Origin of the sequence: Halobacteriovorax sp. XZX-3 (assembly GCF_043196495.1) — a bacterium.
Taxonomy (GTDB): Bacteria; Bdellovibrionota; Bacteriovoracia; order Bacteriovoracales; family Bacteriovoracaceae; genus Halobacteriovorax_A.
Window position 1 is genome coordinate 980,417 of sequence record NZ_JBEBMO010000002.1, and the last position, 57,671, is coordinate 1,038,087.

The 57,671-nt window shown below is 37.0% G+C and carries 56 protein-coding genes (2 of these 56 running past the window's edge); 23 read left to right on the plus strand and 33 right to left on the minus strand.

Features of this window, described 5'->3' with window-relative positions:
* From ABMA70_RS15280 to ABMA70_RS15295, 4 genes are all read left to right on the plus strand, one after another.
* Positions 1-92: the 3' end of a hypothetical protein gene (locus ABMA70_RS15280; protein ID WP_392992363.1), read on the plus strand. Its footprint begins 1,306 nt before the window's first position; the window shows 92 of its 1,398 coding nt (coding positions 1,307-1,398); its start codon lies beyond the left edge, outside the window; the stop codon is at positions 90-92.
* Entirely contained in the window at positions 89-1,012 is a 924-nt protein-coding gene (locus ABMA70_RS15285) for a hypothetical protein (protein ID WP_103219091.1), read from the plus strand. The genes ABMA70_RS15280 and ABMA70_RS15285 overlap by 4 nt, the downstream gene beginning before the upstream one ends.
* Positions 1,012-2,052: a quinone-dependent dihydroorotate dehydrogenase gene (locus tag ABMA70_RS15290; RefSeq protein ID WP_392992361.1), complete on the plus strand. Its 1,041-nt coding sequence runs from the start codon at positions 1,012-1,014 to the stop codon at positions 2,050-2,052. The genes ABMA70_RS15285 and ABMA70_RS15290 overlap by 1 nt, the downstream gene beginning before the upstream one ends.
* A 97-nt stretch (positions 2,053-2,149) precedes the next feature.
* Positions 2,150-2,971 carry a hypothetical protein gene (locus tag ABMA70_RS15295; protein WP_103219090.1) on the plus strand — a complete coding sequence of 274 codons (822 nt, stop codon included), beginning with the start codon at positions 2,150-2,152 and terminating at the stop codon, positions 2,969-2,971.
* On the opposite strand, the gene sfsA is transcribed toward ABMA70_RS15295, so the two are convergent.
* A complete protein-coding gene (gene sfsA, locus ABMA70_RS15300; RefSeq protein ID WP_158246944.1) occupies positions 2,966-3,718 on the minus strand; it encodes a DNA/RNA nuclease SfsA in 753 nt (250 codons plus the stop codon). The genes ABMA70_RS15295 and sfsA overlap by 6 nt on opposite strands.
* 81 nt (positions 3,719-3,799) lie before the next feature.
* Here sfsA and ABMA70_RS15305 point away from each other — a divergent pair, with 81 nt between their 5' ends.
* Entirely contained in the window at positions 3,800-5,152 is a 1,353-nt protein-coding gene (locus ABMA70_RS15305) for a hypothetical protein (RefSeq protein WP_103219088.1), read from the plus strand.
* On the opposite strand, the gene ABMA70_RS15310 is transcribed toward ABMA70_RS15305, so the two are convergent.
* The 4 genes from ABMA70_RS15310 to ABMA70_RS15325 form a co-directional block, all read right to left on the minus strand.
* Positions 5,149-5,427 (minus strand): hypothetical protein, encoded by a 279-nt coding sequence (locus ABMA70_RS15310; RefSeq protein WP_392992359.1) that lies wholly within the window; start codon positions 5,425-5,427, stop codon positions 5,149-5,151. The genes ABMA70_RS15305 and ABMA70_RS15310 overlap by 4 nt on opposite strands.
* Before the next feature lie 62 nt (positions 5,428-5,489).
* Positions 5,490-7,352, minus strand: a complete 1,863-nt coding sequence (locus ABMA70_RS15315) for a DUF4105 domain-containing protein (RefSeq protein ID WP_103219086.1) — start codon at positions 7,350-7,352, stop codon at positions 5,490-5,492.
* 62 nt (positions 7,353-7,414) lie between these two features.
* Positions 7,415-7,846: a DUF3015 family protein gene (locus ABMA70_RS15320; protein WP_103219085.1), complete on the minus strand. Its 432-nt coding sequence runs from the start codon at positions 7,844-7,846 to the stop codon at positions 7,415-7,417.
* A 130-nt stretch (positions 7,847-7,976) separates the two neighbouring features.
* Positions 7,977-9,341, minus strand: a complete 1,365-nt coding sequence (locus ABMA70_RS15325; protein ID WP_103219084.1) for a hypothetical protein — start codon at positions 9,339-9,341, stop codon at positions 7,977-7,979.
* 178 nt (positions 9,342-9,519) lie between these two features.
* Between ABMA70_RS15325 and pyrE the strand changes: the two genes are divergently transcribed.
* From pyrE to ABMA70_RS15340, 3 genes are all read left to right on the plus strand, one after another.
* Entirely contained in the window at positions 9,520-10,152 is a 633-nt protein-coding gene (pyrE, locus tag ABMA70_RS15330) for an orotate phosphoribosyltransferase (RefSeq protein WP_103219083.1), read from the plus strand.
* A gap of 130 nt (positions 10,153-10,282) precedes the next feature.
* The gene (locus tag ABMA70_RS15335; RefSeq protein WP_103219082.1) at positions 10,283-11,554 is read left to right on the plus strand and encodes a citrate synthase; all 1,272 of its coding nucleotides are present in this window, start codon (positions 10,283-10,285) and stop codon (positions 11,552-11,554) included.
* Positions 11,555-11,624: 70 nt separating this feature from the next.
* The gene (locus ABMA70_RS15340) at positions 11,625-12,656 is read left to right on the plus strand and encodes a small ribosomal subunit Rsm22 family protein (protein WP_103219081.1); all 1,032 of its coding nucleotides are present in this window, start codon (positions 11,625-11,627) and stop codon (positions 12,654-12,656) included.
* A 25-nt stretch (positions 12,657-12,681) separates the two neighbouring features.
* Here the strand turns inward: ABMA70_RS15340 and ABMA70_RS15345 are convergent, their stop codons facing one another.
* The 4 genes from ABMA70_RS15345 to ABMA70_RS15360 form a co-directional block, all read right to left on the minus strand.
* Positions 12,682-13,191 carry a hypothetical protein gene (locus tag ABMA70_RS15345; protein ID WP_103219080.1) on the minus strand — a complete coding sequence of 170 codons (510 nt, stop codon included), beginning with the start codon at positions 13,189-13,191 and terminating at the stop codon, positions 12,682-12,684.
* Between the two features lie 189 nt (positions 13,192-13,380).
* Positions 13,381-13,797: a hypothetical protein gene (locus tag ABMA70_RS15350; RefSeq protein ID WP_103219079.1), complete on the minus strand. Its 417-nt coding sequence runs from the start codon at positions 13,795-13,797 to the stop codon at positions 13,381-13,383.
* Between the two features lie 71 nt (positions 13,798-13,868).
* A complete protein-coding gene (locus ABMA70_RS15355) occupies positions 13,869-14,135 on the minus strand; it encodes a type B 50S ribosomal protein L31 (RefSeq protein WP_021268340.1) in 267 nt (88 codons plus the stop codon).
* A 134-nt stretch (positions 14,136-14,269) separates the two neighbouring features.
* The gene (locus tag ABMA70_RS15360; protein WP_103219078.1) at positions 14,270-14,566 is read right to left on the minus strand and encodes a hypothetical protein; all 297 of its coding nucleotides are present in this window, start codon (positions 14,564-14,566) and stop codon (positions 14,270-14,272) included.
* Positions 14,567-14,692: 126 nt separating this feature from the next.
* Here ABMA70_RS15360 and rpmG point away from each other — a divergent pair, with 126 nt between their 5' ends.
* On the plus strand, positions 14,693-14,869 hold the full coding sequence (rpmG, locus tag ABMA70_RS15365) for a 50S ribosomal protein L33 (protein ID WP_021268365.1): 177 nt from the start codon (positions 14,693-14,695) through the stop codon (positions 14,867-14,869).
* Positions 14,870-14,928: 59 nt separating this feature from the next.
* On the opposite strand, the gene ABMA70_RS15370 is transcribed toward rpmG, so the two are convergent.
* The 9 genes from ABMA70_RS15370 to ABMA70_RS15410 form a co-directional block, all read right to left on the minus strand.
* Complete coding sequence (locus ABMA70_RS15370; RefSeq protein WP_392992354.1) at positions 14,929-15,432, minus strand: hypothetical protein; 504 nt, start codon at positions 15,430-15,432, stop codon at positions 14,929-14,931.
* 110 nt (positions 15,433-15,542) lie between these two features.
* Positions 15,543-16,484, minus strand: a complete 942-nt coding sequence (locus tag ABMA70_RS15375; protein ID WP_392992352.1) for an ABC transporter ATP-binding protein — start codon at positions 16,482-16,484, stop codon at positions 15,543-15,545.
* A gap of 15 nt (positions 16,485-16,499) precedes the next feature.
* Complete coding sequence (locus ABMA70_RS15380; RefSeq protein ID WP_392992350.1) at positions 16,500-17,462, minus strand: ABC transporter ATP-binding protein; 963 nt, start codon at positions 17,460-17,462, stop codon at positions 16,500-16,502.
* Positions 17,463-17,473: 11 nt separating this feature from the next.
* Complete coding sequence (locus ABMA70_RS15385) at positions 17,474-18,361, minus strand: ABC transporter permease (RefSeq protein WP_392992348.1); 888 nt, start codon at positions 18,359-18,361, stop codon at positions 17,474-17,476.
* Positions 18,361-19,386: an ABC transporter permease gene (locus ABMA70_RS15390; RefSeq protein ID WP_392992347.1), complete on the minus strand. Its 1,026-nt coding sequence runs from the start codon at positions 19,384-19,386 to the stop codon at positions 18,361-18,363. Before ABMA70_RS15390 ends, ABMA70_RS15385 begins: the two co-directional genes overlap by 1 nt.
* Before the next feature lie 3 nt (positions 19,387-19,389).
* On the minus strand, positions 19,390-20,991 hold the full coding sequence (locus tag ABMA70_RS15395; protein ID WP_392992345.1) for an ABC transporter substrate-binding protein: 1,602 nt from the start codon (positions 20,989-20,991) through the stop codon (positions 19,390-19,392).
* A gap of 245 nt (positions 20,992-21,236) precedes the next feature.
* Positions 21,237-22,478 carry a hypothetical protein gene (locus ABMA70_RS15400; protein ID WP_103219071.1) on the minus strand — a complete coding sequence of 414 codons (1,242 nt, stop codon included), beginning with the start codon at positions 22,476-22,478 and terminating at the stop codon, positions 21,237-21,239.
* A 199-nt stretch (positions 22,479-22,677) separates the two neighbouring features.
* The gene (gene ald, locus ABMA70_RS15405; protein ID WP_103219070.1) at positions 22,678-23,787 is read right to left on the minus strand and encodes an alanine dehydrogenase; all 1,110 of its coding nucleotides are present in this window, start codon (positions 23,785-23,787) and stop codon (positions 22,678-22,680) included.
* Positions 23,788-23,872: 85 nt separating this feature from the next.
* The gene (locus ABMA70_RS15410) at positions 23,873-24,661 is read right to left on the minus strand and encodes an MBL fold metallo-hydrolase (protein WP_103219069.1); all 789 of its coding nucleotides are present in this window, start codon (positions 24,659-24,661) and stop codon (positions 23,873-23,875) included.
* Positions 24,662-24,727: 66 nt separating this feature from the next.
* On the opposite strand from ABMA70_RS15410, the gene ABMA70_RS15415 reads away from it, so the two are divergent.
* Together ABMA70_RS15415 and ABMA70_RS15420 are read left to right on the plus strand one after the other, a co-directional pair.
* Positions 24,728-26,119, plus strand: a complete 1,392-nt coding sequence (locus ABMA70_RS15415; RefSeq protein ID WP_103219068.1) for a pitrilysin family protein — start codon at positions 24,728-24,730, stop codon at positions 26,117-26,119.
* A gap of 19 nt (positions 26,120-26,138) precedes the next feature.
* Positions 26,139-27,518 (plus strand): M16 family metallopeptidase, encoded by a 1,380-nt coding sequence (locus tag ABMA70_RS15420; protein WP_392992342.1) that lies wholly within the window; start codon positions 26,139-26,141, stop codon positions 27,516-27,518.
* Here the strand turns inward: ABMA70_RS15420 and ABMA70_RS15425 are convergent, their stop codons facing one another.
* Positions 27,519-28,460: a hypothetical protein gene (locus ABMA70_RS15425; RefSeq protein ID WP_392992340.1), complete on the minus strand. Its 942-nt coding sequence runs from the start codon at positions 28,458-28,460 to the stop codon at positions 27,519-27,521. It abuts the gene before it with no gap.
* A gap of 134 nt (positions 28,461-28,594) precedes the next feature.
* On the opposite strand from ABMA70_RS15425, the gene ABMA70_RS15430 reads away from it, so the two are divergent.
* On the plus strand, positions 28,595-29,197 hold the full coding sequence (locus ABMA70_RS15430) for a hypothetical protein (protein WP_103219065.1): 603 nt from the start codon (positions 28,595-28,597) through the stop codon (positions 29,195-29,197).
* 15 nt (positions 29,198-29,212) lie between these two features.
* Here the strand turns inward: ABMA70_RS15430 and ABMA70_RS15435 are convergent, their stop codons facing one another.
* Genes ABMA70_RS15435 through ABMA70_RS15445 form a run of 3 tightly spaced genes read right to left on the minus strand, consistent with a single transcriptional unit; the run spans position 29,213 to position 31,371 of the window.
* A complete protein-coding gene (locus ABMA70_RS15435; RefSeq protein ID WP_103219064.1) occupies positions 29,213-29,551 on the minus strand; it encodes a polymer-forming cytoskeletal protein in 339 nt (112 codons plus the stop codon).
* Positions 29,552-29,560: 9 nt separating this feature from the next.
* On the minus strand, positions 29,561-30,298 hold the full coding sequence (locus tag ABMA70_RS15440) for a hypothetical protein (RefSeq protein WP_103219063.1): 738 nt from the start codon (positions 30,296-30,298) through the stop codon (positions 29,561-29,563).
* Between the two features lie 11 nt (positions 30,299-30,309).
* Entirely contained in the window at positions 30,310-31,371 is a 1,062-nt protein-coding gene (locus ABMA70_RS15445; protein WP_103219062.1) for a L,D-transpeptidase family protein, read from the minus strand.
* A gap of 226 nt (positions 31,372-31,597) precedes the next feature.
* On the opposite strand from ABMA70_RS15445, the gene ABMA70_RS15450 reads away from it, so the two are divergent.
* The 4 genes from ABMA70_RS15450 to ABMA70_RS15465 all read left to right on the plus strand — a co-directional run bounded on the left by ABMA70_RS15450 (position 31,598) and on the right by ABMA70_RS15465 (position 36,281).
* Complete coding sequence (locus ABMA70_RS15450; RefSeq protein ID WP_392992337.1) at positions 31,598-33,244, plus strand: hypothetical protein; 1,647 nt, start codon at positions 31,598-31,600, stop codon at positions 33,242-33,244.
* A gap of 8 nt (positions 33,245-33,252) precedes the next feature.
* Positions 33,253-34,215 carry a GGDEF domain-containing protein gene (locus tag ABMA70_RS15455; protein ID WP_103219060.1) on the plus strand — a complete coding sequence of 321 codons (963 nt, stop codon included), beginning with the start codon at positions 33,253-33,255 and terminating at the stop codon, positions 34,213-34,215.
* Positions 34,216-34,217: 2 nt separating this feature from the next.
* Positions 34,218-35,297: a metallophosphoesterase gene (locus tag ABMA70_RS15460; protein ID WP_103219059.1), complete on the plus strand. Its 1,080-nt coding sequence runs from the start codon at positions 34,218-34,220 to the stop codon at positions 35,295-35,297.
* 375 nt (positions 35,298-35,672) lie between these two features.
* Positions 35,673-36,281: a sterol desaturase family protein gene (locus tag ABMA70_RS15465; RefSeq protein WP_103219058.1), complete on the plus strand. Its 609-nt coding sequence runs from the start codon at positions 35,673-35,675 to the stop codon at positions 36,279-36,281.
* Between the two features lies 1 nt (position 36,282).
* Here the strand turns inward: ABMA70_RS15465 and ABMA70_RS15470 are convergent, their stop codons facing one another.
* The 3 genes from ABMA70_RS15470 to spt are packed head-to-tail and all read right to left on the minus strand — an operon-like array spanning position 36,283 to position 39,617.
* Positions 36,283-37,257, minus strand: coding sequence for an NAD(P)-dependent oxidoreductase (locus ABMA70_RS15470; protein ID WP_103219057.1), 975 nt, complete (start codon positions 37,255-37,257; stop codon positions 36,283-36,285).
* Positions 37,257-38,384 (minus strand): N-acetyltransferase, encoded by a 1,128-nt coding sequence (locus tag ABMA70_RS15475; protein ID WP_392992334.1) that lies wholly within the window; start codon positions 38,382-38,384, stop codon positions 37,257-37,259. Before ABMA70_RS15475 ends, ABMA70_RS15470 begins: the two co-directional genes overlap by 1 nt.
* A 24-nt stretch (positions 38,385-38,408) precedes the next feature.
* A complete protein-coding gene (gene spt / locus ABMA70_RS15480; RefSeq protein WP_103219055.1) occupies positions 38,409-39,617 on the minus strand; it encodes a serine palmitoyltransferase in 1,209 nt (402 codons plus the stop codon).
* Between the two features lie 137 nt (positions 39,618-39,754).
* Between spt and ABMA70_RS15485 the strand changes: the two genes are divergently transcribed.
* Positions 39,755-40,693 (plus strand): hypothetical protein, encoded by a 939-nt coding sequence (locus ABMA70_RS15485; protein WP_392992332.1) that lies wholly within the window; start codon positions 39,755-39,757, stop codon positions 40,691-40,693.
* Here ABMA70_RS15485 and ABMA70_RS15490 read toward each other — a convergent pair.
* Entirely contained in the window at positions 40,659-41,390 is a 732-nt protein-coding gene (locus ABMA70_RS15490; RefSeq protein ID WP_103219053.1) for a PilZ domain-containing protein, read from the minus strand. The genes ABMA70_RS15485 and ABMA70_RS15490 overlap by 35 nt on opposite strands.
* A gap of 139 nt (positions 41,391-41,529) precedes the next feature.
* On the opposite strand from ABMA70_RS15490, the gene pepN reads away from it, so the two are divergent.
* Together pepN and ABMA70_RS15500 are read left to right on the plus strand one after the other, a co-directional pair.
* Positions 41,530-44,145, plus strand: a complete 2,616-nt coding sequence (pepN, locus tag ABMA70_RS15495; RefSeq protein ID WP_392992329.1) for an aminopeptidase N — start codon at positions 41,530-41,532, stop codon at positions 44,143-44,145.
* 19 nt (positions 44,146-44,164) lie between these two features.
* Positions 44,165-44,950, plus strand: coding sequence for a nitroreductase family protein (locus ABMA70_RS15500; RefSeq protein WP_392992328.1), 786 nt, complete (start codon positions 44,165-44,167; stop codon positions 44,948-44,950).
* A 3-nt stretch (positions 44,951-44,953) separates the two neighbouring features.
* On the opposite strand, the gene ABMA70_RS15505 is transcribed toward ABMA70_RS15500, so the two are convergent.
* Positions 44,954-45,139, minus strand: coding sequence for a hypothetical protein (locus ABMA70_RS15505; protein ID WP_392992326.1), 186 nt, complete (start codon positions 45,137-45,139; stop codon positions 44,954-44,956).
* Positions 45,140-45,324: 185 nt separating this feature from the next.
* Here ABMA70_RS15505 and ABMA70_RS15510 point away from each other — a divergent pair, with 185 nt between their 5' ends.
* A complete protein-coding gene (locus ABMA70_RS15510; RefSeq protein WP_392992324.1) occupies positions 45,325-45,837 on the plus strand; it encodes a hypothetical protein in 513 nt (170 codons plus the stop codon).
* Here the strand turns inward: ABMA70_RS15510 and ABMA70_RS15515 are convergent.
* The 3 genes from ABMA70_RS15515 to fbaA all read right to left on the minus strand — a co-directional run bounded on the left by ABMA70_RS15515 (position 45,824) and on the right by fbaA (position 48,696).
* The gene (locus ABMA70_RS15515) at positions 45,824-46,594 is read right to left on the minus strand and encodes a TSUP family transporter (protein WP_103219048.1); all 771 of its coding nucleotides are present in this window, start codon (positions 46,592-46,594) and stop codon (positions 45,824-45,826) included. The genes ABMA70_RS15510 and ABMA70_RS15515 overlap by 14 nt on opposite strands.
* A gap of 49 nt (positions 46,595-46,643) precedes the next feature.
* Positions 46,644-47,576: a TIGR01777 family oxidoreductase gene (locus ABMA70_RS15520; RefSeq protein WP_103219047.1), complete on the minus strand. Its 933-nt coding sequence runs from the start codon at positions 47,574-47,576 to the stop codon at positions 46,644-46,646.
* 94 nt (positions 47,577-47,670) lie between these two features.
* Positions 47,671-48,696: a class II fructose-bisphosphate aldolase gene (gene fbaA / locus ABMA70_RS15525; protein WP_392992322.1), complete on the minus strand. Its 1,026-nt coding sequence runs from the start codon at positions 48,694-48,696 to the stop codon at positions 47,671-47,673.
* A gap of 58 nt (positions 48,697-48,754) precedes the next feature.
* Between fbaA and adeD the strand changes: the two genes are divergently transcribed.
* The 3 genes from adeD (at position 48,755) to ABMA70_RS15540 (ending at position 53,160) form a co-directional block, all read left to right on the plus strand.
* Positions 48,755-50,518, plus strand: a complete 1,764-nt coding sequence (adeD, locus tag ABMA70_RS15530) for an adenine deaminase (protein ID WP_392992320.1) — start codon at positions 48,755-48,757, stop codon at positions 50,516-50,518.
* The gene (locus ABMA70_RS15535) at positions 50,505-51,011 is read left to right on the plus strand and encodes a hypothetical protein (protein ID WP_103219044.1); all 507 of its coding nucleotides are present in this window, start codon (positions 50,505-50,507) and stop codon (positions 51,009-51,011) included. The genes adeD and ABMA70_RS15535 overlap by 14 nt, the downstream gene beginning before the upstream one ends.
* A 97-nt stretch (positions 51,012-51,108) precedes the next feature.
* Positions 51,109-53,160 carry a thiamine pyrophosphate-dependent enzyme gene (locus ABMA70_RS15540; protein ID WP_392992317.1) on the plus strand — a complete coding sequence of 684 codons (2,052 nt, stop codon included), beginning with the start codon at positions 51,109-51,111 and terminating at the stop codon, positions 53,158-53,160.
* On the opposite strand, the gene ABMA70_RS15545 is transcribed toward ABMA70_RS15540, so the two are convergent.
* The 3 genes from ABMA70_RS15545 to ABMA70_RS15555 form a co-directional block, all read right to left on the minus strand.
* The gene (locus tag ABMA70_RS15545; protein WP_392992316.1) at positions 53,157-53,840 is read right to left on the minus strand and encodes a transposase; all 684 of its coding nucleotides are present in this window, start codon (positions 53,838-53,840) and stop codon (positions 53,157-53,159) included. The genes ABMA70_RS15540 and ABMA70_RS15545 overlap by 4 nt on opposite strands.
* A gap of 110 nt (positions 53,841-53,950) precedes the next feature.
* The gene (locus ABMA70_RS15550) at positions 53,951-56,224 is read right to left on the minus strand and encodes a CHASE2 domain-containing protein (protein WP_392992315.1); all 2,274 of its coding nucleotides are present in this window, start codon (positions 56,222-56,224) and stop codon (positions 53,951-53,953) included.
* Positions 56,225-56,246: 22 nt separating this feature from the next.
* Positions 56,247-57,671, minus strand: the 3' portion of a protein-coding gene (locus ABMA70_RS15555) for a hypothetical protein (RefSeq protein ID WP_103219040.1). It continues 156 nt past the right edge of the window; the window shows 1,425 of its 1,581 coding nt (coding positions 157-1,581); the start codon falls outside the window, past its right edge; the stop codon is at positions 56,247-56,249.

The following is a 57,671-nucleotide window of genomic DNA, read 5'->3' on the forward strand; positions in this document are numbered from 1 at the left end:
ACCTTCCATTTGTTTTTAATATTATTCATGCTGGTGAGAGTGGAAAAGTTATTAAGGAAGATAAGGAAGCAGCTAAGGCAAAAAGTCTATGATTAAGTTTTTATTACCAATTTTAGTTTTAGTTACAACATCGTGTTCTCTTTTAGTACCACCACAAAAAAGAGATTATCACGGAAGAAAAGAGAGAACGTCTCAGCGTCAACATTTTACAGGCGTTAAAAAGAAGGTTGCACTTCTAACTTTCTTTAATGAATCTCCATTTGGTGGCCAAGATTTAGGTGTTATCGCAACAGAAGAGCTTCGCCGTGAGCTTCAAAAGACGGGACAATTCATTGTTGACCCAATGTCAGCGAGGCTATTTGGTTCTTCGAAGCAGGTCTACTCTCAAGGTGGATCAAAGCTTGTTCAGATGACAAGAAAGGCAAAAGGAGAAGGTGTAAACTTTGTTATTTTTGGTCGAATTATCGAAGCAAGAGTTAGAGAAAAGTCTGATGAAGTAGGTTTTGTTAGAAGCACAAAAAGCTATAGTGAAGCAAAAGTCGAGATAAGAATCTATGACGTTAACTCTAATAAAGAAATCTATACTGATACTCTTGATGGTTATGCAGACGATAGCAGCTACCGCTTCTTTAAGTCTGATCGCGATTCACAAACAAAGTACCGCCAAGATCTTCTTCGCTATGTAACAAAAGTTTCTGTTAGAAAATCAATTCCAAGAATTCTTGATACTGCTCAAAAGCTAGAGTGGATCGGACGTGTTGCAAAAATTATTGGAAATAATATCTATATTAATGCTGGCCGTGACTCAGGACTTAATATCGGTGATGTTTTAAAAGTTGTAACTGAAGGTGTTGATATCTATGATCCTGAAACTGGGGCCCTTATTGGTGTTTCCAAGGGAGAAGTCAAAGGGACAATTGAGATTATCGACTTTATTGGAGCAGATGCTTCAATCGGTATCTTACACTCCGGAGGCTCTGTTCACGAAGGTGACTTTGTTAAGTTGTACTAATGATTTATTCTCTTGCCCGTAACTTCTTATTCAAGTTAGACGCCGAAGATGCTCATGATCTTACAATCGATTTCATGGAGAGGTTTCCTGTCCTTTCTGAGGTTTATCCGAGTTACCGCTCTGATAGTTTAAAATTAAGAATTGGTAAGTTAACGTGGGCAACACCTGTTGGGCTTGCTGCTGGACTTGATAAAAATTGTCGTGGATACGAATTTCTTTCTAATCTTGGTTTTGGTGCTATTGAGGTTGGAACTGTAACACCAAGGCCCCAGGGTGGAAATCCTAGGCCAAGACTATTTCGTTATATTGAAGAAGAGTCTATTCGTAACTGCATGGGCTTTAATAATGAAGGTGGAGAGTTTCTTAAGAATCAAGTACGCTTAGCAAAGCGTTCAATTCCATTAGGTGTGAATATTGGAAAGAATAAGGATACACCTGATAATCTAGCATATGAAGACTATGCGAGCCTTTATCAAGATTTTAAAGATCTTGCTGATTATATCGTTATAAATGTTTCCTCGCCAAATACTCCGGGACTTCGTTCGCATCAAACTCGTGAATCCTTAGAGAAGATCTTTGCTGCTTTAGAGCGTAAAGACGGTGAGGCCGATCTCTATTTAAAAATTTCACCAGATATTGAAGAAGATGAAATTGAAAGTATTATCAAAGTCGCAAGTGACTATAGACTAACTGGTATCATTGCAACAAATACGACTATAATGCAAGAGCGTGGGGTAGGAGGTGTTTCTGGAAAACTGCTTCTGGCCAAAGCACGTAGGGTCCGTAAGGCATGTCTTGATAAGATGAAGGATTTTCCTCATTTAGAGTTCATCGGGGTTGGAGGTTTTTCTTCGTATGAAGATATTGTTGATTATTGGCGTGATGGTGGAAGGTGTTTGCAGATCTATTCGGCCTTTATTTTCCAGGGGCCTAAGCTTCTCCAAGATATTAATCGATCAATAATAAATGATATGTCCCTAAAGGGATTTAGTTGTGTTGAACAACTAATTGATCATTATCAAAAAAAATCTCAAATATAACCTATTAAAATTATGTATAAATAAAAACTAAAACTTAATCTTTTCCTAATATTAACCGAAACGAGTAAAAAGGTTGGTTAAACATTTAAGGAAAGAAATGATTAAAGGCTTAGTTCATACTGTCGTAATTGCATCATTAGGCGCATTTGTCTTTTTCACTAGTAGTGATATTGAGAGTACTCTTAAACAAGAGCTTGGTAGTGGTGCAAATCCATACAAGCATGTTAATCGTTCACCTGACTTTGTTAAACGTTCAATTGCATCTTTATCTGATGATGTTACGGCCCGTGAACTAAAAAAGAGAAGAGTTGAGGATATGCATATCTACAAGTCTTACGAAGAGTCGTTATCAAAACTTAAGGGTTGTATGAGAAGTATCTGTCAGGAATACTTCACAAGTGATGAAGTTTCTGAAAATTATGATAGGTATGGGGATTATATTACAGCGAAGATTAATCAAAATATTAATCAGCTATATAACTTTACGTCAAAAAGAGGCTTTCGTTCTCACTCAATTATTACGACAGCACTAGATTTTATCGATCTTTCAAATGAAGAATTAAAGAAGAACTTAGTTTTACTTTTAAGTACGCAAAAGAGTGATCTAAGATCATTAAATGCCTTAGTTAAACTTTCACAAGGTGTTTACGGTAAGGATCTTCATTCTCTTATTATTTTAGAGCTTGAAAAATATGCAAAGTCAGATGATTTTAAAGATAAGGTAAGCGATCAAATAGTGACAACACTAGCTTCAAACGCTAGCAATGAAAACTCACTTATTACAAGAGAGCTATATCGTTTCATCAATAAAGATAATCTTCAAAAGTTTAATCATCTTTTAACAAAGATTCCTAATGAGAGTCGAGTGTATTCACAGCTTGCAAATCATATCGAGAAGTTCGAATCGACAAGCCTATAAAACAATCTTAAGTTTTTTTGCGACAGTGATTTCTTTCTCATTCATATTTAGTTGGTAGGCAAGAATCTGTACTCCAGCTTCTTTGGCCTTGATAAGAAGTCTTTTATATTCTGTATCAATATCACTCACATTAAAGCTCTTAACATCTTCACGAGAAACAATATAGAGCATTGTGGCCTCATGACCTTGCTCCTTAATTGCCATAAGTTCTTCAAGATGCTTTTGGCCTCTGGTTGAGACGGCATCCGGGAATTGGGCCTGGTCTCCAACTTTTAAAGTAACATTCTTTACTTCAACAAAATTGTATTTAAAACTAGGATCCTCAAGTTTTAAATCTTTCTTATCGATCTCTTTATTGCTTAAGAGAAAATCAATTCTACTTTTACCAATTTTTACTTCACTCTTGAAAAAATCATACCCTCTAAGTTCTTCGAATTTTCCAAGTTCTAGACCTTCCTGAACAATCTTATTTGTAAGGCCTGTATTTACCATAATCCAAGAATCCCCATTCGAAATCATCTGAGCAGAGAATTTAAGCTTTCTCTTTGGGTCATCAGAGTGGGTCATTAGAACTTTCCAATCTGGCTCCCAACATGTTTTCATGCTTCCTGTATTTGCAAGGTGGGCCGTTAGAGTTTGTTCACAACTATACTCTTTAAAGGCATTATCTAATTTAAAATCTAATAAAAATCGTTTGTAGCGTTCAATAATTGTCCCTAAAACCAATTCATTTTCTTTAAATTGCATATTTTTCCTTGTGTGCATGTTGCTAAGCATCTGTAATTATATGTTACAATGACAAATACGATATCATTTTAAGAGGAATTTGTGAAAACTGCTTTAGTAATTTGTGACAATGAAGTTTTAAATTCAATCTACAGTGTAAATCTTAAGACATACACTGAGTTGAATCTGATTTTTACGTCATCACTTGATGAGGCGCTCATTCATATTGAGGACACAGAAGTTCCTATTGATCTACTCGTAACAATGGCCTCAATCGGGGATGAAGATACGGCCCTTTTGGCCTTTCATAATCTTATTGAAAATGATCGCGATATTCCTTCGATTGTTATTGGAGAAGGGGATCTCGTTCCAGATGAGAACTATGTTGTTAAAAATCAATTTGATATCCCTGGCATTCTACAAAATATTTTTGAATGCTTAAAAATTACACCAAAAGAAGTTTTGGCCGTTGTGACAGAAGAGTTATATGAAATGCCTATTCGTCTCTTCTTTCCGTTTAATAAAGCATTTTGTGATACCTACTATATGCTAGAAAATAATGGCGAGAAAGTCCCAACTAAAATATATGACACTGAAAGTGATGTATGGCCAAAGGTAAGAGAATTCTTAGATCAAAATGTTTCACATCTTTTGATACCTGCAAGAGAGCGTTTCGCTTTCACTAAGAGGGTAACTGAGCTTTTAATTGAAAGTATGGAAAAGGTGACTCCTGAAACTCCTCAACAAGAATCTCTTGATTTTGTGGAGCAAAGTATTGATGCAATTGCTGAACAGCTATTTGAAGATGAAGGGGTAACGAAAGAAGTTGTCCAGCTTTCTCAAATGTGTATGGATACGATGGAAGAAGTTATTGATAATGTTCCAGATCTAAAATCTATCCTAAAGGATTTAGCAGCGCTAAAATCTGGCTTTCTCTATAGTCACTCAATTATTGCAGGTTACGTTTCGTCCCATATTCTCGACAACGTTGAATGGGGTGGCCCTGCTCATAAAGAGAAATTAAAATTTGTTCTTTATTTCCACGATATGTACTTAGTGCAAGTCTATAAAAAATATCCTGATCTAATGTACGAGGATAAGATCATTTTTGATCCTCAAGTCTCTGAAGAAGATAAGGAAATCATTATCAATCATGCTGCTGAAGCAGCAGATGCAATTAGGCGCTATCCTGCATGTCCACTTGGGGCCGATGTTATTATCATGCAACACCATGGAACATCAAATGGACTAGGTTTTGCGACAAGTTTTAAAGATGATATCTCTCCACTTGCTAAGGTTCTTATTATTGCTGAAGCATTTACAGAAGAAATCTACCAAAGAATTGAAGATCGCCAAAAAATAAATGTTGAAGATGTAATAACTAAGCTACGTGAGCGCTTTACTAAGCACACGTATAAGAAGATCATCGAAACACTTGCGACGATTAAGATTTAAGCAATATCTACTAATTTTTTTATTGTGACACTATCTTGTTCGAGGGTATAGATTGCGTGCCAGCTATCCTTTAATTGAATCTTTCTGATATTATTGATTTCATCAATTTCAATATTGAGAGGCCCATCGTATTTAATCTTGAATTCACGTGCCTTATCGATACCTAGATCTGAAAGAAGATTTATCCAACAACTAATTTCATCTTGAACTTCAATGGGAGTATTCGCTAGTTGTGCTAAGGCCTGTTGTTCAAATTCAATACTTACTTTTTTCATTTTAAAACTATAGCGATCTTACTTGTGTGTGGCAAATGTCACTTTTTTTTGTTTACTTTCGATTAGTAAAAGAAATTTAGTCCTGCCATCGCTCTTTGGTAAACTTCATCATAGTATTGGTAGGCAAGTCTTAAGCTAACATCCTTGGTAAAGTGAAACTTTGCTTCGCTATTCCATTCATGTTGCTTATTTAAGCGAGTGTTATTTCTAAATGAATATTGATAACTACCTTGCCACGAAAAGTATTTACTCGAGTAGATAAGCCTTATTTTTGGCCCATAAGTAAGAGCATAGTCATAGTCTGACTCATAGATATAAGAGTTTTGTGTTGCTATAAATGCTGCCAGTGCGAATACTTCGTTACCAAAAGTGTAACCAAGATCAAAATCTAAGTAGGGATTTAATGTTCGGCTTTGATATGTAAAGCTCTCAGCAAAACCAAAGTTAAATTGCCAACTAAGCTTCTTTGCAAAAACTGTTACAGGTCTTAAGGCATCGATACGAGCAAGCTGTATATCGACTAACCTCAGTCGATCTTCTTGATAGCGATTATAATCTAACTTTATATTAACTAGCTCTGTTGTGGACATGGGAAGATAACCACTTTGTCTATCGAGTAGGTCGTGGAGTGCTCCACGAAACTCAATATTTAGATATTCTCCATTACTATCAAAGCTTGGACCTAGGCTAAAACGATTTGTAGAGTGGCCTTTATCCGGAGATTTAGGCATTAAAAAATCATAGTTAATATCTTGTGATTTTGAAGCTAATTTTGCTCGTTTGCTATTAATACGAAATTTTTGTGTTCGGTATTCTTTCTTCTCTTTATCTTTTAAAGACTTAGTTGCATCAACATCGGCATTCTTAAAGTCGATATAAAGATTATAAGTATCTAAGACAAATAGTTCATCAACATTATCTTTGATGTCGCTGATATTCTTAGAATCCTTGATAAGCTTTTTGAAAAGTGCTCCTTGCTTTGGATTCATCTCATCATACCTCGCTTTTAATTTTGTATACGAAGCGGGTCTAACTTTAATATTCTTTACGATATTGTCTTGTTCGAATAAAGCGTAGATTGTATCAACTGGAGGAACTGTAGTATCGATATTATCAATTAGCTTCCAGTCTGTTCTAATGGCATCGACAAACGCTAGAATGTGGTAAGAGCAATTCTTAGTGAAGTAGAGATAGTCGAAATAAGCTCGATTCATTTCAAAGAGGTGCGCCTGAAAATAAATAAGATCTTTTCTATCTAAGTTTAATTCATAATCCCAAAGATCTCTCGATTCCATATTATTATATTCTTTAACTTTTACATAATATGGCATCATAGCAAACATGCCTTTAAAGCCACCAAAAATACCTTTGTAGCCATAAACGAGGGGATTACTAGTATCGACTTTCGCACTGAAGTCCACGCCGTAATCTAAGAGATCATTATCTTGGCTTTTAGATGACTTTGAACGAACACGAAAGAATGTGTGACCAAAAGTTGAAGCGGGCTTTTCTATAAAGTAAGAAGAAAAAATAATAGAGACTGAATAGATATCGATTTTCTTTATATAGTCTTGATAAGCAGGACAATCATACAAATTTAATGATTGCTCAATTAGCCTATGTTCTTTTAAGAGCATGAATCTTGCAGGGAAAAGACACTTCGGATGATTATTCATGTCTTTAACAAGAGGGGATTCAACACCTGAAATTGTTTGTTTCAATTCCTCTAGTGGTGATGTCATACCATTTTCAGAAAGAAAATATTCCTTCGCTTTTACTAGGGACTCGTAACCGAAAAGATTCTTTTCATATCGTATGAGCTTTAGCCACCTTTGTGACTTAGAAAAAGTTTCGAGCTCTGTTGATGCCCAAGAAGAATGCCCTAGAGCAAAGAAGAGAAATGTTGCAGTTAAATATTTTTTCATTCTAAAATCAATTTTTGGCGTATTGGAAAAATGGCCTACAACCGAAGTTGTAGGCCAAAGTATTACATCGCTAGTACAGTTTGGATGTTATTGTGGATTGTTTGTGCGTCAGCATTTTCAGCAAAAATCTTATCAAAGTTTTGCTTTAGGTTTGTTTTGTTTGCTGCTGGAGCATTAACTAGAGCAAGGTATGCATCTAGACTTTCACCTTCGCCACGAGCAATATCGCTTGAAAGTGCGATCATGTTGTTTTCAACAAATGATACAGCTGATACACGTGCTGTTTTTGCATCTTCACAACCAAGAGTACCAGTTGACATTGCAAATGTCTGGTTACCTAGGATACCGTTTGTTGTAGCTGCAAGAACGTTAAGAGCTAGTCCTGACTTACCTTCGAAAATTACCGAACCAAGACCACAACCTGCTGGTCCGTGAGCTGCAAATGCTGAAGAAGTAACAACTGTAAAAAGTGCTGCACATAATAGTTTTTTCATCAATAAACTCCTTAATATTGTGATGTTTGTAAAACAATACAAAGAGTTTAACTTAACTAAGAAAAATGTAAATTAAAAATCCCTCGTTTTTGTTTGAGCAAAGGACTCCGCTTTTTAAGAAAAATTTAATTTACAGTATCGTCCTTTGTAGAGCATTAAGTGGGTCTTTGAAGTTACCTTGGTTGTAAACTTCTTTAATTTCTCTAAAGATATTAAGTAAGTTTTTTTTGCCGCCTGTACTTGTACAAAGTTTTAAAATGTAGTTATTTGCTAGGATAAATGCACACGAGTGGGCCGTTAATTTATTTGTACTTAACTTATTAGGGAAGCCATCTCCCTTTGGTTTTTCATGGTGCTGGGCCACGACAAAGTCTGCTTCAGGGTAACCTGTAAAGTACTGTGCAATCTCAGCTGCTTTAAGAGGATGGAGACGGTAGCTTTCTTGCTCACTTTCTTTGAACATTTTAAGCTGTGGGTCCTCTAATGATTGAATTGAAGCAAGGTCTTCATTTTCAAGCATTGAATCATATAAAAGTGAGGCCAGTCCAAGTTTCTTCTTTGATGTCTCAGAGGCCCAGCCAAGAGCTTGTAAAATAAAGTGTGATAAATAAAGTGTCATAATTGATTGAGTGGCAATATCAAATGGCCCTTTTGGAAATAGCGAAAGGACATTACGATACTTCTTATTTTCAAGAATGATTTCACGGCTACAAAGAATGACTTCATCACAAAGTTTAATTACATTCTCTGATACGCCAACAGTTTTAACATATTGATGAATCAAAAGAACGGCCTTAATTTGATTTTCAATAACTTCTGAGTCTTTAAGTCTTTTCTTGCTTTCAAAAGTTTTAAGGAGGTTTTCTATTCCTTCTTCTAAGAATTTTAAGTAGTCATTCTTTTTTAGATAAAGGACTTTTATATTCTTTCTCGCATAAGAATGAATTGTTGCGTGAGAGTATTTCTTATTTGCCGATATGATCTTTGTATACTTTGTTTGAGTTAGTTCTAAATAGACATCGTAGGCGAGTGTATCAAATAAATAAAAGCCACGAATCTTCATTGGCAATAAATCGTCTTCTTCAAATTCCTCAATGCTAGAGCCGAAGTCTTCACTTTTAACCCAGGCAAGGGCCTTGTTAACTGCGCCCATAAAATCTTCTTCTTCAATTGGGCGAAAAAGTGCCGAGCTCGATTCACTTCGTGCATAGAGTGCATCTGGAATTTTTTGTTTGATCATGGCCTCCATACCGATAAAGATAAATGGCCTTTGACCTGTAATCGAAAGAATCTTTCCCGCTAGCTGAGACGGATCTTCATTTTTAAGAGCTACTTCAATAATGATCACGGCAAAAGGACCTTCAAAGCTTAAAAGGTCAATTGCATCATCACCACTCATTGCGCAATGAAGTTGGATATCTGGATAACAATTTGAGAAAGAATCTCTAATGTATCCCCATTCATCTTTTTCATCACAAATATATAATGCTTTCAAAAACGTACTCCTTTAATCAACTAATCATTAATTTCTTTTCATATATCTCCCGCATCGGTAAGTTATTGAAATAATAAAATTTAGTTAGGAGAAAAAATTAATAATCAATTGATAATTATACAAGAATTCGACTTTTTAAGATGGATAAATTTGTTTAAACTATTTTAAAGGGGTTAGCATGACAGAAAAGACAATCTCTCTTGTAAAAGAGATGATAAAATTTGGCTTAATTAAAATTTCTCCACAAAATCCATTTAAATACGCTTCTGGTAAGACTGGGCCTATTTACTGTGACAATCGCCTTATGTCTTCTGATCCAAAAATGTGGAAGCTTGCAATTGAGCTCATGAGTGAACTCATTGAAGAGAATAACTTTTCATATGACTTCATTACAGGTGTTGCAACTGCTGGAATCTCTCACGCTGCGGCATTAGCATTTTATCGTAGCGAGCCAATGAATTATGTACGCTCAAAGCCCAAGGCCCATGGCACGGGTAAGATAGTGGAAGGAAAAGTTGGCGAAAATAGTAAATTACTTTTAGTTGAAGACCTGGTTAACCAAGGCTCAAGTATCGAAAAAGTCATTGGACTCATTCGCGATCAGGGCCATATGGTAGACTCAGTGCTGTGTTTGGTCGACTATCAAACTCCCAATGCTAAAAGGGTTGCTAAAGATTTAGGTATTGAGATTTTTTCTTTAATAAATCTTAATCAATTAGCCGATATTTGTTTGTCGCAAAAATTGATCGATGAAAGAGGCCATGAGCTTCTTATGAAATGGCAGCAAGACCCAGATAATTGGGAAAATTAATGCAACGCTGTGCATTTTAGACGCAAGACGTGTCGACAGATTTAGCAAAAAAAGATATGTATCTACTTAATTTAATTCGTGTTTTTTAACGTATTTAAGTTATATCCAACTTAAATTTTGGAGGAATAAAATGGCCGATAGTGCAAAAATTGAAATCAATGGTCAAACTATTGAAGTTCCTGTGATCGTAGGAACTGAAAACGAAGTCGCTTTAGACATCTCAAAGCTAAGAGCAGAAACAGGTGCTATTACTTTAGATATTGGTTTTGTTAACACAGGATCATGTACGTCGAAGATTACTTTCTTAGACGGAGAGAAAGGTATTTTAAGATACCGTGGTTACCCAATCGAACAACTTGCTGAATCTTCAAACTTTGCTGAAGTTTCTTACCTTCTTTACAATGGAAAGCTTCCAACTGTTAAGGAGCTAGATACTTTCAACAGAGAAATTTCAGCTAACAGCAAGCTTCCAGGTGGCGTTGAAAAAATCATCGACCAATTTCCTGGTTCAGCTCACCCAATGGGTGTACTAGCTGCTGCGATCTCATCTCTAAGTGGTTTCTACCCAGAGTTCTTAGATCCAGAAGCAACTGAAGAAATTAAGAACAAGGCTATTGTTCAATTAATGGGACAAGTAAAAGTTATGATGGCGCAATTCTATCGCAAGACGATGGGAAAAAGCCCACTAACTTCAAATGCTAAGCTAGATTACTCAGCAGATTTCCTAAATCTAATGTTTGATGGTGAAGTAGACCAAGACGTAGCAGACGCTCTTGATACACTTCTAATCCTTCACGCTGATCACGAGCAAAACTGTTCAGCTTCAACTGTAAGAGTTGTAGGCTCTTCACATGCTAACGTATTTGCTTCAATTGCAGCTGGTGTTACAGCTCTTTGGGGACAATTACATGGTGGTGCAAACCAAGCTGTACTTGAAATGCTTGAAGAGATTAAGAAAGATGGTGGTGATTACCAAAAGTTCATCGAAAAAGCGAAAGATAAGGACGATCCATTCCGTCTTATGGGATTTGGTCACCGTGTTTATAAGAACTTTGATCCACGTGCAAAAATCATCAAGAAAGCATGTGACACAATTCTTACTAAGCTTAAAATCGAAGATCCACTTCTTGATATCGCAAAAGGTCTTGAAGAAGTTGCTCTTAAAGATGAGTACTTCGTTAAGCGAAACCTATATCCAAACGTAGATTTCTACTCAGGAATCATCTACAAAGCACTTGGAATCCCAACTAATATGTTTACAGCAATGTTCGTATTAGGTCGTTTACCAGGTTGGCTATCTCAGTGGAAAGAACTGAGAGAAGATGGAGCACGTATTTCTCGTCCTCGCCAAGTTTATATTGGTGAAAATGAGAGAGATTACGTAGCACCAGAAAAAAGATAGTATAATCTTTTAAAAAGAATATTGAATTCGGGCCCAAGGATTTCTTGGGCCTTTTTTTTAGGAAGTAGAAATGTTTGAATACGATAAAATTTTAAAGAGTCTCTTAAATCCAAATCTTAATAAGCAGCAACTTGCAAAACTTATTGGGACTCAGTCGACACAATTTACTAGTGAGCGTACTAAGCTTAAGAATAACTACTCTGATGAGGATTTAATCAGTGCCTATACATCATTCTACTTTCCAACAAATGCTCTTAAACTTGAGTTTTTAACTGAACATTTAAGCGAGCAGATGAAGGCCGAAATTTCTAAAACTCACATCTTAGATATTGGAACAGGACCTGGAACTTATGTTTTTGCGGCAAGTGAGCTTTTTTCGGATGCTCTTTCTTTCACAGGAGTTGATGAATCTAAGCTTATGATTGAACAGGCCAATAAGCTTAATAATGAGTATTTTCAAAATCCTAAAATTGGTTTTTCTCAAACTCTACCAAATGTTGACGATGCTCCAAGAACTCTTATTTTTGGTAATTCGATCAATGAAATGGGAATGCCTGCGGCCTTTAAGATTATTAAGCGCTACAACCCTAAATTTATCATTTGTATTGAACCTGGAACAAAAGATGTATTTAAAGACCTTCTTGCTTTAAGAAAGAAGCTTCTCTTAATCGATTACAAAATTCAATATCCATGTATGGGGCAGGGGACTTGTCCTCTTGAAGGGATCGATGACTGGTGCCACCAATCAATTAAAACTTCATTGGACTTCGAGCTCGAGTCTCTTTCGCAAGTTGCAAAATTAGATCGTAAGGTCATGCCTGCAACAATTCACTTCTATGCATTAAACCAAATTGAAGATAAGAGCGGTAAAGCAAGAATTATTCGTTTAAAGAAAAATGTTAAGCACGCATTCCTTTGGGATGTCTGTGATGAAAATAATAAGTCTGTGACTTTAGAAGTTCCTAAGAAACTCTTTAAGAAGAAAGTTGTTAAGCAATTAGAAGAGATTTCCTCTGGTATTTGTGTTCGCTATACAATTGATAAGGAACTTGAAAATTCTACTGTTCGTGTAAAGACTATTGAAGTTGAAGGTGTTGAATAAGGGAGCATAAGGCTCCCTTAGATATTTACTTTTTACTAGCTGGTAGACGATTAAGTGGTGCTGTCAGGACGTCCTGAAGTCTTACGCCTGATCTAAACTCGATTAAATCCATACTTGTGATTTTTTGCTTTCCAATAATATAGGCCTTCTTTGAAATCATATTAGTCATAAAGGCGGTATCAAGTTCACTTAGAAGCGCTTTTTTATTTTTTTCAAGTGAGTCGACGTGTGCTTTCGTTGCATGATAATTTCTTACCTTTGCTCCTTGTGCTCCACCTGCAGGTGCCCAAGCAACTGACAGTGGCCAAAAGAGTAGGTTTACAACACCATTAGGTACATCGCCATTATAGAAATCTCCTACACCTGGCAGGATATTTAAAACTGCGGCCAGTGTTTCATCTTTTTCTTTCACTTCAAGTCCTTTTGCTTTCCACTCAGCATACTCTCTTGCTTGATATGAGTTGATAGAAGAACAACTTGCTAGAAGTGATAAAACAGATAGAAGTAGAAATACTCTTTTTAATAATTTACTCACTATTCCCCCTTAAGTGATACATGTTCAGTTTCACTTTATTCGGTAAATATACTTTATTTCTTTAGTCGGGAGAATGTGTAAGTATTTGTAAATAAAGGGATTTCTTTAGGCTGTCTTTGGTTAAGAGAGCTAACTTATGAAAATAATGAAATGTAATTTACTGATAAAATAAATAATTTATTTTTAAGATTATTTAGACTTCAGCTCTTTGACTTCGTAGATAATTTTTTCTTTATCCATCTTGAAGTGGGGCATTGTTAAGATTTTTGAAAGGACATCCTTGGCAAGTTTTCTCATTTCCTTTGTTTCAAGAATGGCCATCAGTCGATTCACTTCATTTTCTGTATAATTGGCCTTAATACGTTTTTTTATTTCTTCTTTGATATCAACGAAGCTTGTATTGTCATCAATGATTTTTTCAAGTTTTTTATTGTCTAAGCTTTTTGCAGACTTTTCTATCAGCTGTCTTTTAACAAAGTCTGCACGCTCTTTTGAGTCATTAATTAGGTATTGCTCTTTTAACAGAATGTCGGCGATATAATTGATCTTGTTATCGAGGTTGGCAAAACTTAGCTGTGCAATAAAGATAGTGATTAGAAATTTCATATCTTAAATTATAAATAAAAAAGCCTCGCAATGCGAGGCTTCTTTTATATTCGAAAATTTTGATTCGATAATTACTTTTTCTTCCCAAGTGAAGCGTAAGAAGTACCAAATTTCTTTCTGAATTTATCGATACGACCTTCAGTATCAAGAACTTTAGTTTTTCCTGTATAGAATGGGTGAGAAAGACTTGAGATATCAAGTTTTACGTATGGGTAAGTTTTCCCATCAAACTCTTCTTCTGAATCAGCTTTGATTGTTGATTTAACTACAAATTTTGTGTCTGCAGAGATGTCATGGAAAAGAACGTCTCTGTACTCTGGGTGAATACCTTTTTTCATTTTAAACCTCGTTATCTTTTGCATTGCTTGGTACAATGCTGATTTAGTATTAATTAGAGATTTGAGCAATTTCGCCCATATAGGACCATTTGTCAAGATCTAATGTAGTGCTTCCATAGCTGAGATGGGCATTTTTAATGTGCGCTACAAGAGCTGCAGCCACCTCCAGACTTATCTGTCGGGTCGTTAAATTGCCAATGTCCATATTTTTCATTGATAAAATCAATGGCGCTCTTTAAAGAGCTGAAATCTCGTTGAAAAACCTCAAGATCTTCACCGTCCACAACTGTAACAGAATAGAGGATAAGCTCTTTTATTTGGCCATCAACTTCTTGGATATCTCCAGTCATTCCAATGAATGATTTAAAGTGCTCACTATTATAGTGGGCGAAGTTCCAATTTTTGAGATTTACAAGATTTTGTGTTTCCATGCTGTATTTTTAGCAGTTGGCCCTTGCCATGACAATGTATTTCTAGTAAGTTTCTAACCTACGAATTGTAATTTGTATAAATTAGAGAAAACAATTTTAAAGTTTTATATATTTTAGGAGGCAGTTATGGCAAAGGGGCCAAGAGTTATTATTACACTTGAGTGTACAGAAGCGAGAAAGAATGGACAAACTCCATCTCGTTACACAACTACTAAAAACAAAAAGACTCATCCAGAGAGACTTGAAGTTAAGAAGTACAATCCTTTCTTAAGAAAGCACACACTTCACAAAGAAATTAAGTAATTTGATTTTTCAAATTTACATATAAAAAAAGCCTCGCATTGCGAGGCTTTTTTTATGAACTAGAGTTCAAATTCACATTCGTATTCAGCTGTTTCCACAGACTTCTTCGAAAAGAGCCTTTTATTAAAAACATGGGCCTTCATCATAGATGGGTCATCAAGATTAAAATCAACTTCAGTTGTATAACCACGACTAGGGTCTCTGTATGAGAGGTGTGTGTCGCCATTGTCACTAACTTCGATTTTAGCTTTTTCAAACATTTTACCATTTTCAAGAATTGTTGGGATAATACTCAGTCCTTCATAACCCTTTTCAGTATCCCAAAAAGACACTTTATACGTTGTGTTCTTGTATTCCGAGAATTGCTCTTTAATAATTCCAAAACAAGCCCTATCGCCAAGAAGTAAGTTCTTTTCGAGGACATAAGACTTTGCTTTCACGCGATTACATTTTATGACATTAGAAATTTTATTCCCTGGCCAGCTTGGATCAAATAGCGCCTCGTCAGCGCAAAAGCCAGCAAATACAGATGATGTTAGTACTAGAGTAACGATTAGTTTCATATGTTTATCCTTCAAATTTATTGTTTGAGGATTTATAGCAAATTTACGATATAAATAGTGTTTAGTTGAAATAATTACAATAGGCTTCCTGACGGAAGCCTTTATCATGATTAATTTTCAATAACTTCGTGACAAAAAACATCTCTGCTGTCGATATGACGACACTCTGGTGCTTTGCTTTTACAATGCTCAACTGCAAGTGGGCAGCGAGTATGAAAGTTACATCCAGCAGGTGGATTAAGAGGTGATGGAAGCTCCACATTCTTAAGTGGTGGGAAGGCCTTGATCACTTCGTTTTCTACCGCGTGGGCCGACTTTAGAAGTGTTTTCGTATAAGGATGCAGTGGAGTCGTAAAGATGACATCACTTTTTCCATATTCACAAACCTTTCCAAGATACATGACAAGTACCTTGTCCGCTATATAGCGAACGACAGAGAGATCATGAGAGATGAAGATATAAGTGAGATTAAATTCTTCTTGAAGGTCTTTTAACAGATTTAAAACTTGCGCTTGAACTGAAACATCAAGAGCAGATACTGGCTCATCAAGAATTAAAACTTTTGGTTTTAAAATAAGAGCTCTGGCAATTCCTATTCTTTGACGTTGGCCACCACTAAACATATGTGGGTACTTGTGAGCATGAGCACGACGAAGGCCTACTGTTTCCATAAGTTCACATGCACGCTCAAAAGCTTCTTTCTTTGTTACTTTCTCATTGATAAGAAGGGGATCAGCGATTATTTCCCATGCTTTTTTTCTTGGGTTAAGTGACTCGAGTGGATTTTGGAAAACCATTTGAATGGACTTGTATAGTTCTTTTGAAGAAAGAGTTGAGAAGTCTTTACCACCGATTGTGATACTTCCATCTGTTATTTGCTCAAGTGCCATAAGACATTTTGCAAGAGTCGACTTTCCACAACCAGATTCCCCAACTATTCCAAGAGTTGTTTTTTCTTGAAGAGTGAAGCTTAGGCCATCGATGGCCTTTACAAACTTGTCTGCGACAGGATAGTACTTTTTTAAATCATTTACTTTAATTGTATCAATCATATCTATACCTAATTCTTAATTTAATGGGTGAATACAGCGAAGAGAGCGATCATTATGAATGACAAGCTTAGGGAGTAATTCACATTGTTCAGTCGCATATTCACATCGCTTTCTAAACTGGCATCCTGTAGGGCGATCACCTAAGTCTGGAACCATCCCTTTTATTGAGTAAAGGGGAGCGTTAATATCATTTGTAAATGAAGGAATTGACTTCAATAGTCCTGATGTATAGGGGTGGCGAGGAGAATTGATGACGGCCATTGTTGGCCCTTTTTCAATGACTTCGCCAGCATACATAACTTGAAGAGTTTGCGTGAAGTCTTTAACGACAGCAAGATCGTGGGAGATAAAGATAACGGCCATGCCTGTTTCTTTTTGAATCTCATCTAGGAGCTCTAGAATTTGCTGTTGAACAGTAACATCAAGGGCCGTTGTTGGCTCATCTGCAATTAAAAGCTTTGGGCTTGAAGCAATGGCCATCGCAATCATCACTCGTTGGGCCATTCCACCAGATAGCTCGTGTGGGTAAGCTTTCATGCGCTCTTTAGGCGCAGGAATTCCAACTTGAATTAATAGCCTTTCAACACGATCCTTACGTTCTTGTTTTGATAAGTTTGGTTCGTGAATGAGCAGAACTTCCTCAATCTGATTTTCAACTGTATAACATGGGTTTAGGCTACTCATGGCATCTTGGAAGATCATACTGATATCGCCTCCGCGAATCTGTTGCCACGATTTCTCATTAAGTTTTTGCAGATCAACTCCGTTGAAACTTAATTCTTCAGCTTCAACGACAGCATTATCATCAAGCAGGCCCATAATTGCCATATTCGTGATACTTTTTCCACAACCTGACTCACCAACGATTCCAAGTGTTTCACTCGCTTTAACTTCAAACGAAACATTTCGAACGGCGTGAATAAGTCCTTTCTTTGTTTTAAAGTGTATATTTAAATTCTTAACTTTTAATAAACTCATATATTTCTCTTCTATCGTTTAAGCTTCGGATCAAGTGCATCTCTTAGGCCATCTCCAAAAAGATTCAGTCCCAAAACAACGGCCAAGATACAAAGACCTGGAAGTGTCACAAGCCATGGAGCACTTTGAATGTAAGGTCTGGCATCACTTAGCATAATTCCCCATTCTGGAGTAGGTGCCTGGACACCTAGGCCAAGAAAGCCAAGTGCGGCCGTTGAAAGAATCCCTTCTGAAAGGCCTAGTGTTACTTGAACAATGAGTGTCGCCATACAATTTGGTAGAATTTCTTTAAGCATAATTCGCATAGGTGAGGCACCAAATGTTTTTGCTGCCTGAATGTATTGAAGATTTTTTATTTCTAATACATTTGCACGAATAAGACGTGTGAACGAAGGTACACTTACTAAGGCAACAGCAAAAACGGCATTCATTAAGCCTGGGCCAATTACAGAAACAACGATAATAGCAAGTAAGATGCTTGGGTAGGCCATGAGGATATCGATGAATCTCATGATAACTGCATCTGTTTTGCCTCCAAAGTATCCAGCAAGAAGGCCAAGCATTGTTCCTACTAAAGTTGAGATCAAAACAATTGAGATACCAACAAAGAGAGAAATTTGCGCTCCATAGATAAGTCGGCTTAGAACATCTCGACCCAGATCATCTGTACCTAAGATAAATTGTAGAGTGCCACCTTCTGCCCAAAATGGAGGTAGGCGAAGTTGTCCTGGGAAAATCTCGCTTGCTCCATGTGGTGCAATTAAAGGTGCCAGTAGAGCAATGATGATAAAGCCTAAGACAAGAGCTAGACCGAAGATCGCCCCTTTGTTGTCACTAAAGTGATCAATAAATTCCTTAAAGACTTCCATTGTTGTTACATTTGAATTTTGTACTTCCATTATTTTGAACCTGAAATTTTTGGATTAACAATTGAGTAGATAATATCCACACACATATTGATGAAAATTACCATCAGAGCAATAAAGAGAATTCCTCCTTGGATAACTGGATAATCTCTTGCGTGAATACTTGCAACTAGCCAGCGTCCAATACCTGGCCAAGAAAAAATTGTTTCAGTAAGAATGGCCCCAGTAATAATACTTCCAAAAAGAAGACCGATTACTGTGACAATAGGAATCAGTGCATTTCGTACAGCGTGTTTCCAAACAATCTTTTGATAGCTTTGACCTTTGGCCTTTGCTGTTTGGATATATGGAGCTTTGAGTACTTCTAGTACACTTGATCTTGTCATTCTTGATATAACGGCGAGGGGAATTGTTCCCATGGCAATTGTTGGAAGAATGAGGTGTTTTAGTGCAGAAGTAAAAGGTGCAAAACCATCAAATGAAATGACCTCTGGGTTTAATGTATCAATTAGCATTAGACCTGTAACTCTTGGAACATCAAAGAGAACATCCATTCTGCCTGATACTGGAGTAATTCCCATGTTAACTGAGAAGATAATGATAAGAATTAAACCCCACCAAAATATTGGCATTGAGTAGCCAACAAGTGAAGTACCCATTAAGAGATAGTCCATAAAAGAATTGCGCTTTAATGCCGCATAAACTCCTGCTGGTATTCCAATCAAGATTGCAAAGATCATAGCACAAATTCCCAACTCTAAAGTCGCTGGAAAACGCGAAAAGAACTCATTAATGACAGTTTGCTTGGTCACAATGGAAACGCCAAAATCACCTGAGAAAATATTTTTCATATAAATGAAGTATTGCTCTAAGATGGGGCGATCAAGGCCAAGTGTTTTTTGCATGGCCGCATAGACTTTGGGATCTGCACCACGCTCTCCTAAGAGAAGTAGGACAGGATCACCAGGAACTAAACGGACAACGATAAAAGAAAATAAGCTAATCCCAATAAGTGTTGGGATTAGCTGTAGAAAGCGTTTTTGTAAAAAATTTTTCATATATTATTCTAATGAAACTTTATCGAAGATATCATTTCCTAATGGGTGAATCTTAAATCCTTTCACATTACTTCTCATTGCACGGTGTACTGTTGAGTGAAATAGTGTGATCCAAGGAACTTCTTTTTTGAATACTTCTTGAGCTTTCATGTAGTGAACAGCTCTTTCTTTTTTGTCACTTAAGCGCTTGGCCGCAATAACTTCGCTATCGTATTCTTTATTACACCAATTAGCATAATTTGATCCTGCCTTTGCTCCTTCACAGCTTAGTAGCATATAGAGAAAGTTGTCAGGATCTCCATTATCTCCCGTCCATCCCATCTGTAGCATTGCGTGTTCACCAGCGTGGGCCTTTTTCAAGTAAGTCGGCCAGTCATAAGTAACGAGCTCAACTTTAATTCCAACTTTTGCAAGATCTTCTTGCATTAGTTCACCCATCTTCTTTCCATTTGGGTTGTAAGGACGTGAAACTGGAAGAGTCCAAAGAGTCGTGCTAAAGCCATCTGGTAACCCTGCTTTCTTTAGTTCTTCTTTTGCCATCTCTACATTGTAGTCATAGTCTTTGATATCGTTGTTATATCCCCAGATTGTTGGTGGCATTGGGTTTTTAGCAACTGTTGCATACCCAAGATAAATTGGCTCAACATATGTCTTTCTATTTAATGCATAATTAATTGCGCGTCTTACGTGAATATTATCAAATGGCCTCTTTTGAGTGTTAAGAGCAAGATAACCAACATTTAGGCCTGGCCCTGAAAGAACAGTGATATCTTTGTTCGCATCAAGTGCTGCGATATCTGTTGGTGCAGGTTGAGTCGCTAAGTGACATTCTCCGGCCACTAGCTTTTGAGTTCTAACTGATGGGTCTGGAGTGATTGAGAAAACCATTCGTTTAACTTTAGGTACGCCATTAAAGTATTCTTTATTGGCCTCATAGCGAATCATTGTATCTTTCTGATAAGACTTAAAGATAAATGGTCCCGTTCCAACTGGATTACGATCAAGAACTTCAGGAGTTTTGGCCGCTAGCATTTTTTCACCATACTCACGAGAGAGAATACTTGTAAATGCCATTGCAAAGTTTGCAAGTAGGGGTGCTTCAGGGTGATGAAGAGTAATTTGTAATTGGTGCTTATCTGTCTGGTTGATACTTTTGATGATATTACTCATTCCCATACCATCCCAGTACTCATAAATACCGCCACTAACTTTGTGGTAAGGATGATTCTTATCGAACATACGATTAAAAGACCACACAATATCACTTGCATCGAGATTACGAGTCGGTTTGAAATCTTTTGTTGTATGGAACTTAATATCTTTTCTGATATTGAAAGTATAAGTTAGTTGGTCTTCAGAAATTGTCCAGCTTTCAGCAATTGATGGAATGATATTTGTCGAGCCTGTCTCAAATTTTACAAGTCTGTTATATAGAGGATAAACGGCCGCATTATGTGATGGGCCATCTGTTAAGAATTGTGGGTTAAACCCAGAAGGTGAGCCTTCTGAACAATAAACAAAGGTTGATTTATTTGCGCTGCTCTTTCCCGAGCACGATACGACAAGTGCGGCCATGATTAATGTGGCCATTAAACTTTTAAGCATTATTCTCTCCCTTTACTTAAAATGTATTAATTTTTATTTAGTTAAAATGATACGTAGCATTTAGCGCTCCGTAAACAATGCCTAGCGACATTTTGACTAAATATAACTTCTTTTAACTAGATTATTGTGAGGAGAAAATAATAGAAAAACCCCCTACGCTCAGTAGAGGGTTTCTTTATTATAAGTGGCCTTCATCAATTCCCTAATATTGAAGAAGGCCCTTATATTAAATAAGGGCCAATTTATTAAAACTTAGCTTTTGTATTTAGTGTGTGTGTCACTGACTTAAGTTCTTGTCCCGGTACTTTTGATACTAGAGGAAAGAATGTAAGTGTAACCTTTAACTCACGTGCCTTTTCAAATGGCCCAAGAGCAAATTTCTTAATCTTTTCAAATCCGTGCTTTTTCAATTCTTCTGTAAATAGAATATTTCCATTATCAAGAAGAGTTTTATTAAAAGTTAGAAGATTGATTGTTTTCTTAAAATGAATCTTCTTCTTTTCTTTGTCATAGATAACAATTTCTGCACTTAGCTCTTGCATGCCTTCTGTAAAATTTGAAAGTTCCAGTTCGAATTGACCTTTAACTCCAACTTTTACGTTTTCAGGATTTACTAGAATAGGAGCTTTCGCTTCATCTAGGTCAAAGAATTCTACTTTAAGAGTTGACTCATAATTGTAATCAGAAACTTTTGTAAAGTCTGAAACTTGGAAGTTAATTTGAGTTGCTTCTTTATTTAAGTTTTGTACAAGTGTATCAAAGCTCTTAAGTTCGTTGCTAAACTCAAGCGTGAAATTTGCATCAGCTTTATCAACTGCACCAAGGTATTGTACCTTTACTTTGTGAGTTACATTTTCCATTTCTTTGTATGCAACTGTACGAGTCTTTGTACATGAGTATGGTTCTGAGCGGTACTTTGTTACATCACGACAAACATATTTTTGGTAAGGAACATTGTCACATACATTACGTCCTGGACGAGTGTGACATCTTCTTACTGGTACATTTCCACATACACGATCTTGGTATGGGATTGAACGACAAGTTTCGCGTCCTGGGACTGTCTCGCAAACACGACGGCTATCACGTTGACGACATTCTTGTCTTCCATTCACTGTACGACAAATTCTTTGTCCCGGAACTGTACGACATTCTTGTCTCGAAGGACCTCTTGTACACTCACGACGATATCTCGTTTCATAACGGCATTGGTAATCATATTCAGTTTCACAAACCTGACGGCCTGGCTCCCAACGACATTCTCTTCTATAATCTGTTTCATAACCACACTCATTTTCTTGATATGGTATTTGGCGGTAACATGTCCCTTCGTATGGCTCTTCTTTGTACTTAGTAACTTCAACTTCCTTAGCTAGTACTTGTACATCATTATCTCCACCATTGAATGAGAAGTTTAATTGATGATCGCTTGCATTCGCAGCGAGAGTGTAACATGCGAGCATTAGCCCGATTAGAATTTTTGACATTTCTCCCCCTTAAAATATAACAGTTGATAATTTCTATCGAGTTTTAGGTGAAATTGAAAAAAATACGTCGGTAAATTTTAAATTAACCTCAAAATGTAAGATATTTTGAGAAAAATAACACTGATTTAGTAAGGTAATTTAGATGGTAAATGATTTTTGGTAAGAAAATGGCCCCAGGTAGGGGCCAATATTTCAAATCTTAATTTAGATTTAGTGGAGTGTATTCAAGATTTAGATCTTCAGCAACTTGCTTGTACACAAGTTTTCCTTTGTAGATATTGATCCCTTTCTTAAATGCTTCATCCATCATCGCTGACTCTTCAACACCGTACTTTGCGATCATACGAGCGTACTTAAGAGTTACGTTTGTAAGTGCATAAGTTGAAGTTTGAGCAACTGCACCTGGCATATTTGCAACACAGTAGTGAACAACACCATCAACTAGGAAAGTAGGGTTTTGGTGAGTTGTTGGCTTACATGTTTCAATACAACCACCTTGGTCAACAGCGATATCAACAACTACTGAACCTTTTTCCATTTTAGAGATCATTTCTCTCGTTACAAGCTTTGGAGCTTTTGCACCTGGAACAAGTACTGCACCAATTACAAGATCCGACTCTTGAACTGATTTTTCAATATTGTCGATATTTGAGAATAAAGTTGTAATTCTGTTGTCAAATAGGTCATCAAGCTCAGCAAGACGCTTAGTTGATAGATCGATTGCAGTTACGTCTGCACCCATACCCATTGCCATTTTAATTGCGTTTGTTCCCGCAACACCACAACCAATAACAGTTACCTTTGCTCTTCTTGTACCTGGTACACCACCAAGTAGAATACCTTTACCACCATGATCAAGTTGAAGGTAAGCGGCACCAATTTGAGTTGCCATTCTACCTGCTACTTCAGACATTGGAGTTAGAAGTGGAAGAGAGCCGTCTGCAGGTTGGATTGTCTCGTATGCAATACATGTCGATCCAGACTCCATAAGACCTTTTGTTTGTGGCTCATCTGCCGCAAGGTGAAGGTATGTGTAAAGAATATGGTGTGGTTTTAAAAGAGCAATTTCTCTTGGTTGAGGCTCTTTAACCTTAATGATCATTGTCGACTTTTCAAATACTTCTTCAAGTGATGGAAGAATCTTTGCTCCAGCTTGAATATATGCTTCGTCAGAAATACCAATTCCAACTCCTGCATTTGTTTCTACGTATACTTCGTGACCATCGTGGATAAGTTGTCTTACACCACCTGGAACTAGACCTACGCGATTTTCGTTATTTTTAATTTCCTTAGGAACACCAATAATCATAAAAACTCCATTGAATTGAAGGCGTTAAAATACTCATAAAATATATGAGGCAAATATAATTGTTTTCAAATGCTATTACAATAAATTAAACCTCGAATTTTAGCCCGTCATAAGCAACTTTGACACTTCCATCTGGAAAGTGAGCATCGCACTCTTGTTGCAATAAGTCGTGATCAAGTTCGTGGCCCATGTGGGTTAGGTAATTATGATTGGCCCCTATTTGTCTAATGTAATCAAAGCTTCTTTCGACATAAAGGTGAGCTGGGTGAGGTTTGTGTCGCACACAGTCAATAATGAGAGAATCTAATTTGTAAGAGCGTAGCTTTTCTATTTCATCTTGCGGGATCTCATGGCAATCTGAAATGATGGCAAGCTTTCCAATAATAAGACCTAAGCTTGTCCCATTGCCATGTGGCAGACTTATGAACTCGCAATCTAAGTCGCAAATCTTACTTATGGTATTTGGCCGTATTTCGTTGAGCAAAAGCCTCGGACTTGATCCGATGTGGCCAGGGTTATTTCCAAAGATATAGCTAAATCTTATATTCATAATATTTGCGCTATTTTGGTCAGTATAGAGGTTAATAGGGTGTTTAAAGGTGAATGGCCTTATATCATCAATGCCGTTCAAGTGATCAGCATGGGCATGTGAAATAATAACTGCACTGATATCCTTTACGCCTTCACGCAATAATTGCGTGCGAAGATCTGGCCCCGTATCAAAGAGAATTGTGGTATCATTTTGTTGGATTAAAAATGAAGTACGCAATCGTTTATTGTGTTTATTAGAGCTTGTGCAAACTGGACAGCTGCAGCCTAACATTGGAATACCTGTACTTGTTCCGGTTCCTAGGAACGTAACTAATAAATTCATAACTTTATATTGCCAAGAAAATCATAAGTTTTTAAGCTATTTATATTAACTTTTATTGGAGATTTGATGTTTAAAGCAATTAATTTATTTGTCTTTACAGCCGCAGCTCTTATTCTAAATTCATCGTGTTCATCTACAAATGAAAATCAACATTCTAATAAGGACCTAAGCCTAGGTTCATTAGAACTAAATATTGATGTTCAGAAACACACTTTAGAAAATGGCCTACGCTTACTACTTGTTCGTGATTCGAAATTACCGATTGCCTCGATCTATACTTTTTATGATGTAGGTGGACGCTATGAGAGAAAGGGGACAACTGGAGCGACACACTTTCTAGAGCACATGATGTTTAAGAAAACGAAGAACTATCCAGCAGAATACTTCTCTGACTATATCGAAACTTATGGGGGTAATTCTAACGCTTATACAACATTTGATAATACTGTTTACTACGAGAATATCGCAGCTCAGACAGTTGAGAAAATGATTGAACTTGAAGCGGAGAGAATGGCAAATCTCATGCTTGAAGAAGTTCCTTTTGAAAAGGAAAGACAAGTTGTTCTTGAAGAAAGAAAGATGCGTTATGAGAATAGACCAAGTGGTAAGATTCACCTCGCTATGATGAAGGCCATGTTTAATGGAACTCCTTATGGAGGGTCTGTCATAGGGGACGCAAAGGATGTTAAAGAGTTAGATCGCAAACAAATGCTTGAGTTCTATCATGACTTTTATGCTCCAAATAACGCCATTATGGTGATCGTTGGTGATATTAATCCTTCGGCAATTCTTTCAAAGGTTCAAGATACTATTGGTAAAATTCCAATGAATAAGACTCTTGATACAAAGAAGGCAAAGCTTGATGATGCTGGTAGATATAAAAGAGAAGGTAAGCTTCCATATGTAAGAAGTCTAAAAGGACAGTCGAAAAACCCAATGTTTAGACTTGCATTCCCTTCTGTTTCAGTTACTCACGAAGACACTTACGCTCTCGATTTTCTTTCAGATATTCTGGGAACAGGTACAAGCTCTTACTTAGTAAAGAACTATGTTGTTTCGAAAAACCCAAGACTCTCTAAGGTTTACTCATACAACTACAACCTAAAAAATGGTGGTATTTTTGTTATTGGAGGAGAGTTACTTCCGAAAAAAGGTATTAAGGACACTCGTCGTAAACTTCTAAAGTCTTTAAAGGATTCATGTGAAAAGGCCATTACTCCAAGAGCAGTTCAAAAGACTAAGAATATGCTTCTTAAACAATACTATGAAGCAATTTCGACTAATGATGGCCTAGCTAGTTTCCTAGGTTCTTCTGAATTCTTTAATGGAGACTATAGAGAATATAAGAAACAGCTTAAGAGTTATAGTGAGATGAATGTTGATCAAGTTCGTGATGTTTGTCGTCGCTATATTTCTGGTAACGATTATGTTTTCTTATCAATTTGGGATCGTAACTAGGATGAAGGGATTAGTAGCTATGAATAAAATTTTAAAATCAATAATCATTGCATCGACTTTCATGAGTGTTAGTGCCAATGAACTAGTCGATAAAATTGAAAAATTTAAATGGGAAAATATCGATGTCACTTATATTCAAGATGATAAATTCCCTACTTATAATGTAACGATATTCTTTGCTGATGGTGCAATTAAAGATGGCCGTACTAAAGGTGTAACTAGGATGATGTTTGATCTACTTGAGAGTGGAACAAATCGTTTTAGCCTTAATGAAATTGCAGATAACCTAGAATTCTATGGGGTTTCAACTTCTTCAAATGTAACTCACGAATTCTCAAGCTATTCATATAATGGACTTGCTAAAGACATTATTCCTACTACAAAGAAAATTTGTCATATCTTTAGAGATGCAGTTTACCCTGCTCAAGAACTATCTAAAGCTAAGAAATCTCTTACTGCCCAAAGACAGAATCTTGTTTCAGATCATGGTGAATTAGCTTCTACAGCATTTCGTACTATAAGCTTAAAGGGGACTCCATACGTATCAGATGTAAGGGGAAGACTCGCAGATATTAAGAGAATTAAAAGAAGCTATCTTCAAAGTCGTCTGAAATATTTTAGAGATGATGTTAAAAAGAAAGTTTATATCACTGGTCCACGCTCAATCCTAAAGATTAAAAATATTGTTACTAATGAATGTGGTTTTGATTCTAAAGCAAGCTTTGTTAGAAATTTAGATACTGAAGTAAAAGAGATCAAGAAGTTCAATCCAGAAAAGCCACTTATTCACTTTGTTGAAGTTCCAAAAGCGAACCAAGCACAAGTTAGAGCTGGAATTTACATGGCCAAGAAAGAAGATCCAGGCTTTGAGAATTTAGAGTTTATGTCTCAATACTTAGGTGGTGGTTTCACTTCAATTCTTGTAAAGGAACTTAGAACAAAAAGAGGTTTAACTTATTCTGCATGGGCAACAGCTGGTATGCAAAAAGACTATGGCCGCTCTATTCTTTCAACTTTTACAAAAGAAGAAACTGTTAATCAGATGGTTCAAGAAGTAATCAAAATTCTAAAGGACAATTCTCAGGCAGAGAATATTTCGATGGAAGAAATTGAAAAGGTAAGAAAGGCCGTAAAAGGTGGATTTGCTTTTCAATTTCAAAAGCCATCAAGCTTTATGAGACAGTTAGTAAGCCTTGATAATTCTCAAGTGGATATTAAGCGTTTTCTAGAGTACACGAACTCAGTTGATAAAATCACGCAAGAGGATGTTGCAAAGACTATTTACTCAGCATTCCCTTATGACAAGGTTCAAATAGTTGTTCTTGGTGATAAGAAGATGATGAATGCTCTAAAGAAGATTGCAAAGATCAAAGTTTATTCTTACAAAAACTTTTTATAATTAATAATCTGGAACAACCAGAATATGGGTAGGGCCTGAGAGGCCTTGCCCAATTATCCTTACAAGAGAATAATCACTAATATCAATTTCCACTAAGTGATTAAATGAATAATCTGAAACAATAATATTACCACTTTGTAGTTGGGCAACACCTCTAGGATTTGTAAGGTAAGTCGTATTGCTATAACTTGCTCCAGTTGCTGTTAAAGAGCTATCATATTCGATCACTTGATCAGTTGCACCACTCCAAATACCCACAATATCACCATTATCAAGCTCTATAGCAAAGTAGCCATCAGTTGCACCTGCTGGCCCTGCGACACTATTTTGTTGAACACCATCTTCATCATAAGTTCTTATTTGATCAGAGCCACGTGAGCTAATAATGAAGCCACCATCACTTAGTGATGCCATGCCTTGTCCTGTATTGATGATATTTGCAATAGGAAAGCCTGAAGTCTCTCTTTGATGTCCATCTCCAAGTGGAGTAAATAACTCGAGGGCGTTGGATTCAAGAACTGCGATATTTCCATTTGCTAGCTCTGTTACACCTCTTAATGCACCATTTAGTCCCGTGTGCACAATGACATCAGAAACCTTGCCTGTGTAGGCATTTATACCAAGTACGCGGTCATTGCCATCAGTAGTAAAAAGAAGTTGATTTGTCTCACTCGACCAACCAAGGGCCATCAAAAGAACACTGTTGCCAGTTGCTTGATAGATCGTTCTTTTAAAAACCCCATTACTATCAAGTTGAACGATAGAGTCAGAAGTATAATTCATGACAATGATATCTCCAGGCTCAAGATAATTGCCACTTGGTGCAGGTAAGGGTTCCGCCTTGATAACAGATTCTACTTCCTTACATGAGGCCGTACCAAAGAGTAAGCTCATAAAAAGTGTTAAGGATAAGATACATGTATTTAGCTTTGTCTTTTTCATGCCTAAAGAATCGGGCCATGGTTAAAATAAAGTTAATTGGGTGATTAAATAGATAAAATTGAGAAAAAACTTCCACTTATCTTGATTCAGGAAAATTTATTTTCTTTTTGTTACAATAGCTTAGAGGTGGTTAATTGAGCTTAGCTAAATATTTAAAACTATTCACTTTATTATTTCTCTGTCTTCAAGTAAAGGCCGATATATCTTATTTAAGGTTTGATGGTGTTTTTGGAATTGGGACAAATGATAAAATGGACCAATATGATACGGCAACTACAGGTATTGGCTATAATTTGTCCTATGGGGTAAGAAATCGTGTTACTGGAATCGAGGCATTCTATACAAGAATTGATCTAAGCGGCGACATTAAACATGGTGGTGTTGATAGGGTGGCAGTTCAATCGCTTGCCATCTATGGACTTGAGTTTCATTTTTATCCAATTCAGAGACTTGCTGTAAAATTAGGGTATGCCCTTGTTTCATTTAATGATTTTATTGAAGGAAATTCTGATGGAAATATCTTTGCTGGAGCGGCCAATACTTATGGCCTTAGAAGAGATACAACACTAGGTGGATTAAGAATTGGTATTGGTTATGATTTTTTTCGTATAACCAGAAAAATTAATTTTCATACAAGCTATGTTTACCAAGAAAATGGTAATGGGCATGAAAATCTAATTTCATTAGGTCTTGTTTTTAAATTTGAACGTGGAATTATCGATCGGCTTATACGCTAACTAGTAAAATCACTTCTATGATTCTAAAGTATGCCCTTGCATATTAACCTTTGCTCCTGGAGCAATATTAATATTCTTAGCGACAATCTGTCCCTTAACAGTTCCTGTAGGAAAGACCTTAACTTTACCTTGTGCAGTTATGTCTCCATTTACTACACCATAGATATTCAAGTCCCCACAGCGAATACGCCCTTGGACATTTCCTTGTGGCTCAATTGTTAGTTGATGTTTTTCATCAATTTGAATATCGCCTTCGATAGTCGAGCAAATATGAGAAGGGCCATTTAATACAATATCACCCTTAATAACTGAGCCAATTCCAACGAATGTAAAATTTTGATCTCTTAAATCCATAGTAAGGCCCTACTTAATTTCTTCTCTAAATAATTGCTGATGAACAATATCGCCAAGACGGTTGAAAATAAAAATCTTAAACATAACTGTTTTATTCTTAGGCATATCAAACTTAGCTGTTACAGGACGAAAGCGTGATGTTGCAAATGATTCACCCTTTGTGTAGTTAAGTGAGAAATTTCTAATTGAGTCACCGCCTTCAGGGTAGTGGAAGTAGTTATTCCCATCGAATAAGAAAATATGGATATAGCCAGAAACCCTATTATTATCTTTTGTGATATTGATAATATTAAAGTTAAGTTCTGCTTTATCATCTTTCTTAGTTACTTTTAAGTCTTCGATATTAATGCTGGCCGGACTCGTTAGGTCTTTTTGACCTTTTACTGGAGCAATAATATTAAGTGAACTTGCACTAACTGCACTAATCGTTTCATTGGCAAGTCGATTTGTTAGGTCAAGGTTCAGAGTTGTTAACTCAGTATTCTTTTGTGCCAGAGTCGAGTTCTCATCTCTTAGATTTTTTATAATTAATGGCTCTTTGGCCTTGATAAGCTTTTCAATATTCTTCGTGTAGAAGTATGAGCCAGCTAAGGCAAATATAGAAAATACAGTAAGAACAACTGGTACATAAATGATTGCTTTATACTCGCGAGGAGAAAGCTGTAAGTATCTTGGTACTTTATTATTTTCATAAAGAATGAAAGACAAATTATTCTTTGCCTTTGAACTACTTGATGGTGTGGACATCCCGTTCCCTTTTAATTTTCGCTATACGGTCTCGTTAAAGTGAGATTCAGTGTGAAAATTTGTTTTGGGTCTTGCGAAGTAAAGAACCTCTGTGAAGGTTCAAAACTTAAGTGCTCCCTCTCGTTTGTAATATCCATTGGAATACGCTGCCATCTCTCCGCGACAATCTTCCACTTATAATAAGGGTCACGCTTTAAATAGAGCGTTTTCTTTCCAATATCGTTAATTGTATTACTAGTGTAGTCTTGCTTGAACGTTACGACAACATAGTCATCAGCTTTTAATACAGTTAAATCTTTTAACTGAATTGAAGGAGTCCCTGGGTTTGCAAATACGGCCTTCTTATACTGAGCAAATGAATTGTAACGTCCACGAGTTGGATCGATAAAATCTGTGCGTGAGTAGAAGCTTAAGTAGTCATTGATATTCTCTGTTGACCAAGCTGTTAGCCAACCATTTACAGTATCAAGGACTTCATTCTTTTCTTTTTCCCAAGTTTCCTTGTTAAAGAATTTTAAGTTGTGAACAACGACAATATTTGTCTTATTAATTTCAATAAATTTTGAAATATCAATTAGGTTTACATTGTGAGCAACAAGGCAACCTTTTGAGTCTAGGCCTTTGTCAATTCTTGGCTCGTTGTCTGTTGAGTGTAGCCAAATTCCGCCACCTGTTTTTCCTAGCGCTTTATCAATTGGGTTAGGGTAGTTAAGAACAAATGCTCCAACCCCATATTGAGCTCCAAGCTCACCATGCTTTCTAATTAAATCTTTATGTTCAATGAATTGCTCAAAATGATAAACACCTTCTGGTGTTCTACGATCACCTTGAAATGATTTATTTCCAACTTTCTGACCTGTGGCCATTTGATATGTTTTAATTAAACGTGGCAGGCCATTATTATTTTCATATAGGTAGATTGTATGAGTCGACTTTTCTGCAACGATCACATGATGAGCGAAGTAATCATTTAATAAAAGTAGACTCGATGGAAAAAATTCTTGAGCAAAACTACTTACTGAAAAAAAAGTAGATGTAAAAATAGTCGATAAAAATAATAGTTTTTTAATCATGAAAAGCCTTTATATTTGATAACTACCTAATATTGTAGAACATTTTTTAATCACTTCTCAAGTCTTTATGCCTCAAAAAGTAAAATAACTTTCGATAAAATAACTTTATGCGTTGTAAGTACTCAACTTTTTTCGAAAAAAGGCGAAAAGTAGAGGGTAAGGATTTAAGAAAAGGCCATATTTAAATAAATTTCATACGTTTTGCATGGCCGCGATGGGGAAAATTATGTCAGCAGAAAAGAAGCAACAGGAAGAATTACTCGCTGAAAGTGAGAAAATTCAAAATGCGGTTGATGAAGTTCTTGGAAGCGATACTGATAGTAGCAGTGACGCACAAGAGAAGACTTCTCTAACTCTTGTTGATACTAATATTGACTTCTCTCAGCTAAATAATGAAGACAGCTCCCCACTGGATGAAGGTATTGAGCTAGATTTTGATGATGTGAGTGCCATCGATCTTTGTGGTGATGATGATATCGTAGAAAATGCTCCAGTAAATGCAGATTCTCCAACTGATCTTGATATGGATTTTTCATCTAGTATTACCATCAACCTTACTCAAGAAGGGGATACTATTCCAAATGCTTCTCTAGATGCAGCTCGTGAAGATGACTTGGATCTGGATAATAATCCGATTATTGTTGAAGATAAGCTAGAACAAGTCGATGAAGAAATTGATGCCGTAGAGGCCAGTGCTGAATCTGAAATAGAAACAGCTGATGACTTTTCAGTAAACCTTGAAGAAGATTCAGGTGATATTTTAGATGAGGACCTTGATGATCTTGAGATGTCACTAGGTGAAGATTTAGATGATGAATTAGATTCACTTGGTAACCTTGATAATTTAGGTGAACTCGATGATATGGGAGATCTAGATGACTTTGATAGTCTTGATGCAGATCTCGATTCCGAGCTTGATGATCTCGACGCCGATATTGATATGTCGCTAGACGATGATCTTGATCAATTTGATGATGAAACAACTAATGAAGTGGAACTTCCTTCTGTTGGGCAAGAAGATACAATGGCCCAACTTGATGGAATGGTTGATGCAAATCACCAGCAGTATAATTCTCCAGATGAGACCTTAACTGTAACGGCAGTTTCACCAACTGAAGAAACTGGCAATATTGATCTTGGGGGATTTGATTCGGTTGAAACTCCTGCTGCTTCTGAGCACCATGATTTCGTTGCATCGGCACCGGCCTCTCCAGCATCGAATCACGTTAGTGCAAATATTAACTTTCACCCTGGGCACATTTTAAGCTCCCTAAGTGAAGAGCAGTTACTTGATTTAAGAGTAACTGTTACAGAGTTAAAAGAAGATCGTATTAAACTTTTAACTGAACTAAATGAATTAAAAACAATGATTGAGCTTCTTAAGAGAGATTCGTTAAGCTTAAGAACAGAAGTTGATGAAAAAAATATTGAGCTTTCGATTGCTAAAAAGCGACATGCAATTGAAGTTGAGGAAACGAAATCACTTCTTGATAAATACAAGCATGGGCTAGAGCTTAGTGAAGCTAAGAATAAGGCCATGAGAGAAGAGATGGCCGAAATTGGGACACGCTTAAAAATCGATCATACAAGTGTTAGAGCACGTGAACAAGAGCTAGAGAGTCAATTAGAACTTATGGCCATTGATAGTGATAATAAAATAAAAGCAAGAGATGAGAAGATTTTAGAGCTTAAGCGAAAAATTGATACTCTTGAATTTAATATGGAAAACGTTGCAATTAATGAGAGGCAAGCAAAGAAGGAAAGAGTTTTAGCTGAGCAAAAACTTGAACGCCTTATTAGTAATCTAAGAGGCTCTTTGAATGTAGTTGCTGATACATTAGAATTAGATGATGAACTAGAACTGGATGATTAAAAATTAGTATGTTGGAAAAACAGTATAAAGCACTTTTAGAATTTATTTGTCAAAATGTTGAAGAGCATAATTTCAATATCGTATTGAAGTCTTTTCGCGATTTCATTAAGACAGAGTTTGATTCAAAAACGCCACTCGTTTTTGCGACGTTAGATAATGAATCCTCAAATCCAATCATCAGAGATTTCTATAATAATAAAGTTATTGAAGAGTATCCAAGTAAGGTCTATCAAGAACTAATGGGTGCATTAAAGACACAAAAGCTTCATCTTGAAATAGAAGGTGATAAGTATCGCTTTGTCGAGGTCGGCTTCAATGGAAGTCAAAGTCTATATCTTGTATTGAATGGAGAGTTTCCTTCAGATATCTTTAGACAATTAGAAAACTATATTCAATCGAAGTTTAGAAGTCTCTTACAAGTAAAAGAACTTCAAAGACTACAGGCCCTTGCTCACGTTGATGATGTAACAGGTCTTTATAATCAAAGAAAATTTAAAAGTGATATTGATGCTGCTATTAGAGAATATGATGCACTAGAACGTTCATTCTCTCTTATCTTCATCGATATTGATTACTTTAAAAGTATCAACGATGGCCATGGCCATTTGATTGGAACAAGCTTACTTCAGCAGGTCGCAGAAACAATTCGTTCTACTGTAAGAGAGGATGATCTTTGTTATCGTTATGGGGGAGATGAGTTTGTCGTTCTTGCTCCATACTCTTCGTTAGAAGATGCTAAGATGATCGGACAAAGAATTCTTAGTCGAGTTAAGTCTACTGTTTATAAAATAGAGGCAGAGCTTGAAATCAATACTCATGAGGATGAAGATGTCCAATTGAGTGTCTCAATTGGTGTTGCCAATTACCCAACTAACGCTTCAGGACGTAATGAAATTATCGGAATGGCCGATAGAATGATGTATGAAGCAAAAAAGTCTGGACGTGGCAAGGTCTGTGTTGCAGACTCATAAATATGAAGTATCTAATCTTATCTGATCTCCATTTAGGCAAAGGTAGTTACCTGCAAAACGGTGAATTTAATATCTTAGAAGATTTCTTTGAAGACAATCGCTTCTATGAATTTTGCGACTACTTTTCAACGAATGAATATTATTCGAAACCTGTAACAATCATCATGAATGGAGATATCTTAAATCTCATTCAAATCGATTCAGATGGTGTTTTCACTCATGTCGTCGATGAGGCAATGACTATTAAACAGATTGAGGATATCGCTAAAGGACACCCTCGTTTTTTTGCAGGTCTTAAAAAGTTTTTAAGAGCGCCACATAAGCGTGTTGTCTATGTTGTAGGAAATCACGATGTTGGTATGCTTTTTAAAGGTGCACAAGAGAAGTTTTCAAAAATCTGTGGTGATAATATTATCTTTACTGAAACTTTTTTAGAAAATGGCCTACACGTTGAACATGGGCATCGATTTGAAGCTGTAAACACTGTACCAAAGGCAAAACAATTTATTCGCGGACCTGGTGGCAAGGATATATTGAACTTTCCGTGGGGTTCTCTTTTTTGCATTAACGTTCTACCAAAGCTTAAAAAAGAGCGTCCTTATATTGATAAAGTAAGGCCTATGTCTTCATATGTTAAATGGTGTCTTTTTAATGATACAAGATTCTTTTGGCGTCTATTTATCACGTGTATTAACTATGTCATTAAGACTCACTCAAATTATTACACACGACAGAACTCGAATTTCAAAACAAACTTAAAAATTCTTCAACAGATCACAATTTATCCACGCTATGAGCGCATGGCCAGAAGGATTCTTGATCGCGATAGCTCGATTCATACTGTTGTTATGGGGCATACCCATTTACAAGAGTGGAGGCGATTCCCAGAAGGTCGTTATTATTTCAACACTGGAACTTGGAATAATATCCCATCGATTGATGCTGGAAAGCACCAAGATACGCTAAGTCTTACTTATTGTAGTGTAAATGTACATCCAGAGAGTAATTCACTAGTTAATGCGTCCATGAATCAGTGGATGGGCCAATGGAAGCCATATATTGAAGAAATTAGAACGAGTTAAATGATTATTAAGATTGATTGAGATGATTTTGAAAAAAAACGACGTTCCTAAAAAGTCCTTTCCCGAAACGCCGAAGTGTCTTTAATTTTTTGTCTCTGCTTATTAATAAGTTTATTCGATTTTACAGAAACCACAAGAGATTTTTTCTTACAGTAGCTCGCAGCAAAAATTAACTTAGTCCATTATTCTATCTCCCTTGTAGTAGGGTATTTACACACTCTATAAAATATGTTTTTCTACTTTCTGACATCACAAAAATTTATTACTTTTGAATTCACGTTAATATGGGTTAAAGCTGGACATTTTAGGTCGCTAAAAGCTGACTTGAGCGAGTTTTTTTGGTAGAAATAGAGGATATTTAATCAGGTAGAAGTTGTGAAAAAGTACGAATCAATTAGAATATTTAAAAATCCAATTCTTGAGTCATTTACCCATGTTCATCCAATTGTGCCACTAGTGCTTTGGGCGCCATTTATTGGTTTTCTAATTTATCGTTCATATTTTGAACTTGGTTACACTCATCTACAAATGATTCTATGTGCAGTTAGTGGTTTAATTATTTGGACTCTTACAGAATATCTACTTCATCGTTTTGTTTTCCATTTAAAGCCTATTGGGCCACTTTCAGAGCGATTTGTGTTCTTGTTTCATGGGCTACATCATGATGACCCTAATGATCCGACAAGGCTTGTTATGCCGCCTGTGCCAGCGATCTTGATCATGGGGCTGATTTGGCTATTCTTTTCACTTTTTATTCCAGCTTTTTATATGCCAGGTTTTATGGCCTTCTTCACAATAGGCTATCTTTGCTATGACTATATTCACTATGCAACTCATCACTTTAAAATGAGTGGAAAGGTGGGGCGCTACTTAAAGAAATTTCATCTTCAGCATCACTTTAGACATGAGAAAGCTAAGTACGGTGTAAGTTCACCATTATGGGATTATGTTTTTAGAACTGTGACAGGACCTAAGGAAGACTAAGTTATAGCCATTTACGCTCTTTGTAGTCCTTCGCTGTCATCTCAATTGTGTCCTTTAAATTATAATTAGGGACAAAGCCAAGTGCCTTAATCTTTGAGTTACTGCAAAGCCAAGCATCTTGCTCCAATTCATTGATCTTATCTCCAGTAAGAGGTAGGTGAATTGGAAGAGTGTAGATAATTCCCGCAACTATTCTTAGTAGCCAAATTGGTAATGCCATAAACATAACCTTTTGAACTCCTAGAGCGTTCGAAATTTCATTGATTAATTCTTCAAAAGTTACTTCATCTACGGAAGTTACAAAATAAGTTTCTTGTTTTGTTTGCTCTTGAGATGCACAAAGAATGATTGCATCGACTAGGTCAAAAACATTAACGACACTATATTTCTTCGTTCTAAAGTTAAGTCCTGGGCCTGTAACAATACGGCCCTTAACCATTTTGAAAACATCTAAAACGGCACTGTCACGTGGGCCTATCACCATTGGAGGTCGGATTATTGTGGTATTCCAACTCTCTGGAGAAAGTTCTCTGACTGCAATCTCTGCAGCAAGCTTTGAGTGGCCATAGGCCGAAACAGGTAAGCATTCGATGCTTTCATCAACTAATTGCGATGAAGGACCGGCCGCAGCTTGTGAAGAAATTAGCATAAAATGAATATTTTCAAATTTTACTTTTAAGCGATTTATTAAATTCTCTGTGGCAATGTGATTTGTCTTTGCAAAAGTAAGAGAGTGTTTTGCTGAAACAATTCCCGCAGTATGGATAACACAATCTAAGTCTTTTGGTAGGTCGCTTACCCATGATTTGATTGAGGCCTCTTCAAGGCTACCTTGGATATATTCGCCAGGTAAGTTTAAAGACTGAGCCTTTTGAGGATTTCTCACAAGAGCGAAAACCTCATGTCCTTGTTGATTTAATTTGTCACAAAGATGTGAGCCGACAAAACCAGTTGCACCAGTAACTAAGACTTTCATTATAACTCTTTTTGAAAAATTCGATATGTTCGGTAAGGAACAGCATTCATGCGAATGAGTGGTTTATTCATATTGATATTATCTTCTAGAATCCAGCTCATCTCTACATTCTTATATTTTTTATACTGTTTAATATTCTCATGGCATCTGTAATAAAGAATTGATTCAAGTCCATACAGACGATACTTCTTTTTCACACCCATCGTAATAACTCGAACACCATCTATAAGCTTTGGTGCACGAAGAACTTGAAATATACCTTTTGGAAATAGCCTTCCATCTGGAATTTTATGTAGGACTTGATTGAAGTCTGGAAGGGCCACGATGAAGCCGGCTTCTTCACCATTAACCATGGCAAAGAGAATTAGTTTTTCGTCAGCAACAGTTTTAAGGTCTGCTGCCATGGCGTAGAACTCATCCTTTGTCATTGGAACAAAGCCCCAGTTCTGCTCCCAAGCATCATTGTAGATGCTATACATAAGATCAATTTCTTTTGCCCAATTTTTCTTAGAAACTGTACGATAAGTAATATTGGCCTTGTCTTCCGCTCTTAAGGCAATCTTTCTGATTACTTCCGGCATCTCGAAATCGGCCTTCATATGGTAGGCCAGGAGATCTTTTGCTTTCGTAAAACCAAGCTCACTTAAGTATTGATGATAGTATTCATAATTGTACATCATCATGAGAACTGGAATTTCATTATGACCTTTAATCAGTGTTCCACATTCATAATTTGTTGATGGATTAAATGGCCCAATAAATCGCTCAAGGCCAAGTGATTTTCCCCATTCCATTGCACAATTGAAAAGAGACTTAAAGACTTCGATATCATCGATGGCCTCAAAGAATCCCCAGTGAGCTTCTTGTGTGCTATGGAACTGGTTATAGTTGTGATTGTTGATGGCCATGATTCGGCCCACATCTTTTCCATCTTTAATTGCAATGTAAAAGGCACTTTGCGCTGTTTGATAAAAAGGATGTTTTTGATTAAAGAGTTTATTGAGTTCCATGCGTAGTTGTGGAACCCAATACTTGTCTTCTTTATAAATATTAAATTGGACGTCAATAAATCTTTTACGGGCCTTTTTATCGTTTAAGATATCAACTTTTTCGATATAAATGGCCATAGACTTATCTCCTTAAAAATATAATTAGTGTCCCATTGTCGAAGGGATATCAAACTCTTTCTTTGCTCTTGCAAAAACTTCTAGAACTTTTGTTAGCTCACTCTTGTTGTGAGTGGCCATGTAACTTGTTCTGATTAATGCTTCTCCCTTAGGAACTGCCGGTGGAACAACTGGAGTTGCAAAGACTCCATTTTCACCTAGAAATTTAGTTACAAGCATTGATTTAACATCATCACCAATAAAGATTGGAATAATAGGAGTTTGAGAGTTGTAAGTATAGAAACCGATTTCCTGGAAACCATTTCTCATGAATTTAACATTGTCCCATAGGCGATCGTGAATTGTATCGTCAGAGTTAATAACGTCAATACATGCCGAAACAGTTGCTACAGCAGATGGTGCCATTGAAGCAGAGAACATGAAAGATCTTGCTAGGTGTTTTACATAGTTGATTGTTTCAGCATCACCTGAAAGAACTCCACCAATTGAAGCAAATGACTTTGAGAATGTTCCCATGTTTAAGTGAACCTTATCAGTTACACCAAAGTGGTTCATTGTCCCAGCGCCTTTTTCTCCCATAACACCGATACCGTGAGCATCGTCGACGTAAATATAAGCACCATACTTTTCAGCAAGTCTAACCATCTCTGGTAGGTTTGCAATATCACCAGTCATTGAGAAAACACCGTCTGCAACGATGATTACTTTTTGGAAGCGATCAATATTTGCTTCAAGTTGCTCTTCTAAAGACTCCATATCGTTGTGGCGATACTTAAATGTCGTTCCCATTGCTAGGCGAGAGGCATCGATAATTGAAGCATGATTTTCTGAATCAAAGAGCATACAGTCTCTTGGCCCACAGATAGCAGAAAGAGCACCAAGATTTGTTTGCATACCAGTTGAGAAGATAAGAGCTTTTTCGTGTCCTAGGTAGCGCGCTAGCTTTTCTTCAAGTTCTTCGTGAATTGTTAGGTTACCGTTTAAGAAACGAGATCCTGTACAACCAGTTCCATATTTTTCAATGGCCTTAATGGCCGCTTCTTTTACGTGAGGGTGATGTGTTAGGCCTAGGTAGTTATTTGAACCGATCATGATTTGATCTTTTCCATCAATCTTTACTATCGTTCCTTCTGAGTCACCAATTTGGCGGAAAAAAGGATAAAGATCTTTAGATTTTAGCATTGCTGCCATGTCCATCAAGCGGTCAGCTGCGCTAGAAAATTTTAGTGCCATATTTCACATCTCATTCGAATTGTATTAATAATAGAGGTAAGCTTGAATTTAGCTAGATTGAGTTGACAAGTCAACAAATTATACGCACAGTGACAGCGCCTATGGTACTTAAATTATTCACTTTTAAAACATGCATCATGTTTATTATCTTAACTGTTTTTGCTTCGTGTCAGCAGCAGAATATTCAAGATGAAAAAACACAAATTGAAGTTTCTGATTGGAAACCTCCTTGTGATTTAAATACTTTTTGTGATCGAAAAGAAATCCTTAGCTCTCTAAATGGGCCTATTGAATACCGAAGTTCACTTGTAAGTATTTTAAATCGTTCAAAGAAAGAGTTCAAAAGGTATCACGTTCATTATGGAGATGATATCTACTATATTTGTGGCAAGCTTATTTCTGTTGGCGGCTGCTCTCATCTTTCACTTGAAGAAGGGGAGATGAGCACTGTTCAAGTCGAAATGTACTTAGCGGCAATGGCCAACTGCCATCACTATAAGTGCTATGATTATTTCCAAAATCTTAGAGGAAAATTTTTAAAATTAGTTAATGCTACAAATTCTGATAAGGCCAAAAAGTCTTTCTATCTCATGGCCATCAAGCTTCCTAGGCCTTGGTTTGAGAAATCGGGAGACTTGAGAATGTTTATCCACTTACTTGAAAAAGATCAAGGCAGCATTGCTTACAAAGATCTTGGTGCCTTGATAAGTGCCATTCCGAATCATGAAGATCTCAAGGACTTTGTTGCAAAAAACTTTTTTAAAATTGATTCACATAAAACTGGAATATCTGTTTATCTGGCCCGCTACCTCGAGGCCTGGCACGATAGAAATTATAAGCGCTTTCTCACTGAGGGCATTAAGCAAGAAGATATTAATGCCTTCATTCTTAGTATGCCAATCGGGTGCCCTAAGCTTGAAACAATTCTTGCTTTCAAGGATTACTTTTCTAAAGGTAATGAGAGGGTATTAAAAGATATTCTCAAACAAGTTGAGTTAGATACTTATTTCAAAGAATTGAATTTAAAAGAAAATAAAAGCTCTAAGTGCCTTTCTTCATTGCCGCCTGCTTCCTAAGCTCTTCTCCGCGGGCCTCTGAATTAATTGAAAGCACAAGATCTTCTTCGACTTCTTTGTCCATATTCATAAAGGCGATACCAATACCCATTGGTGTTTCTTCATTATTTTCAATTGGCCAAGTCGCTGCAATTTTTACTTGTGGAATTTCAAAACGTTTCGACGCAAGTCTTACTGTCGCATTATCAAAAATTGATTCTTTCTTGAATTTATCAGCGAAGTCTTTTGGGCAGTTAAAGCTAATTCCACCGGCCGAGATATCGTTGCAATCAAAGACATCTTCTTCGATTTTAATCTGAATAGGGATGTAAGCATTTGCATGCAAGCGGTAGTTAGATCGTTGCTGACTCTTATAGACGGGACGATCAACTTTAAGCTTATAAACTTCTTCTGCCGCAATGAAGCTTAGGTATGAACTCGAAAATAAAATAACTGATTTAAACTTAATTTTTAGAAGAACTTCATTGTCCTTGTTTTTTGAACCTGCCAATTTCGCAATTAGGCTTGCGTCAAAGTCTAGAGTGAATTCGAGTTCACTTTCATCAAAAGATTTAATTTTGAAGCTTTCGACTTTGTCTTTTTCTTGTCCTTTGCGCCAGATTTCAATGATTAATCCATCGCTTAGGGCCCTTTTTAAAAAACTTATCTTCTCTTCAAAGGGAATTTCTGAGAAATAAAATTTCTTATTCGCATCCATCAAGTTCTCACTTTAATAATCTCTAAATTAATTTAAGTGTTTAATATTAAATATATTCTAATCAAAGTTTTCATTCAGTTCAAATTGTGGCAAATTCTACAAATAAATACTCAAAATTATAGGAAATAACGAGGTATATATGAAAAGCGAAACTCCTGTGGTCAAGTATTTGGCGGATTACCAAGCGCCAACTCACAAAATCGAGACAGTTAATCTTGAATTTCATTTAGATGATACAAAAACTCAAGTATATTCAACGATGGAAATTGTCCCATTAAGCGGTCAGACTCTTGAACTTAATGGTGAAGAATTAATTCTAAAATCTGTAAAAGTTAACGGCGAAGAATTTAAAAACTACAACGAAGAAAAAGAGATCTTAACTCTTAGTGCACTTCCAACAGAAAAGTTCACTCTTGAGATTCACAATGAAATTAACCCAAAGGCCAACACTGCACTTGATGGTTTATATAAATCAGGTGGAATGTTTTGTACGCAAAATGAGCCTGAAGGATTTAGAAGAATTACTTACTTTATCGACCGTCCAGATAATTTAAGCATTTTTACAACTAAGATCGTTGCAGACAAAGCAGCATACCCATTTCTATTATCTAACGGAAACCTAATTGAACAAGGCGATCTAGAAGGTGGGAAGCACTTTGCTGTGTGGAATGATCCTTTTGCAAAGCCTGCATACCTTTATGCTCTTGTCGCTGGAGATCTAGCTCTAATTGAAGATACATTTACAACAAAGTCAGGCCGTGAAGTTAAGCTTCAGGTTTTTGTCGATAAAGGAAATGAAGATAAGTCTCACCATGCAATGGAATCACTTAAGAAGTCAATGAAGTGGGATGAAGATAGATTTAGACTTGAGTACGATCTTGATATCTATATGATTGTTGCCGTTGACTCATTCAATATGGGTGCAATGGAGAACAAAGGTTTAAATATCTTTAACTCTGCTTACGTTCTTGCTTCAAAAGAGACAGCAGAAGATCATAACTTCTTTGGTATTGAATCAGTAGTTGGACACGAGTACTTCCACAACTGGACAGGAAATCGTGTAACTTGTCGTGATTGGTTCCAGCTAACTCTTAAAGAAGGTCTTACTGTATTTAGAGACCAAGAGTTCTCTGCAGATCTAAACTCAAGATCAGTTTGTCGTATTAACGACGTTATTAATCTTAGAGCAGCTCAGTTCCCTGAAGATGCTGGCCCGCAGTCACACCCAATTCAGCCAAAGTCATATATTGAAATGAATAACTTCTATACAATGACAATTTATGAAAAAGGTTCTGAAGTTATTCGTATGTACCATACTCTTCTAGGTGAAGAAGGTTTCCAACGTGGTATGGATAAGTATTTTGAGCTATATGATGGACAAGCGGTAACGACAGCAGATTTCACAAATGCAATGAGTGTCGCAAACGATAATTATGACTTTTCACAATTTAGAAGATGGTATGATCAAGCGGGAACACCTGTTCTTGATGTAACGACTAGTTACGATGAAGCGACAAATGAATTTACTCTAACTGTAAATCAATCAACGCCTGCAACACCAGGGCAGCCAACAAAAGAGCCATTCCATATGCCATTTGTTATCGGACTTCTTGATAGCAAAGGTGTTGATATGAAGCTTGCTCTGAAAAATAGAGACGATCAAGCTGATCTTGGAAGAGGACTTCTTCATATTAAAAAAGATTCAGAAGTATTCGTATTTGAAAATATCACAGAAAGACCAGTAGCATCTCTAAATAGAAACTTTAGTGCACCTGTTGTTCTGCGATCGGATCTAACAGATGGAGACTTCATTTTCTTAATGGCAAATGATAATGACGATTTCAATCGTTATGAAGCGGGACAAGCACTTGCTCTTAAAAATATCCATGCACTTCTTAGTGATTCAAATTACCAAGTTGATGAGAAATTTATTCAAGCATGGGGGGCAATCCTTAAGGATCAAAATATTGATGAAGAGTTTAAGGCCGTATGTCTTGGGCTTCCATCAATGACTGATATTGCTTCAACAATTACTATCCCAGATTATCGCGCTATCGATGAAGCAAGAGAAAAGTTATATACGCTACTTGCGAGTACTTATGAACAAGATCTAGTTGCTATTTACAATGATCTTAGTACGGAAAGAGAATTCAAGGTAGATGCTAAGGCAATGGGTGAGAGAAGGTTAAGAGGCTTTACTCTTAGTTGTCTTGCTAAAATTGATGGACACCAAGCTCTTGCTCGTAAGTGTTTTGAAACTGCGACAAATATGACTGATATGATGAACTCTCTAGCTGTTATCGTTCACGAAAAGCTTCCTGGTGCTGCTGAGTCTTTACAAGAGTTCTATACACGTTTTAAAGATCAAACTCTTGTTATGCAAAAGTGGCTAAGTGTTCAGGCAAGTTCAAGTGATGACTCAACTTTTGATCGCGTACAAGAGTTAATGAAAGATGAAGTCTTTGATATGAATGTACCAAACTTAGTATCGTCACTAATTGGAACATTTGCTCGTAATAAAGTTCAATTCAATCACGAAAGTGGACGTGGACTTAAGTTCATTGCTGAAATGATTAGAAAGGTTGATGCAATTAACCCTCAATCAGGTTCTCGACTTGCTGGTGCATTTAATGATTACCGTAAGATGCCAGCTGATCTTAAAGAGATTGCACGTCTTGAGCTTGAAGCAATCGTTAATGACGAAAAGACTTCGAAGAATGTTTTTGAAAAACTATCTAAAACTTTAAATTCATAGTTAACGAAGGGAGACTGGCGTGAGTGATAATATTTTTACTGAAGAACTTGAATTAAATTATACGGAAGTTGCTCCGGAAATTGATTTTAAAGAATTCGAAAAAGTTGTCTCTTCACGCCGCTCTGTTCGTGTCTTTGGTGATGAAGAAGTTCCGGATGAGGTTGTTCAAAAGGCAATTGAGCACGGTCTGCTTGCACCAAATTCTTCTAATCTTCAACCTTGGGAGTTTCACTGGGTTAAATCTGAGGATAAGAGATCAGAACTTGCAAAACTTTGTTTTGGTCAAAATGGTGCCAAAACAGCAAAGCATCTAATTGTCTGTGTGGCAAAGACTGGTACTTGGAAGAGGAATTGTGAGCGCATGCTTGCTTCTCTTGAAGCCGCCTCAAAGAAAGATGGCATTGAAGTTCCTAAGGCCGTAAAAGCGTACTATTCAAAGATCGCCCCAATGGCCTATGGTTATATGGGACCTTTTGGTATTTTTTCACCTCTTAAATGGGCGTTCTATAATACAATTGGCCTATTCCAAGTGATCTTTCGTGAGCCAATGTTTCCATCTGAGCTTAGAACTTGGGCACATAAGACAACGGCACTTGCCTGTGAAAATATCATGCTATCAATTCGCGCTCAAGGTTATGACACGCTTCCAATGGAAGGCTTTGATGCTAAACGCGTAAAGAAGCTATTAGGTCTTGGATGCAAGGATCATGTCACAATGGTACTTGGAGTAGGAAAGCGTTCTAACAAAGGCGTCTATGGCCCACAGTTTAGATTTCCAAAAGAAGATTTCATCATTAAGCATTAAGCACTATGCGATCATGTAGCGTGGAATGAATGGATAATAAAGAAGGCTTCTTCTTGTATTCAGTCGAATACGAGAAATAAAGTTGGCCTGTTTGCTTTTATTCTTAATTGAATTTCCCCCTTGTCCTCTCAATTCATTATTAGGATTCGTCAATAATAGGCAAAGAGTAAGAATTGAAAAATATTTCATATACACATCCTTAGTACATTCTCATTCTATCTGTCCCTAAGTTGAACGAAGTCAGCGCCTTGTAAAGTTCTTGTGATTTGTTACATCTTTAAATTTTCTTATTGATGTAAGTTTTGCTTATTTGCTCATAATTTAATTGTCACCTAAAATGGTAGCTAAGTTATAAAAATGAAAAGGATTTTCACATGAAATACTTATTAAGCTTACTTGTTACAGTAAACCTATTTGCAATCACTCCTCAAGAGCTATACGGATGTTTTGAAACAATTGAACATAATCAGCAGTCTGTTCCACATGGGCCTGATTATGAGAGAAATCTTACCACTTATGAAGATTATAGCTTTTCTCGAACTTATAAAAATGTTGAGACTAATCGTATTGAGCCAATCAATGTTTTCAATTTCTTTACTGGTGTAAGAGATGATGTGTATTACTCGTATTCACCAATTATTCTCTTCCAAGACCTAGGTGAATATTCTTGGAGTGAGAATTCGCTAAGCTATGAGGTTGATGAAGATATTTATATGTATCGTTCGCAAAAAGAGATGTATGAGAAAGTAGATCACCGCCTAAAGCTTTCAATTAATAAAGTTGGAGCTTTCTTTGAGGGAAGTGTTGAACTAAAATCTCAAGCTCGCAATATCGATCGCGCTTTCACTTTTAAACTTAGAAAAGTTTCTTGCCCTACATCGTACTAATATCGTAAATAGACTTAAATAAAAGGCCCACAAGAACAACATTAAATGCTGTTGTGACTGTGGCCTTATTGCCATTAATAACTTGGCTTGAGCCGAGGTAATTCCCAAGAAGTCCTGCCGGCAGGGCGATTGCAACAATCTTCCACATAATAGCACCCTTGATTAAGAACGTAATAAAGGCCGCAATATTACTTACGTAGTTCATAAATGCCGCATGAGGTGAGGCATCAAGTATGTCGAAATGAAGAAAGAACATCATTGAGATGATAAGAAATGTTCCGGTTCCTGGGCCGAAGAAGCCATCATAACCACCAATGACTAGTCCAATAAGAACTGAGCGAAAAAGAACCTGCATCTTTTCAAGTGGAGAGTGATCCATTAATTCTCTTTTCTTCTTTAGATGGTTCATAAAGAAGATGATTGGAATGATTAAGATTAAAATATAGACCATGTGCTTTGACTCAAGGATAGTGCTAAGTTGGGCACCAATTAAAGAAGCACTAAAAGTTGCAATTGTTGGAGGTAGAATAAATTTAAAGTCAATCTTGCCACGCTTCACATAGCGAATGATTGAAAGTGATTTTGAAATACATGAAACACATTTATTCGTACCAAGCAGAAGGTGAGCAGGGACACCTGTTGCAATATAAGTAGGGATTGTTATTAGGCCACCACCTCCGGCCATGGAGTCGATAAATCCTGCGAAAGTAATGAGAGTAAAAATAATGAGAGCTTGAACTAATGTGAAATCTTCCATTCGGAGATTATCTCTCTTTTTGAAATAGAAAGATAGTAGAGGATGAAAATTATTCGCTATGATTCTTTAGGGTATCTCTTAGAGCAGCCTCAAGAAAATTAAATGAGTACTCAAAGCCACAGGCCTTATTCTCCTCACATGAAACTTTTTGACTTGCGAGCATAATCTGAGACATTTCACCAAAAATTGTTTTAGCTGCAAATTCTGGCAGCGGAATAAAAGTAGGACGGTGAAGAACTCTTCCCAGTGTTTGTGTGAAATCAATATTTTCAATTGGGTTAGGTGCTACTCCGTTTATGACTTGTTTTTCGGTGTCATGTTCGATTAAGAAGCAGTAAAGGTCACAAAGGTCTCTAATGTGAATCCAGCTCATGTACTGATGCCCATCGCCAATGCGTCCTGCAAGACCTAAGTTAAATGCGGGGAGCATTTTTGCAAGTGCACCTCCTTCACTTGAAAGAACAATTCCAACTCTGATAATTTTGACATCAATATCTAGGTTTTGAATTCTTAGTGCGCTGGACTCCCAGTGCTGACAGACTTCGGCCAAAAAATCACCGCTGATACTGCTGTCACTTGTTAGCTCTTCATCGGAGCGGTCGCCGTAAATACCAATTGCCGAAGTACTAACAAATTTTTTAGGCAGGGGGAGTCCTCTTGTTCCAAGCTGTTTTAATTTGTCGTGAAGTAAGTTTGTCGCGTTGATACGTGAGTTATAGATCTTGTCTTTCTTTTCTTCGCTCCAACGGGAGTCTGCGATATTTTCACCAGCAAGGTTAATGACGGCATCTACCCCCATAAGGGCCGCCATATCCATTTCGCCTTTTTCCACATCCCACTTGTAATACTTTACTTGCTCATTGCTTTGTTTATTTGAAATATCGCGTGTGAGTATGCGCACTTCCTCGTGGCCGTGTTCAAGCAAAGATTGTGTTAAATTTGTGCCAATAAAACCTGAACCACCACTAATTAATACTTTCATATTTTTAGTATATGGATGAATTGTGAAGAATTTATTAATGAAGTATGAGTGGGTACCACGAGTTTCGTAATACCCACTCTTTAGAATTTTTTAATTAAAGGTTGATCGACTTTCCATCTGACTTTAAGTCACGACAAGCTTGTGCAATACGTTCAGTCATTGCGTTTTCAGCTTTTTTCATCCAAGTTCTAGGATCGTATTGTTTCTTGTTTCCAACTTCACCTTCGATCTTTAGCATCTCATCGTAGTGCTTGAACATGTGATCAACCACTGGACGAGAGTAAGCATATTGAGTGTCAGTGTCGATATTCATTTTTACAACACCATAGTTTAGTGTTTCGTGAATTTCAGATAGCTCACTTCCTGAACCACCGTGGAAAACTAGCCAGTTTTCTGCATCTGCTCCAAGCTCAGCTGTAACAGCAGCTTGTCCGTCTTTTAAAACTTGTGGACGAAGCTTTACGTTACCTGGCTTATAGACGCCGTGAACGTTACCAAAAGTGGCCGCATACATAAACTTACCAAGTGGGCGAAGTGCTTTTGTAACCTCAACCATCTCCTCTGGAGTTGTGTATAACTTATCTGCTGGTGCATCTTCATTATTAACACCATCTTCTTCACCACCAACAACACCTGTTTCAATTTCAAGAATAATTTCACTCTTAGCACATCTCTCTAAAAGCTTCTTACTCATTTCAATATTTTCAGCAGTTGGTAGAACTGAACCATCAAACATATGTGAGTGGAAAAGGTTTGATTGACCTTGAGCTCTTCTTTTTTCTGTTTCTTCAATAAGAGGAATTAAAAAGCTATCAACTTTTTCTGGGTGACAGTGGTCAGTATGTAGAGCAATAAGTACATCGTACTTTGCAGCAACAAGGTGAACGTGTTGAGCTAGAGAGATTGCACCTAGGACTTCATCTTTCAGGGCCTGGCCTGAAGCAAATGAACCACCTCCAGTTGAAACTTGGATAATTCCATCTGATTTCATGTCAGCGAAGGCCTTGATGGCAGCATTTGCTGTTGAAGTAGATGTTACGTTAATGGCCGGATATGCGTATCCGCCTTTTTTAGCGCTATCTAACATATCGCAGTATTGTTCATAAGTAGCTATTGGCATCCAGTGCTCCTTTTAGTTATAGTAGGATTAAGATTCCACAACATTATAGAGGTCAAAGATGTCACTTGCAAATAAGGAAACACAAAAATTATCACCACAAGAATTAAGAGAGGTTTTGAAGACTGCTCGCGGCGATGGTGAGATTGATTTACTTATTAAAAATGTAAAGATTTTAGATCTTGTTAATGGGGAAGTGGTTGAGAGCTCAATTGCCATCTCTGGAAAAACTATTGCAGGAATTGGTAAGGAATACGATGATCAGCCTGCTAAGCGTATTTATGACGCTGGTGGAGCGACAGCGGTTCCTGGCTTTATTGACGGCCACCTTCATGTTGAATCTTCAATGATGCACCCGTTTGAATTTGAAAGGCTCACTCTTCCTCTTGGAACAACTACTGCCATTTGTGATCCACATGAGATTACTAATGTTATGGGTGATCGCGGTTTTTCTTGGTTTCTAAGATGTAGTGAACTGATGGATCAAAACCTCTTTGTTCAGGTGAGTTCGTGTATTCCTGCTCTTCCTGGCTTTGAAACAAACGGTGGTCAATTTGATATCATCGATATGAAAAAATATAAGGAGCATCCTCGTGTTCTTGGCCTTGCTGAAATGATGAATTTTCCAGGTGTCATCAATGGTGTGGAAGGTGTACTTGAAAAAGTTGAAGAGTTTGCAGAGCTTAATCTTGACGGGCACTCGCCAATGCTTCGTGGGAAACAGCTTAATGCTTATATCGCAGCAGGAATTCAAAATTGTCACGAGACAATCTTTGCAGATGAAGCAAAAGAAAAACTTCAAAAAGGTATGGGACTTATTATTCGTGAGGGATCTGTTGCCAAGAACTTAAAAACTCTGGCCCCAGTTGTTAACGAGTTTAACTCTTGTCAGTGTCTACTATGTACTGATGATAGAAACCCATATGAAATTTTTAATGAAGGTCATATTAACTATATGATCAAGAAAATGATTAATGAGCTTGGAACACCAGCACACATTGCTTATAGGCTATCAAGCTTTTCTGCCGCCAAACATTTTGGTTTAAAGAAACTAGGTCTGATTGCTCCTGGTAAACAAGCTGATATCGTTCTTGTTGGAAAACTTGAAGACGTTGATGTGAAGGAAGTATTTAAAAAAGGTAAGCTTGTAAGTGAGCTTGATTTACCTGCAAAGGTTAATGAGAAATTAGAAAAGTCTCAGCCGCCAAAAGAAAATACTATTAAGAGAAATTTCTTAGCACCTACTGATTTTAATTATGACCTGACACCAGGAACATATAACGTAATGGAAATTGTAAAAGATGAAATCATCACAAATCACCTAAAAGTAAAATTTGATGGTGAAGAATTTGAGCAAGATGATATTTCATTTATAACAGTTATTGAAAGATACGGACAAAATCGCAAGCCTAGTTTGGGCCTTGTTAAAGGTATGGGGCTAACTCGTGGAGCGATTGCTTCAAGTGTTGCTCACGACTCTCACAATATTGTCGTTATTGGAAAGACGCCTCAAGATATTGCAACTGCTGCTAATGAAGTTATTGAGAATGCTGGTGGCTTCTGTGTTGTGGATAAGGGGAGAGTGACAGCTTCACTTTCTCTTCCTATTGCAGGTCTTCTTAGTTTAGAGTCTGCTGAAACTATTAATGAAGGAATCATAAGACTTAAGGCCGCATGTAAAGAAATTGAAGTTGCGGTAAGTGAGCCTTTTATTCAAATGGCCTTCTTAGCTCTGCCTGTTATTCCAACTCTTAAAATAACAGACATGGGATTAGTTGATGTGACAAAATTTGAATTCATTGATTTAAAATGTGAAGAAGCTTAGTCAGTTAATTGAAGCAATTCCTGGGTGGCTATTTCTTACAATCACTGTGGGTGTGATTGCCTTATTTCTTGATCCAATCATGGGGCTTTTACAAAAGAGGGTTACTCAAGTTGAACAAGATAAACTAAGAGGTGATGCTCATACGGTATGTTTCCGTGACGATTTTTCTCAAAGTCGTCAACTTCAGGCCTGTCTCGATGGTAGAAAACTGGCAAAGTTAGACAATAAAAAACAGCTAGAATTGAAATATATTGAACGACTTTGTGAGATTAATGATGCGTCATCTTGCTATGAGTTAAGCCAGATCAAGAAAAAATTATTGCCTAAAGATGATTACAAAAGCCTTTTAAATAAGGCCTGCCGGCAAGGTCGCGGTGGTAGTATGCTGGCCTGTGGAAAACTTGGAGAATTGATAGAATCTGATTCTCCAGCACTTTCAAAAAAATACCAAGAATACGCTTGCGCGAGTGGTCATAAAAAGTATTGTCTTTAGTTACGACAGCGCCACTATTTCTTTCCAATTCCGTTAAATTATGGTTAAATTCCGTTTCACTTAAGATTTATAACTAGATGAAAATACGAGGTTGATAATGGCAACTGTTCTTAAGCCTAAGAAAAAGTACACTTGGAAAAACACAGATAAAGCAACACTTAAGCAGTGGTATGAGCTACTAAGTCTTGGACGTATGTTAGATGATCGTGCGCCAAACTATCTTAAGCAAGCGATTGGTTGGTCTTACCACGCTCCATATGCTGGACACGATGGAATCCAACTAGCAATTGGTCAAACTTTCGAATTAGGAAAAGACCACTTATTCCCATACTACCGTGACATGCTTACTGCATTCTCGGCAGGTTTAACTGCAGAAGAAATTCTTTTAAATGGTATTTCAAAAGCCACTGACCTTGCTTCTGGTGGACGTCACATGTCTAACCACTTTGCAAAGCCAGAATGGAATATTCATAACGTATCTTCTTGTACAGGTAACCACACGCTACACGCTGTAGGTACTGCAAGAGCATTCAACCGTTATAAGCATGATGGTGTTGTTTACTCTTCACAAGGTGAGTCTTCAGTTTCTGAAGGTTACTGTTATGAAGCGATCAACGGTGCATCTCGCGAGAAGCTTCCAGTTGTATTTGTATTCCAAGATAACGGATACGGTATTTCTGTTCCAAAATGTGATCAAACAGCAAACGAGTACGTTGCTGATAACTTTACAGGTTTCCTAAACCTTCACATCATTCACTGTGATGGAAAAGATATCTTTGATTCAATGAACGCGATGGCAACTGCAAGAGAAATTGCAGCAACTCAACAAGAGCCTGTAATTGTTCACGCTCGTTGTGTACGTATCCACTCTCACTCTAACTCTGATAAGCACGAGCTTTATCGTTCAGAAGAAGAAAGAGCAGAAGCGGCAGCTCAAGATCCATTAGTAGCATTTAGAAAAGAACTTGTTGCTAACAAGATCTTCACTGAAGCAGAGCTAGATGAAATCGATGCAGCTGCAAAAGTTGAGCTACTTGAAGCTCACAAGAAAGCAATGAAAGCTCCAAACCCAACTCCTGAGTCAATCTATGACTTCGTACTTCCAGAGCCACATGTTCCAACGAAGTATGTTGACGGTACTCACAATGAGTCTGGTGAAGAGGTGAAGTTCATCGATGCAATCAATGGTCAACTTAAGAAAGAATTTAGACATAACCCAGATACTTTCATTTGGGGACAAGATATGGCCAACAAAGATAAAGGTGGTATCTTTAACGTTTCAAAAGGTATGCAGCAAGAATTTGGTAAGGACAGAGTATTTAACGGTCCAATCGCTGAAGACTATATCTTAGGAACTGCAAATGGTTTCTCACGTTTCAACAAAGACATCAGAGTTGTTGTTGAAGGTGCTGAATTCGCTGACTACTTCTGGCCAGCAATGGAGCAATACGTAGAGTGTTCTCACGATTACTGGAGATCAAACGGAGCATTTGCACCTAATATCCTAATCAGACTTGCTTCTGGTGGATATATCGGTGGTGGACTTTACCACTCTCAAAACCTTGAAGGTAACTTAGCAGGTATTCCTGGTGTACGTATTGTATGCCCAGCTTTCGCTGACGATGCTGCTGGTCTTCTAAGAACTGCAATGAGAAGTGAAGGGCCAACTCTATACCTAGAGCCAAAGTCTCTATATAACGCAAAACAAGCAATGACTGTTGTACCAGAAGACTTTGAAGTTCCATTTGGTAAGTGTCGTGTAAGACGTGAAGGAACTGATCTTTCAATTATTACTTACGGAAACACAGTACACCACTCACTTGAAGCAGCAGAGAAACTTGCAGCTCAAGGTTATAGCGTAGAAGTTGTTGACCTTAGATCAATTGCTCCTCTAGATGAAGAAGGTGTTCTTGCTTCAATCAAGAAAACAAATAGAGCACTAGTTGTTCACGAAGATAAGGTATTTGGTGGATTTGGTGGTGAAGTTGCTGCCATGATCAACGACAAAGGATTCGAGCTTCTAGATGCTCCAGTTCAACGTGTTGGTTCGACTTTCACTCCTGTTGGTTTCAACAGAATCCTTGAAAAAGCAGTTCTTCCAAACACAGACCGTGTTGTAGAAGCTGCTCTTAAGGTTCTTAACTACTAGGTTCCTGGATACTTTTCGGGATGCATTGCATCTCTTGAGTAAGTATTCATACTAGGAATGATAAACTTCCTAGAGCTATCACATTTAGCATATTCAAATTCATTTTTAGATAGGCCCGCTTTAATACTGCGGGCCTCTTTGTCTGTATAGCCCTTATTAAGCCATGATTCCAATGCATATGTAGTACCAAATAAATTTGGTAATGATTCATCAAAAATTTCAAATGATAATGTTTTATTGAAGTATATGTAATGGAATGTGCTGAATGGATAGTCTTGAACGAGTGAAGAAAGACCTGCTGCAACAGGATTTCTTAAAATGTACTTATAGCAATTGTATTGATATTGAACTTTAGTTAATAGACTTGATTTGTACCTACCACCGTAAATTGAGTTTATATCACCTGTTCTTTTTTGAACTTCATTAGTAGATCTCTTCATGAGCCAGTACATTACCTTGTCAATATTCTCACGTGGCGTCCAAAGCATTAAGTGAAAGTGATTGTTCATTAAAACAAAGGCAATAACTTTGGCACCTTCTTCTCTACAAAGATCTTTTAGAATTTCATTATAGATTTCCCACATGACATAAATTGGTAAATTAAACCACTTCTTATTATGTGAGCGAGCAACGACATGATAAGGATATAATTTTGTACGAATGGTTGGTTTTCTAGGCATGCTTGTTATCTAGCACCTATAATTAAAAAAGGAAGCATTCTAGCTTCCTTTCTTATTATTTTTTCAATATTGAAATATGAAACGTTGCATCCCGAAAAGTATCCAGGAACCTATTTGCTAGTCAGTGTGAAAACACCATCCCATTCTGGTGGAGGTGGGATAACCTTATAATCTTCACAGCGTTTAATATAAATCTCAGATGGATTTGTTTTTACACCTTTCAGATCAGGAAAGCGCATATATTCTAGCTCTAGAGTGTGTTTAAATAACTCAATGGCCTCATCCCATTTTTGCGCCTTATAAAGTAAGATAGCTTTTGAAAATTTATCAGCAAGCTCTTTTAAATAGTCTGGAGCAGTTGCTTTAAGTCCAAGTAGGTCATAACTTGTTACCGGAATTGATTTACCAACAACGCGAATCGTATCAAGCTCTCGCCATAGAAATTCATCTCCTGCAAGCTCAACCGTCTCTTTTGCAACTTGTGTGAAAATACCATATTGCTTTGCTGACTCTTCAAGACGGGCAGCAAGGTTTACAGAGTCGCCCATCATTGTATAGTTCATACGAGAAGCAGAACCCATATTTCCTGTTACGATATCCCCTGAGTTAATTCCTATTCTCATTCTCATATCGTGAACAATCTTTGGCCACTTGTCTCCCTCTGAAACCCATTTTTTTCTTAGCTTTAGTAGTGCTTCTTGCATACGATGAGCAACCATACAGGCACGTTTAGCATGATCAGGAAGCTCCATTGGTGCACCGAAGAAAGCGATAATAGCATCTCCCTCATACTTATCAAGTGTGCCTTTTTCTTCGAGAAGTATATCGGTCATGGCCGTTAAGTATTCGTTTAAAAGCTCAACAAGCTGTGTTGCCGATAGCTTTTCTGAGAAGCTTGAGAAACCTTGAATATCAGTGAAGTAGGCCGTACGAATTCCTGATGTACCACCAAGAGTTGGCGCTGAGCCTGCTTCATACATTTCATCAATAAGTTCAGGAGAGATATAACTTCCAAAAGCATTCTTTAAGAACGCCTTGTCTTGGTTTGCCATATAGAAGTTAACAATTGTATTCCATGAATAGCATAAGACTAGGGCAAAGAAGCACCAAAATAGCTTTGTCTCATACCCTTGTGGAATAAAGTAGAATGTATCAGAGTAGTAAAGACCTGAGATCAAGACCACGAGTGTAAATAGATCAAAGATAGGGTTTTCTTTAAATTGTACTAGGAGGAGTAGTAGTACAGATATGACAAGTAGGGCCCAAGATAGTTTGGCCGAGTCGATAAATTTTTTAAAGAAGTGGCCATCAATTAGCATCTGGACGAAGTTCATGTGGAACAGAACTCCTGGTAGCATTGAGTCGATTGGCGTATTTCTTAAGTCGTGTGCACCGTATGCAGTTGCACCTACAAAGACAAGAGAGCCTTCAAATAATTTTTTTAGTTCAGGATCATTAGGGTCTTTTTCGATGATTTGATAAATTGGAATTCTAGTATATGCATCGGCCCCTCCGATCCAGCGTACTTTAGTTTCACCTCTAAGGTTTAACTCTACATCTCCCATTTTGGTTTTTAGAATCGGCACTCCACCTTGAGTACTGAGATCAAGTTCTGTTTTAAAAACATTCTTATTTTCACCTTCTTCGTTCTCATCAAATTCACCAATCCAATGCATATATGATGAAAGCCCATATGAAGGTACATGAATTTCTCTGTAAGGAAATGCAAGTGCTTTATAGTGTCTGATTACGCCATCATTGTCTGCGCTGGCCTCAATGAAGCCTAGAGATGCTTCTGCATCGATGAGTCCTTGTAGAGGGTATACGGAGTTTGAAATAATCGTTGGTTCCATATCATAATTTACTCCACCGGCCTTTGTGTTTAGGGCAAAAAGATATAGGTCTTCTGGTAAAGCAGGATAGTGGTCAGTCCCATATACTTCGAGGTTATAAGGCATAATGACTCGATTATTTGGAATTTCATGAAAGTACTCAATGGCCGAAATTAATTCATCATCTGGATTAACATCGTTGCATGTTTGAGATGCTTCTGAAAAGAAGACATCAAAGGCAATAACTTTTGCCCCGTAGCCGCGTAGTTTTCTTACCATTGTTCCCCAATGAGAGCGAGTAATTGGCCAAGAACCGAGTCTTTTAATTGAATCATCATCAATATCGGCAAGAATTAGTTTTGGATTTGGTGTATTCTGATCCATCGTTTGCATCATTCTAAAATCGTAGAATCGATTTTCAAAAAATGATGCATATGAAGTGAGATTTCTAAAACCTATATCATATGTTCTAGAGTAAAGAGAGAAGAAGACACTGACGCACGAAAATAAAATGATAAAAAACAGTCCCGTGTATTTAATTATATTTTTCATAGCAATCCGTATTTCTTAATGCTTAGTAATAATAAGAGAAGTCAATACCCGTTTGATGGGCAGTATAATTACTTGTGTCTTCATCCGAGCTATTATTTGTGTAGATATACTCGAAACCAAATGCAAAATTTCTGTTAATAACACGTGTAAGTTTTGCATTTAATGAAGTCGTCATCTCAAGCCCTCGACTTGCATCAGTTGCAGCATCTTCATAACTAATGAAGTTTGTCGAAAGTCCGGCATTGAAACTAGTATTTGGAAAAAGGCCTGGCACAATATAATCAACACGAAATAGGTGAGAAGTCGTATTTAAGTTTGGAGAGTTTGTGTAATCACTACTATCAAATTGATATAATAAGACAAAGATTCCGTAGGTCTTTTTGATAATTTGATCAGCGGAAAGAATCATTGAGCTACGCTCTAGACTATCTACATAGTATGAATATGTTTGATACTTAAAAGTTAGAGTTGTATTACCTGTTTCGAAAAAAGGCATCTCACTACCAAGCTCTATTTGCTGAGAGCGATAGTTGAACTCTTTACTTTTTTGAGCATTAATATCTTTTGCTTGATAGTCATAAATGAGATTTGTAAAAAAACGAGCAGGCTTTTTATTGTAGCGATAAGCGAAATCAATATCAACTTCAGGAGTGATATTATAACTATCATTTGAATAAATTTCTGAATCAACGCGATCTGTATAGATTGTATTCTTAATCTCTAAAGAAGGTGTAATTGTATATCTTCTTTTAAAGTTAAAAGCCTTATCAATATTAAAACGAGTTTGAGAAATGAAAGAGTCTTTATTCGTTCCTGTTGAACTTGGAAGGTCATCTGATAGGGTCACATTATTATCATATGTAATTTTCTCTTCTACACTTAGGCTTAGTCTTTCACTTGGTAGAGGATCTCCGTTTACAAGCTTATCCTCTTCTAAGAAGAATTCTTTTTTTATTTCTTTTATACGATTATCAATATCATCAGCAGTGGAACTATTTGGGTCAAGATCGATGGCCTTGTAATAATCTGGCAGGATATACTTTTCGACTATCTCTCTGGTTCGACTTGTCTCTCTGGCGATTTCTAAATTCATATTTGCTATCTGAAAGTATGAAATCTGCTTCATCTCTTTAGAAGTTTTTTTGTCTTTTAAAAGTCGTCTAAAGTAGATTTTGGCATTCTTTGGTTCTTCTTTAAGCTGATAGATATAGGCGATATAGTAATTTGATTGTTCGACTTTATACTTGGCCTTCTCTGACTTTTTAAAGTTTTCAATGGCACTATCTAAATTGTTAATCGCAAAGTTGGCCTGTCCTAATTCATAGTAGAGCTCACTGGCCTTGTTTCCTTTTTTTAGCGCAGAATTAAATGCTTCAATCGCCTTGTTATATTCTTGAATACGAGAGTAAGAAATCCCCAGCAGGTAGTCTCGTACACCAGGTGACTT

Excerpts from the sequence above, each read along its gene's own strand:
- ABMA70_RS15515 (WP_103219048.1), bottom strand. The coding sequence starts at position 46,594 with ATGGAAGATTTCACATTAGTTCAAGCTCTCATTATTTTTACTCTCATT.
- ald (WP_103219070.1), bottom strand. The coding sequence starts at position 23,787 with ATGATTATTGGTGTTCCTAAGGAAATTAAAAATAACGAAAATCGCGTA.
- ABMA70_RS15540 (WP_392992317.1), top strand. The coding sequence starts at position 51,109 with ATGGCAACTGTTCTTAAGCCTAAGAAAAAGTACACTTGGAAAAACACA.
- fbaA (WP_392992322.1), bottom strand. The coding sequence starts at position 48,696 with ATGCCAATAGCTACTTATGAACAATACTGCGATATGTTAGATAGCGCT.
- ABMA70_RS15460 (WP_103219059.1), top strand. The coding sequence starts at position 34,218 with ATGAAGTATCTAATCTTATCTGATCTCCATTTAGGCAAAGGTAGTTAC.
- ABMA70_RS15510 (WP_392992324.1), top strand. The coding sequence starts at position 45,325 with ATGAAATACTTATTAAGCTTACTTGTTACAGTAAACCTATTTGCAATC.
- ABMA70_RS15445 (WP_103219062.1), bottom strand. The coding sequence starts at position 31,371 with ATGATTAAAAAACTATTATTTTTATCGACTATTTTTACATCTACTTTT.
- ABMA70_RS15380 (WP_392992350.1), bottom strand. The coding sequence starts at position 17,462 with ATGAGTTTATTAAAAGTTAAGAATTTAAATATACACTTTAAAACAAAG.
- ABMA70_RS15290 (WP_392992361.1), top strand. The coding sequence starts at position 1,012 with ATGATTTATTCTCTTGCCCGTAACTTCTTATTCAAGTTAGACGCCGAA.
- ABMA70_RS15320 (WP_103219085.1), bottom strand. The coding sequence starts at position 7,846 with ATGAAAAAACTATTATGTGCAGCACTTTTTACAGTTGTTACTTCTTCA.
- ABMA70_RS15410 (WP_103219069.1), bottom strand. The coding sequence starts at position 24,661 with ATGAATTTATTAGTTACGTTCCTAGGAACCGGAACAAGTACAGGTATT.
- ABMA70_RS15550 (WP_392992315.1), bottom strand. The coding sequence starts at position 56,224 with ATGAAAAATATAATTAAATACACGGGACTGTTTTTTATCATTTTATTT.
- ABMA70_RS15385 (WP_392992348.1), bottom strand. The coding sequence starts at position 18,361 with ATGGAAGTACAAAATTCAAATGTAACAACAATGGAAGTCTTTAAGGAA.
- ABMA70_RS15435 (WP_103219064.1), bottom strand. The coding sequence starts at position 29,551 with ATGGATTTAAGAGATCAAAATTTTACATTCGTTGGAATTGGCTCAGTT.
- ABMA70_RS15520 (WP_103219047.1), bottom strand. The coding sequence starts at position 47,576 with ATGAAAGTATTAATTAGTGGTGGTTCAGGTTTTATTGGCACAAATTTA.
- ABMA70_RS15485 (WP_392992332.1), top strand. The coding sequence starts at position 39,755 with ATGTTTATTATCTTAACTGTTTTTGCTTCGTGTCAGCAGCAGAATATT.
- ABMA70_RS15400 (WP_103219071.1), bottom strand. The coding sequence starts at position 22,478 with ATGTCAAAAATTCTAATCGGGCTAATGCTCGCATGTTACACTCTCGCT.
- pyrE (WP_103219083.1), top strand. The coding sequence starts at position 9,520 with ATGACAGAAAAGACAATCTCTCTTGTAAAAGAGATGATAAAATTTGGC.
- ABMA70_RS15475 (WP_392992334.1), bottom strand. The coding sequence starts at position 38,384 with ATGGCCATTTATATCGAAAAAGTTGATATCTTAAACGATAAAAAGGCC.
- ABMA70_RS15285 (WP_103219091.1), top strand. The coding sequence starts at position 89 with ATGATTAAGTTTTTATTACCAATTTTAGTTTTAGTTACAACATCGTGT.
- pepN (WP_392992329.1), top strand. The coding sequence starts at position 41,530 with ATGAAAAGCGAAACTCCTGTGGTCAAGTATTTGGCGGATTACCAAGCG.
- ABMA70_RS15360 (WP_103219078.1), bottom strand. The coding sequence starts at position 14,566 with ATGGAAACACAAAATCTTGTAAATCTCAAAAATTGGAACTTCGCCCAC.
- rpmG (WP_021268365.1), top strand. The coding sequence starts at position 14,693 with ATGGCAAAGGGGCCAAGAGTTATTATTACACTTGAGTGTACAGAAGCG.
- ABMA70_RS15375 (WP_392992352.1), bottom strand. The coding sequence starts at position 16,484 with ATGATTGATACAATTAAAGTAAATGATTTAAAAAAGTACTATCCTGTC.
- ABMA70_RS15440 (WP_103219063.1), bottom strand. The coding sequence starts at position 30,298 with ATGTCCACACCATCAAGTAGTTCAAAGGCAAAGAATAATTTGTCTTTC.
- ABMA70_RS15350 (WP_103219079.1), bottom strand. The coding sequence starts at position 13,797 with ATGAAATTTCTAATCACTATCTTTATTGCACAGCTAAGTTTTGCCAAC.
- ABMA70_RS15340 (WP_103219081.1), top strand. The coding sequence starts at position 11,625 with ATGTTTGAATACGATAAAATTTTAAAGAGTCTCTTAAATCCAAATCTT.
- ABMA70_RS15315 (WP_103219086.1), bottom strand. The coding sequence starts at position 7,352 with ATGAAAAAATATTTAACTGCAACATTTCTCTTCTTTGCTCTAGGGCAT.
- ABMA70_RS15310 (WP_392992359.1), bottom strand. The coding sequence starts at position 5,427 with ATGAAAAAAGTAAGTATTGAATTTGAACAACAGGCCTTAGCACAACTA.
- ABMA70_RS15425 (WP_392992340.1), bottom strand. The coding sequence starts at position 28,460 with ATGAAAAAGACAAAGCTAAATACATGTATCTTATCCTTAACACTTTTT.
- ABMA70_RS15395 (WP_392992345.1), bottom strand. The coding sequence starts at position 20,991 with ATGCTTAAAAGTTTAATGGCCACATTAATCATGGCCGCACTTGTCGTA.
- ABMA70_RS15450 (WP_392992337.1), top strand. The coding sequence starts at position 31,598 with ATGTCAGCAGAAAAGAAGCAACAGGAAGAATTACTCGCTGAAAGTGAG.
- ABMA70_RS15335 (WP_103219082.1), top strand. The coding sequence starts at position 10,283 with ATGGCCGATAGTGCAAAAATTGAAATCAATGGTCAAACTATTGAAGTT.
- ABMA70_RS15295 (WP_103219090.1), top strand. The coding sequence starts at position 2,150 with ATGATTAAAGGCTTAGTTCATACTGTCGTAATTGCATCATTAGGCGCA.
- sfsA (WP_158246944.1), bottom strand. The coding sequence starts at position 3,718 with ATGCAATTTAAAGAAAATGAATTGGTTTTAGGGACAATTATTGAACGC.
- spt (WP_103219055.1), bottom strand. The coding sequence starts at position 39,617 with ATGGCACTAAAATTTTCTAGCGCAGCTGACCGCTTGATGGACATGGCA.
- ABMA70_RS15470 (WP_103219057.1), bottom strand. The coding sequence starts at position 37,257 with ATGAAAGTCTTAGTTACTGGTGCAACTGGTTTTGTCGGCTCACATCTT.
- ABMA70_RS15390 (WP_392992347.1), bottom strand. The coding sequence starts at position 19,386 with ATGAAAAATTTTTTACAAAAACGCTTTCTACAGCTAATCCCAACACTT.
- ABMA70_RS15545 (WP_392992316.1), bottom strand. The coding sequence starts at position 53,840 with ATGCCTAGAAAACCAACCATTCGTACAAAATTATATCCTTATCATGTC.
- ABMA70_RS15420 (WP_392992342.1), top strand. The coding sequence starts at position 26,139 with ATGAATAAAATTTTAAAATCAATAATCATTGCATCGACTTTCATGAGT.
- ABMA70_RS15505 (WP_392992326.1), bottom strand. The coding sequence starts at position 45,139 with ATGAAATATTTTTCAATTCTTACTCTTTGCCTATTATTGACGAATCCT.
- ABMA70_RS15370 (WP_392992354.1), bottom strand. The coding sequence starts at position 15,432 with ATGAAACTAATCGTTACTCTAGTACTAACATCATCTGTATTTGCTGGC.
- ABMA70_RS15455 (WP_103219060.1), top strand. The coding sequence starts at position 33,253 with ATGTTGGAAAAACAGTATAAAGCACTTTTAGAATTTATTTGTCAAAAT.
- ABMA70_RS15355 (WP_021268340.1), bottom strand. The coding sequence starts at position 14,135 with ATGAAAAAAGGTATTCACCCAGAGTACAGAGACGTTCTTTTCCATGAC.
- ABMA70_RS15490 (WP_103219053.1), bottom strand. The coding sequence starts at position 41,390 with ATGGATGCGAATAAGAAATTTTATTTCTCAGAAATTCCCTTTGAAGAG.
- ABMA70_RS15415 (WP_103219068.1), top strand. The coding sequence starts at position 24,728 with ATGTTTAAAGCAATTAATTTATTTGTCTTTACAGCCGCAGCTCTTATT.
- adeD (WP_392992320.1), top strand. The coding sequence starts at position 48,755 with ATGTCACTTGCAAATAAGGAAACACAAAAATTATCACCACAAGAATTA.